The sequence below is a fragment of the Salinivibrio proteolyticus genome, from assembly GCF_001996165.1.
In the GTDB taxonomy this organism is placed as follows: domain Bacteria; phylum Pseudomonadota; class Gammaproteobacteria; order Enterobacterales; family Vibrionaceae; genus Salinivibrio; species Salinivibrio proteolyticus.
Window position 1 is genome coordinate 55,548 of record NZ_MUFP01000015.1, and the last position, 57,671, is coordinate 113,218.

Annotated in this window: 52 protein-coding genes and 1 tRNA gene (2 of these 53 cut by a window edge); 20 read left to right on the forward strand and 33 right to left on the reverse strand. The window is 50.2% G+C overall.

Annotated features, from left to right (window positions below):
* Positions 1-117, forward strand: partial view of a phage integrase N-terminal SAM-like domain-containing protein gene (locus BZJ19_RS17390; RefSeq protein WP_276526538.1) — the 3' portion only. It extends 24 nt beyond the left edge of the window; only the last 117 of its 141 coding nucleotides appear in the window; its start codon lies beyond the left edge, outside the window; the stop codon is at positions 115-117.
* A complete protein-coding gene (locus tag BZJ19_RS17465; RefSeq protein ID WP_420876436.1) occupies positions 110-256 on the forward strand; it encodes a phage integrase N-terminal SAM-like domain-containing protein in 147 nt (48 codons plus the stop codon). The genes BZJ19_RS17390 and BZJ19_RS17465 overlap by 8 nt, the downstream gene beginning before the upstream one ends.
* A 239-nt stretch (positions 257-495) precedes the next feature.
* Here BZJ19_RS17465 and BZJ19_RS11910 read toward each other — a convergent pair.
* The 5 genes from BZJ19_RS11910 to psrA all read right to left on the reverse strand — a co-directional run bounded on the left by BZJ19_RS11910 (position 496) and on the right by psrA (position 5,699).
* Positions 496-586 (reverse strand) — tRNA-Ser (locus tag BZJ19_RS11910).
* Between the two features lie 138 nt (positions 587-724).
* Positions 725-1,927: an enoyl-ACP reductase FabV gene (fabV, locus tag BZJ19_RS11915; protein ID WP_077480425.1), complete on the reverse strand. Its 1,203-nt coding sequence runs from the start codon at positions 1,925-1,927 to the stop codon at positions 725-727.
* A 167-nt stretch (positions 1,928-2,094) separates the two neighbouring features.
* Positions 2,095-2,319 (reverse strand): hypothetical protein, encoded by a 225-nt coding sequence (locus tag BZJ19_RS11920; RefSeq protein WP_077675799.1) that lies wholly within the window; start codon positions 2,317-2,319, stop codon positions 2,095-2,097.
* Between the two features lie 215 nt (positions 2,320-2,534).
* On the reverse strand, positions 2,535-4,835 hold the full coding sequence (locus BZJ19_RS11925; RefSeq protein WP_077675800.1) for an acyl-CoA dehydrogenase: 2,301 nt from the start codon (positions 4,833-4,835) through the stop codon (positions 2,535-2,537).
* A gap of 192 nt (positions 4,836-5,027) precedes the next feature.
* Positions 5,028-5,699 carry a TetR family transcriptional repressor PsrA gene (psrA, locus tag BZJ19_RS11930; protein ID WP_077675801.1) on the reverse strand — a complete coding sequence of 224 codons (672 nt, stop codon included), beginning with the start codon at positions 5,697-5,699 and terminating at the stop codon, positions 5,028-5,030.
* Positions 5,700-6,253: 554 nt separating this feature from the next.
* Here psrA and BZJ19_RS11935 point away from each other — a divergent pair.
* The gene (locus tag BZJ19_RS11935) at positions 6,254-8,962 is read left to right on the forward strand and encodes a DUF2339 domain-containing protein (protein WP_157891190.1); all 2,709 of its coding nucleotides are present in this window, start codon (positions 6,254-6,256) and stop codon (positions 8,960-8,962) included.
* A gap of 384 nt (positions 8,963-9,346) precedes the next feature.
* Here the strand turns inward: BZJ19_RS11935 and BZJ19_RS11940 are convergent, their stop codons facing one another.
* Positions 9,347-10,186, reverse strand: a complete 840-nt coding sequence (locus tag BZJ19_RS11940; protein ID WP_157891191.1) for an SDR family oxidoreductase — start codon at positions 10,184-10,186, stop codon at positions 9,347-9,349.
* 322 nt (positions 10,187-10,508) lie between these two features.
* Between BZJ19_RS11940 and BZJ19_RS11945 the strand changes: the two genes are divergently transcribed.
* Together BZJ19_RS11945 and pyk are read left to right on the forward strand one after the other, a co-directional pair.
* Positions 10,509-11,363 (forward strand): MurR/RpiR family transcriptional regulator, encoded by an 855-nt coding sequence (locus tag BZJ19_RS11945; RefSeq protein WP_069588909.1) that lies wholly within the window; start codon positions 10,509-10,511, stop codon positions 11,361-11,363.
* Between the two features lie 178 nt (positions 11,364-11,541).
* The gene (gene pyk, locus BZJ19_RS11950; protein ID WP_077675804.1) at positions 11,542-12,987 is read left to right on the forward strand and encodes a pyruvate kinase; all 1,446 of its coding nucleotides are present in this window, start codon (positions 11,542-11,544) and stop codon (positions 12,985-12,987) included.
* 55 nt (positions 12,988-13,042) lie between these two features.
* Here pyk and BZJ19_RS11955 read toward each other — a convergent pair whose 3' ends face one another.
* Positions 13,043-13,657 (reverse strand): GNAT family N-acetyltransferase, encoded by a 615-nt coding sequence (locus tag BZJ19_RS11955; RefSeq protein WP_077675805.1) that lies wholly within the window; start codon positions 13,655-13,657, stop codon positions 13,043-13,045.
* A gap of 34 nt (positions 13,658-13,691) precedes the next feature.
* Here BZJ19_RS11955 and BZJ19_RS11960 point away from each other — a divergent pair, with 34 nt between their 5' ends.
* On the forward strand, positions 13,692-14,162 hold the full coding sequence (locus tag BZJ19_RS11960; protein ID WP_235608226.1) for a methylated-DNA--[protein]-cysteine S-methyltransferase: 471 nt from the start codon (positions 13,692-13,694) through the stop codon (positions 14,160-14,162).
* A 15-nt stretch (positions 14,163-14,177) separates the two neighbouring features.
* Here the strand turns inward: BZJ19_RS11960 and tyrR are convergent, their stop codons facing one another.
* The 6 genes from tyrR to pspA all read right to left on the reverse strand — a co-directional run bounded on the left by tyrR (position 14,178) and on the right by pspA (position 19,884).
* Complete coding sequence (tyrR, locus tag BZJ19_RS11965; protein ID WP_077675807.1) at positions 14,178-15,719, reverse strand: transcriptional regulator TyrR; 1,542 nt, start codon at positions 15,717-15,719, stop codon at positions 14,178-14,180.
* A 338-nt stretch (positions 15,720-16,057) separates the two neighbouring features.
* Positions 16,058-17,080, reverse strand: coding sequence for a YcjF family protein (locus BZJ19_RS11970; protein ID WP_077675808.1), 1,023 nt, complete (start codon positions 17,078-17,080; stop codon positions 16,058-16,060).
* An 11-nt stretch (positions 17,081-17,091) separates the two neighbouring features.
* The gene (locus BZJ19_RS11975; protein ID WP_077675809.1) at positions 17,092-18,483 is read right to left on the reverse strand and encodes a YcjX family GTP-binding protein; all 1,392 of its coding nucleotides are present in this window, start codon (positions 18,481-18,483) and stop codon (positions 17,092-17,094) included.
* A gap of 95 nt (positions 18,484-18,578) precedes the next feature.
* Complete coding sequence (pspC, locus tag BZJ19_RS11980) at positions 18,579-18,971, reverse strand: envelope stress response membrane protein PspC (RefSeq protein ID WP_077480436.1); 393 nt, start codon at positions 18,969-18,971, stop codon at positions 18,579-18,581.
* The gene (gene pspB / locus BZJ19_RS11985; protein WP_069588893.1) at positions 18,968-19,198 is read right to left on the reverse strand and encodes an envelope stress response membrane protein PspB; all 231 of its coding nucleotides are present in this window, start codon (positions 19,196-19,198) and stop codon (positions 18,968-18,970) included. Before pspB ends, pspC begins: the two co-directional genes overlap by 4 nt.
* Positions 19,199-19,218: 20 nt before the next feature.
* Entirely contained in the window at positions 19,219-19,884 is a 666-nt protein-coding gene (gene pspA, locus BZJ19_RS11990) for a phage shock protein PspA (protein ID WP_077675810.1), read from the reverse strand.
* A gap of 214 nt (positions 19,885-20,098) precedes the next feature.
* Here pspA and pspF point away from each other — a divergent pair, with 214 nt between their 5' ends.
* The 6 genes from pspF to BZJ19_RS12020 all read left to right on the forward strand — a co-directional run bounded on the left by pspF (position 20,099) and on the right by BZJ19_RS12020 (position 26,497).
* A complete protein-coding gene (pspF, locus tag BZJ19_RS11995) occupies positions 20,099-21,112 on the forward strand; it encodes a phage shock protein operon transcriptional activator (RefSeq protein WP_077675811.1) in 1,014 nt (337 codons plus the stop codon).
* 123 nt (positions 21,113-21,235) lie between these two features.
* Positions 21,236-22,855, forward strand: a complete 1,620-nt coding sequence (gene sapA, locus BZJ19_RS12000; RefSeq protein ID WP_077675812.1) for an ABC transporter substrate-binding protein SapA — start codon at positions 21,236-21,238, stop codon at positions 22,853-22,855.
* Complete coding sequence (locus BZJ19_RS12005) at positions 22,855-23,817, forward strand: ABC transporter permease (protein WP_069588888.1); 963 nt, start codon at positions 22,855-22,857, stop codon at positions 23,815-23,817. Before sapA ends, BZJ19_RS12005 begins: the two co-directional genes overlap by 1 nt.
* Positions 23,804-24,691: a putrescine export ABC transporter permease SapC gene (gene sapC / locus BZJ19_RS12010; RefSeq protein ID WP_069588887.1), complete on the forward strand. Its 888-nt coding sequence runs from the start codon at positions 23,804-23,806 to the stop codon at positions 24,689-24,691. The genes BZJ19_RS12005 and sapC overlap by 14 nt, the downstream gene beginning before the upstream one ends.
* Positions 24,691-25,698 carry a peptide ABC transporter ATP-binding protein gene (locus BZJ19_RS12015; RefSeq protein WP_077675813.1) on the forward strand — a complete coding sequence of 336 codons (1,008 nt, stop codon included), beginning with the start codon at positions 24,691-24,693 and terminating at the stop codon, positions 25,696-25,698. The genes sapC and BZJ19_RS12015 overlap by 1 nt, the downstream gene beginning before the upstream one ends.
* Positions 25,682-26,497 carry a peptide ABC transporter ATP-binding protein gene (locus BZJ19_RS12020; RefSeq protein ID WP_077661705.1) on the forward strand — a complete coding sequence of 272 codons (816 nt, stop codon included), beginning with the start codon at positions 25,682-25,684 and terminating at the stop codon, positions 26,495-26,497. The genes BZJ19_RS12015 and BZJ19_RS12020 overlap by 17 nt, the downstream gene beginning before the upstream one ends.
* 74 nt (positions 26,498-26,571) lie before the next feature.
* Here BZJ19_RS12020 and pyrF read toward each other — a convergent pair whose 3' ends face one another.
* From pyrF to gyrA, 9 genes are all read right to left on the reverse strand, one after another.
* Positions 26,572-27,267, reverse strand: coding sequence for an orotidine-5'-phosphate decarboxylase (pyrF, locus tag BZJ19_RS12025; protein WP_077675814.1), 696 nt, complete (start codon positions 27,265-27,267; stop codon positions 26,572-26,574).
* A gap of 116 nt (positions 27,268-27,383) precedes the next feature.
* Positions 27,384-28,553: a lipopolysaccharide assembly protein LapB gene (gene lapB, locus BZJ19_RS12030; RefSeq protein ID WP_069588879.1), complete on the reverse strand. Its 1,170-nt coding sequence runs from the start codon at positions 28,551-28,553 to the stop codon at positions 27,384-27,386.
* Between the two features lie 3 nt (positions 28,554-28,556).
* Positions 28,557-28,844, reverse strand: a complete 288-nt coding sequence (locus tag BZJ19_RS12035; RefSeq protein WP_069588877.1) for a LapA family protein — start codon at positions 28,842-28,844, stop codon at positions 28,557-28,559.
* A 288-nt stretch (positions 28,845-29,132) separates the two neighbouring features.
* Positions 29,133-29,417: an integration host factor subunit beta gene (gene ihfB, locus BZJ19_RS12040; RefSeq protein WP_069588875.1), complete on the reverse strand. Its 285-nt coding sequence runs from the start codon at positions 29,415-29,417 to the stop codon at positions 29,133-29,135.
* A 72-nt stretch (positions 29,418-29,489) separates the two neighbouring features.
* Positions 29,490-31,160 (reverse strand): 30S ribosomal protein S1, encoded by a 1,671-nt coding sequence (gene rpsA, locus BZJ19_RS12045; protein WP_069588938.1) that lies wholly within the window; start codon positions 31,158-31,160, stop codon positions 29,490-29,492.
* Between the two features lie 102 nt (positions 31,161-31,262).
* Positions 31,263-31,946 carry a (d)CMP kinase gene (gene cmk / locus BZJ19_RS12050; protein ID WP_069588873.1) on the reverse strand — a complete coding sequence of 228 codons (684 nt, stop codon included), beginning with the start codon at positions 31,944-31,946 and terminating at the stop codon, positions 31,263-31,265.
* A gap of 158 nt (positions 31,947-32,104) precedes the next feature.
* Positions 32,105-33,388 carry a 3-phosphoshikimate 1-carboxyvinyltransferase gene (gene aroA, locus BZJ19_RS12055; protein WP_077675815.1) on the reverse strand — a complete coding sequence of 428 codons (1,284 nt, stop codon included), beginning with the start codon at positions 33,386-33,388 and terminating at the stop codon, positions 32,105-32,107.
* A gap of 141 nt (positions 33,389-33,529) precedes the next feature.
* Positions 33,530-34,612, reverse strand: a complete 1,083-nt coding sequence (gene serC / locus BZJ19_RS12060) for a 3-phosphoserine/phosphohydroxythreonine transaminase (protein WP_077675816.1) — start codon at positions 34,610-34,612, stop codon at positions 33,530-33,532.
* A gap of 182 nt (positions 34,613-34,794) precedes the next feature.
* Positions 34,795-37,464, reverse strand: a complete 2,670-nt coding sequence (gene gyrA, locus BZJ19_RS12065) for a DNA topoisomerase (ATP-hydrolyzing) subunit A (protein ID WP_077661708.1) — start codon at positions 37,462-37,464, stop codon at positions 34,795-34,797.
* A 685-nt stretch (positions 37,465-38,149) separates the two neighbouring features.
* Here gyrA and ubiG point away from each other — a divergent pair.
* The 5 genes from ubiG to yfaE all read left to right on the forward strand — a co-directional run bounded on the left by ubiG (position 38,150) and on the right by yfaE (position 43,695).
* Complete coding sequence (ubiG, locus tag BZJ19_RS12070) at positions 38,150-38,863, forward strand: bifunctional 2-polyprenyl-6-hydroxyphenol methylase/3-demethylubiquinol 3-O-methyltransferase UbiG (RefSeq protein ID WP_077675817.1); 714 nt, start codon at positions 38,150-38,152, stop codon at positions 38,861-38,863.
* Between the two features lie 16 nt (positions 38,864-38,879).
* Complete coding sequence (gph, locus tag BZJ19_RS12075) at positions 38,880-39,539, forward strand: phosphoglycolate phosphatase (RefSeq protein WP_077675818.1); 660 nt, start codon at positions 38,880-38,882, stop codon at positions 39,537-39,539.
* Between the two features lie 397 nt (positions 39,540-39,936).
* The gene (gene nrdA / locus BZJ19_RS12080; protein WP_077675819.1) at positions 39,937-42,222 is read left to right on the forward strand and encodes a class 1a ribonucleoside-diphosphate reductase subunit alpha; all 2,286 of its coding nucleotides are present in this window, start codon (positions 39,937-39,939) and stop codon (positions 42,220-42,222) included.
* 55 nt (positions 42,223-42,277) lie between these two features.
* The gene (gene nrdB / locus BZJ19_RS12085) at positions 42,278-43,411 is read left to right on the forward strand and encodes a class Ia ribonucleoside-diphosphate reductase subunit beta (protein WP_077675820.1); all 1,134 of its coding nucleotides are present in this window, start codon (positions 42,278-42,280) and stop codon (positions 43,409-43,411) included.
* Positions 43,408-43,695, forward strand: a complete 288-nt coding sequence (gene yfaE / locus BZJ19_RS12090) for a class I ribonucleotide reductase maintenance protein YfaE (protein ID WP_077675821.1) — start codon at positions 43,408-43,410, stop codon at positions 43,693-43,695. Before nrdB ends, yfaE begins: the two co-directional genes overlap by 4 nt.
* A 50-nt stretch (positions 43,696-43,745) precedes the next feature.
* Here yfaE and BZJ19_RS12095 read toward each other — a convergent pair whose 3' ends face one another.
* Positions 43,746-44,999: a CinA family nicotinamide mononucleotide deamidase-related protein gene (locus BZJ19_RS12095; RefSeq protein WP_235608228.1), complete on the reverse strand. Its 1,254-nt coding sequence runs from the start codon at positions 44,997-44,999 to the stop codon at positions 43,746-43,748.
* 225 nt (positions 45,000-45,224) lie between these two features.
* Between BZJ19_RS12095 and tyrP the strand changes: the two genes are divergently transcribed.
* A complete protein-coding gene (gene tyrP, locus BZJ19_RS12100; RefSeq protein WP_077675822.1) occupies positions 45,225-46,397 on the forward strand; it encodes a tyrosine transporter TyrP in 1,173 nt (390 codons plus the stop codon).
* 86 nt (positions 46,398-46,483) lie between these two features.
* Here tyrP and BZJ19_RS12105 read toward each other — a convergent pair whose 3' ends face one another.
* From BZJ19_RS12105 to cysB, 3 genes are all read right to left on the reverse strand, one after another.
* A complete protein-coding gene (locus tag BZJ19_RS12105) occupies positions 46,484-47,209 on the reverse strand; it encodes a sulfite exporter TauE/SafE family protein (protein WP_077675823.1) in 726 nt (241 codons plus the stop codon).
* A gap of 142 nt (positions 47,210-47,351) precedes the next feature.
* Positions 47,352-48,551, reverse strand: a complete 1,200-nt coding sequence (locus BZJ19_RS12110; protein ID WP_077675824.1) for a methyltransferase — start codon at positions 48,549-48,551, stop codon at positions 47,352-47,354.
* An 88-nt stretch (positions 48,552-48,639) separates the two neighbouring features.
* Positions 48,640-49,614, reverse strand: a complete 975-nt coding sequence (gene cysB / locus BZJ19_RS12115) for an HTH-type transcriptional regulator CysB (RefSeq protein WP_077675825.1) — start codon at positions 49,612-49,614, stop codon at positions 48,640-48,642.
* 387 nt (positions 49,615-50,001) lie between these two features.
* On the opposite strand from cysB, the gene BZJ19_RS12120 reads away from it, so the two are divergent.
* Positions 50,002-50,760, forward strand: coding sequence for a DNA repair protein (locus BZJ19_RS12120; protein ID WP_077675826.1), 759 nt, complete (start codon positions 50,002-50,004; stop codon positions 50,758-50,760).
* Positions 50,761-50,836: 76 nt separating this feature from the next.
* On the opposite strand, the gene BZJ19_RS12125 is transcribed toward BZJ19_RS12120, so the two are convergent.
* From BZJ19_RS12125 to BZJ19_RS12135, 3 genes are all read right to left on the reverse strand, one after another.
* Positions 50,837-51,304, reverse strand: coding sequence for a low molecular weight protein-tyrosine-phosphatase (locus tag BZJ19_RS12125; RefSeq protein WP_096631347.1), 468 nt, complete (start codon positions 51,302-51,304; stop codon positions 50,837-50,839).
* Positions 51,305-51,380: 76 nt separating this feature from the next.
* Entirely contained in the window at positions 51,381-51,686 is a 306-nt protein-coding gene (locus tag BZJ19_RS12130; protein ID WP_077675827.1) for a Dabb family protein, read from the reverse strand.
* 9 nt (positions 51,687-51,695) lie between these two features.
* A complete protein-coding gene (locus BZJ19_RS12135) occupies positions 51,696-52,460 on the reverse strand; it encodes a dienelactone hydrolase family protein (RefSeq protein ID WP_235608229.1) in 765 nt (254 codons plus the stop codon).
* Between the two features lie 87 nt (positions 52,461-52,547).
* On the opposite strand from BZJ19_RS12135, the gene cobO reads away from it, so the two are divergent.
* Positions 52,548-53,138, forward strand: a complete 591-nt coding sequence (cobO, locus tag BZJ19_RS12140) for a cob(I)yrinic acid a,c-diamide adenosyltransferase (protein ID WP_077675828.1) — start codon at positions 52,548-52,550, stop codon at positions 53,136-53,138.
* A gap of 64 nt (positions 53,139-53,202) precedes the next feature.
* Here cobO and BZJ19_RS12145 read toward each other — a convergent pair whose 3' ends face one another.
* From BZJ19_RS12145 to udk, 4 genes are all read right to left on the reverse strand, one after another.
* Positions 53,203-54,261 (reverse strand): metal-dependent hydrolase, encoded by a 1,059-nt coding sequence (locus BZJ19_RS12145; RefSeq protein WP_077675829.1) that lies wholly within the window; start codon positions 54,259-54,261, stop codon positions 53,203-53,205.
* A gap of 58 nt (positions 54,262-54,319) precedes the next feature.
* Entirely contained in the window at positions 54,320-56,464 is a 2,145-nt protein-coding gene (locus BZJ19_RS12150) for an AsmA family protein (protein ID WP_157891192.1), read from the reverse strand.
* 122 nt (positions 56,465-56,586) lie between these two features.
* Positions 56,587-57,174: a dCTP deaminase gene (gene dcd / locus BZJ19_RS12155; RefSeq protein WP_077675831.1), complete on the reverse strand. Its 588-nt coding sequence runs from the start codon at positions 57,172-57,174 to the stop codon at positions 56,587-56,589.
* An 83-nt stretch (positions 57,175-57,257) separates the two neighbouring features.
* Positions 57,258-57,671, reverse strand: the 3' portion of a protein-coding gene (gene udk, locus BZJ19_RS12160; protein WP_069588827.1) for a uridine kinase. The gene runs 231 nt beyond the window's last position; 414 of the gene's 645 nt are visible here — the last part of the coding sequence; the start codon falls outside the window, past its right edge; its stop codon occupies positions 57,258-57,260.

The following is a 57,671-nucleotide window of genomic DNA, read 5'->3' on the forward strand; positions in this document are numbered from 1 at the left end:
AGCCTTCAGCATGAGATTAGGCGACGAGGCTATGCGATCAAAACCGAGAAAAATTACTTGTACTGGGTACGTCGATTTATCCTTTTCCATCATAAGCAGCATCCTACAGATGCTTAGTGACGAGGATGTAAAAACGTTTCTGTCTTATTTGGCGAATGCGCAGCAAGTTTCACCGAACACACAAAAGGTAGCTCTCAATGCATTAGCCTTTCTTTACAACCAGTTTTTAAACCAGCCGCTAGGTAAGATTGCGTAAAGCCTTAAATCGTGCGGTACAAAAGGCCCAATGGATTTGCTTTAACGTCCACGCTACCGCCCTTCGGTTGGCGGCATCCAAAAGACCATGTGCGGGAGATATTTAAGGGACGTAGACTACCAGAGCATGAGAAAGGTGTTTAGACAGAGGCGTCTAAAATGTTGGCAATGTCAGGATTTGCATGATTGCGGGGCAGAAAACGAAAAAAACCGCTGATTTCTCAGCGGCTTTTCGGTATGTGGCGGAGGGATAGGGATTTGAACCCTAGAAGGGCTATTAACCCTTGCCGGTTTTCAAGACCGGTGCTTTCAACCGCTCAGCCATCCCTCCGGAACGCGGCGTATAGTATGGGTTTCCCGTTGGCTTGTAAAGTAAAAAACCAATATTCGCGGTGCGTTTGGTCAGGTTTCAGCCAATAAAAAAGAGGCCAGAATTAGGCTGACCTCTTTAGTGTGTCTTTACACCGTTTTAGATGTTTTCGACATCAAATTCAACCACGGGGCTGATGTCTGCCTCGTAGTCTACGCCTTCAACACCAAAACCAAACAGTTTTAGGAATTCAGCTTTGTATTCTTTGTAGTCAGTCAGCTCACTGAGGTTATCAGTGGTGATCTGTGGCCACAAGTCACGGCAGTGCTGCTGAATATCGTCACGCAGTTCCCAGTCATCTAAACGCAGGCGGTTTTCGCTGTCTACCTCTGGGGCGCTGTTATCGTCTTTATAGAGGCGTTGGGTGAACATGCGATGGATTTGCTCCATGCAACCTTCATGGACGCCCTCTTGACGCATTTTTTTGAATACCATGGCGATATAAAGCGGCATAACTGGAATAGCCGAGCTCGCTTGGGTGACCACGCTTTTCAATACGGCGACGTTGGCACTACCGCCTTTTGTCGAGAGCGTATCGTTCAGCGCTTTTGCAGCGCGATCGAGGTCCATTTTCGCTTTACCCAGCGCACCTTCCCAGTAGATAGGCCAAGTGAGCTCGGTACCGATATAGCTGTACGCTACGGTTTTGCAGCCTTCAGCCAATACACCGGCGTCGTTCAGCGCGTTAATCCAAAGCTCCCAGTCTTCACCGCCCATCACGGTGACGGTATCTTGAATTTCTTGCTCGGTAGCCGGCTCGACACTGGCTTCGATGATTTCATCTTTGTTGGTGTCAACGGCGGTTGAGGTATAGGTCTCACCGATTGGTTTGAGTGATGAGCGCACCAGCTCGCCGCTGTCAGGTAGCTTGCGCACTGGCGAGGCCAGCGAATAGACAACCATATCGATTTGCCCCAAATCTTGTTTGATCAAATCAATGGTTTTTTGCTTAGCTTCATGCGAGAACGCATCGCCGTTCAGGCTTTTGGAATACAGGCCTTCTTGCTTGGCAAACTTGTCGAATGCGGCAGAGTTGTACCAGCCAGCGGTGCCAGGCTTTTTCTCGGTGCCTGGTTTTTCAAAGAACACACCAATGGTTGCCGCACCGCCACCGAAGGCAGCCGCAATGCGTGAGGACAAGCCATAACCGCTGGATGCCCCTACCACCAAGACACGCTTAGGCGCATTGGCAATCGGGCCTTGCGCTTTGGTGTAGTCAATTTGTTCTTTTACATTGGCTTCACAGCCGATCGGATGGGTGGTCGTACAGATAAATCCGCGAATTTTAGGTTTGATGATCATATTCAACGTCCCTCACAAAATTGAGGCTAAGGATAATTACTAACGCCGACCTATGCATCCCCTTTTGCGGAAAAATGACGAAAATATCCAGTGGTTGGAGGTGTTGCAGACAAGATTAGTGGACGAGATCGCGATCAGCGCCACCGAAATGGCGCAAAGACGCGCCCTTAACGACGGCGGTTAAGCGGCCAATACATAAACCAAGAGGCATAAGGGTTCGGCGAGATGAATTTATCATTGTCTTGCTCGTTTTCTTTATTGCCACTTTGCTCCCACGCATTCGAGAAAATGTGCTGGCCCCAGTTAAACGCAATGTTACCGGTTAAGCCAAATTTAGGGCGTGTTGGGGTTGAGCTCGCGTCTGTATCTAGTGGTTGATGGGTTTTACTCACAGTGACTTACCTCTTTAGTTCGATACGCTTGATCGATGTTGGCGTCTTGCCATCACGACACTGCAAAGGAACATAATAAGTAAAAAAGAGCAGACTTGCATCATTTATGTGACATGAATCACACTGGCTGGTGCAGTCATAGTAAGCGCTGTCTCATAAAAAAGCGCCTGCCGAAGCAAGCGCTTTTTGTCGTCATGGTGCGGTTTTCTTTGCAGTTAAGCCGCTTTGTTTGGGTTCGGCTTTTTAATCGCACCACCTTCTAGCTGGCTAGATGCAAACCACTCCGCTTTAAAATCATCAACTTGCACGGCATATGCACGTAGCGCATCAGCCTCAAGCAGTTTCTCTCGTGCTTGCGCGGTCATGATGTTTTGATCCACGGCCTGCTGTGAGCGATCAGCCAAGCTGGCTTTCCCGTCGATTTGCTTCGCTTTGGCGGCTTTGATCAACGCCTTGTCGGTATCGCGTGATTCCCACATTGCTACAAAGGCACGCTCCATCACGGCAACAGGATCTTCAGGCTTGTCACCCACATAGCAAATGTGTGTCCAGCGATCGCGATCCGCACTTGGTGTCATCAGTTGCTCGGCAATGTGGTTGAGCAATTTGTCCGATGGCATTTTGTAGTGCATGCCTAGCGGGAAGAGGAGTACACGTAAGCTACGACCCACACCGTTACGTGGGAAGTTATTAAATGCACCATCAAAGGCTTTTGCACACTGAGCTAAACAGTATTGCAACCCATAATGCACCATTGGCAAATCAGCACGCGGGCGCCCTTCATCTTCAAAGCGCTTCAGTACTGCAGAAGCCATATAAAGATGACTTAACACATCACCCAAACGGGCTGAGAGCATTTCACGGCGTTTCAGCTCACCGCCGAGGGCCAACATGGCAACATCGGTGGTCACAGCCAATGCTCGGCTCATTCGTGTCAGGTGACGGTAGTATTTTGCCGTTTCGCCACTCACTGGCGCGCGATTGGTCAGGGAGCCGGTTAGCGCGTTAACTAAGCCCAACACACTGTTTTTACTCGCGTGACCGATATGTTTGAACAGCAATTTATCGAACGCTTGCGCACCAGCTTCTTGGTCAGGGTTCGCCGCCGCTTCCATTTCTTTGAGTACGTATGGATGACAGCGAGTCGCCCCTTGACCAAAGATCATCAGGTTACGGGTCAAAATATTGGCCCCTTCTACCGTGATCGCGACCGGAATCCCAAAGTAGTGATGACCAATATAGTTAAGTGGCCCCAACTGGATTGCACGCCCAGCATGAATATCCATGGCATCGTTTAAGATAGTGCGCGCCAGCTCTGTCATGTGGTATTTCGAGATCGCGGTGATAATTGCAGGCTTCTCACCTTTGTCGAGCGCCGTGGTGGTCAACGTGCGGGTCGATTCGAGCAAATAGGTCAATCCGCCCATCCGTCCTAATGCTTCGGCTACTCCTTCAAAGCGACCAATATGCATCCCGAACTGTTTACGCACATAGCTGTATGCACCCGTGGTTCGGCTAGCCAAATGGCCCACCGCCGTACCCAACGCCGGTAAGGAGATACCGCGCCCTGCTGATAAGCATTCCACCAGCATTCGCCAGCCGCGACCGACATAGTCTTTGCCCCCAATAACCCAATCGATAGGGATAAAGACATCTTCGCCCTTGGTGGTACCATTCATAAACGCCATGTTGAGCGGGTTATGGCGGTCACCAATTTCAACGCCGGGATGATCCGCAGGCACCAACGCACAGGTGATCCCGAGCTCTTTTTTCTCGCCGAGCATGCCGTCAGGGTCGTCCAGTTTAAATGCCAGACCAACCACAGTGGCCACCGGCGCGAGAGTAATGTAACGCTTGTTCCAGCTTAAGCGAATACCCAGCACTTCTTTGCCCTCGTATTCGCCCATGCACACCACGCCACGGTCAGGAATGCTTCCCGCATCCGAACCGGCTTCTGGGCCTGTCAGGCCAAAACATGGCACTTCACGGCCATCCGCTAAGCGAGGCAACCAGTAATCGCGCTGCTCTTGAGTACCATAGTGGGTCAATAGCTCACCCGGCCCCAAGGAGTTTGGCACCATCACGGTTACCGCGGCACTTAAACTGCGAGTGGCAATGCGCGATACAATCGTCGAGTTGGCAAGTGCCGAGAACGCGAGACCGCCGTATTCTTTGGGGATGATCAGTGAAAAGAAGCGCTCTTTTTTGAGGTATTCCCACACTTCTTCCGGCAAGTCTTTTTGCTCTTGAACGATTTTAAAATCGTCGAGCATCGCAAGCAGCGTTTCCAGCTGGTTATCGATAAAGGCTTGCTCGTCTGCGGTTAGCGATGGCTTGCCGTACTGGTGTAGGGTTTGCCAATCTGGCGAGCCGGAGAACAACTCGCCGTCCCACCATACGCTACCGGCTTCCATCGCCTCACGCTCGGTCGCTGATAGCGGCGGCAGTACCTTTTTGAAGAAAGAAAACGCTTTATCACTAATCAGTGATCGACGCATTGACGTTTGAGAGCTCATGATTCAGGTCCTTTTGTTGATCATGGTTGCACTCTTTTTGGTGTTATTGTGCGACCAGAACGGGTTTTCACTTGGCACTTAGGGTGCCGCTTACGGGTTGTTACAACAGCGCGATGCACGGCTTAAATCCCATCGCTGTTTGACTGTCCCTTGCGCTTATTTTTTCGCCATCAGCCCAAAGGTAATCGCGCGTTACTCTGCGGCAAATGCCACGATGTTATCTTGCGACGCTTGTCTTGGTTTGGCGTTCATCCCTGCTGCTAGGTACGGAATAAGTCGGTCAACGATCGCTTCTGAATCTAACGAGCGTCCAAAATCGTTTTCGGCGATGTCGCGCAATGCCTCACTCGACGCCATAGTGAAAATCGCCGCGCCCAAGGTGAAATGTAAGTGCCAAAAAACCGCCTCTGACGTAAGGTCTGGATTGGCTTTGCGGACCGCTTGATTGAACAATGAGAGCACATGCTCATAGCGGGTGGTAATAAACCAACGCAGGTGGCCTTGCACATCGCTGTAGCCACGTCCAATTAGCTGCATAAATGTCGCGGCGCCATGCGGGCGATACTTATCAAGGGCAAGCACAGGTTGTTTTGCACAGGCAAACACTTGTTCCATCGTGCAATGGGGCTCACTGAGTAGCGCTTGCAGTTGCTCTCCGAGTGCGGGCATAAAGGCCTCGAGATAACGGCTTAATACCGCCCGAACCAGTGATTTTTTATCCCCAAAATGGTAGTTCACCGACGCGAGATTAACGCCTGCTTTGCCGGTAATCGTTCGAAGTGAGGTTTCCTTGAACCCATGCTCGGCGAAGAGTTGCTCCGCGGCATCCAGAATTTTTGCTTTGGTTTCGCCTCGTCCTGCCATTTTCATTCACCTGTATTAAACGCTTGTTTAACTTTATAACGCAACGTCAGGTTTAACAAGATAGAAACACACCATCATCACATGAGTAACATCACATTCCTGAATATCGAGCGCGATAGGTTCATCGGTGTTATGAGCTAGACGCTTGGTAGGCACTGTTCCGAGCGACACGCGGCCATGTATTTGGGCGACTTACCGTGGCAAAGAGGGGTCACTCGAACCCGGCTAGAACAAGGGCACAAGTCGATAGCGTATGGTGGTTGGTAAAAAATAGGACGGTGATTTCTGCTGCTAGCCCTCGCTATGACACTGAATGTCGGGAGCAAAAGAGCAACGTCAATATGCAATGAGGAGAAAAAGGCGATTTTTTGTGCAAAATTGGGAACCCTTTCGCATTAATGGCGGTCACACTCTGTGCCACTGCTTTTTCTAGAAGACTTTTCTTCTGCGCCCACTCGCTCGTTGCTTGTGGGCTTTTTTATGCACTTGCTCCCAAGTTTCAGCTTTTTTTATCACTACAACGCCACTTAATCATGCCACGCTGTACAGTGTGTATGCGCTTAATAACAACGGGCTTGGTTAACGTCGATATGGACTTTTTGCTGTTATTTTTATTCGCTGCCGGCATGATTGTGCTGGTGGGCAGTGTGTGCGGCCTCGTGGCTCTCATTCAAACAAGCTCGTTACGAAGGGAGCTTGATGCAACACGTCAAGCCCTGAAGCAATTACAAGACCTGCGTACTCAACAACCTGATTCTAACCAAGCTACCGTTTCTACTCCTGATACTGCTGATGCCGACCTCACGACGGGTAACGATGGAGAGGCTCACAGCATTGCGATAGGTGCTCAAAACAAAGAACCATTGCAAAAACCAACCGAAGTCAATTCCGTCTTAAACCATGAAACTGATATACATACGGATAAAGGGTATCGACTTGTATGGCTTGAGCGTGCCAAGCAACAGTGGCTGGTATGGAGCGGTGCAGGTACCTTGGCGCTAGGTGGTCTCTTTTTAGTCTCTTATCTAATCAGTGAGGGGTACTTCCCTCCACTCGCTCGCCTCTTTCTGGGGGCATTGTTTGGTATTGGCCTGATCCTCAGCAGCGAATGGCTGCACGATTTCTTGCGTCGTCACACGAATATTGATTGGCCCACTTATGTACCTGCTGCGATTGCCAGTGGTGGTTTTGTCAGTCTATTCGGCCTGACATTGATGGCGAGCAATCTTTATGGTTTTCTCCCTGATACGCTTGCCGTTGGGATGCTTGCTATCATCTCGTTAGCTGCCACTTTTTATGGTTTACGGTTTGGCCCGTTGTTAACCGTTGTTGGTTTGATTGGCGCCTACTCTACCCCTTTATTCTCTTCCAGCGCTGAGCCACATTACCTACTGCTTACCTGTTATTTCTTGCTGGTTGCAGCCGCCACCACCTATGTCGCATTACAAACTCGTCAGCAATGGCTTTGGTCGAGTTTGTGGGGTGTCCACTTATTATGGTTGCTGGCATTCGCACACTTTGGCGCACCTAGTCATATCTTCGCGGGGTTTCTTGTCGGCAGCGTTTATTTATTGGTGGGAGTGCCTCGTTTGGGTTGGATATTGCGCCCAACTCGGCATCCGGCTCTCAACTTTAACGCTCTGTGGGATTTACGACCCAACCGTGCACAGTGGCCTGATACTCCATTGATCTTAGCTGCCTCTGCAATCGCTTGGGTGGCTATGCTTGCAACTCCTTTGCTAGCAGGGTTACCTATTGCAATCGTGTTGGTCATGCTCTTATTGATAGGCCCAATCTTGACAGCTCGTTGGGACGCCTGGCCCGTACTCGCCTTGCTTTGGACGCCTTTATGGCTGGTCACGCAAACGTCTGGTTTCGTGCTAGATGAGCTTGCCCAACACATAGCCCTCGGAATGGGGCTTATTATGCTTGCGTATGGGTTATTGATGGGTAAGCGCTATCCAACACGGATCTTATTTATTTGGTTGGCGTGTATTGCGCTTCCTTTAATGGTGAGCTTTAACGCCTTGCTAACTAACCGCGTATGGCAAAGTGATATTGCGTACTCATCATCTCTTTGGCTTTGGGCGACCTGCTTACTGGGCGCTGGGGCATTGCTGGCTGTTTTTACCCGTCATTTTGGCCGTGCTGACAATCATTTAGCCCAACTAAGCACTATCCGCGTCAGTCTTTGGTGCGGTGTCAACGCGCATCTTACGTTGGCACTGACATTACTCCTAAGCTCTCATGCATTAACGCTCGCTCTAGCATTACAAGCTGTTGCGATGCTTTGGCTGACTCAGCGCTACCACATCAATCTCGCCTCATGGGTCATCAAGTTACTGGTCAGCATTGTGCTCGTGCGAGCTAGCATGTTGTTGGTCATCACGTCACATATTAACAGTCTTCCCAGTACAATTTGGCTCTATCCCGTGTTAATAGGGATCCTCTACATTGCACTACGTATAGCAGCGAATAGACATTTAGAACCTTGGCTCGCTGGCGCTCTCCTTCACCTTGGCGCTATCTGGTTAACGAGTTGTACCTTGTGGTTAAGCAACACGGATCACTTACTTGGTATGGGAGCATCCTTCCAAAGCATGGTGCTGATGAGCGTGAACTGGGCACTACTGGGCTGTGTCTACCTTTATCGGAGCCATATTGCAGGTGACCTTGCGCCGCTATATCGAGCTGGCGCATGCATATTACTGGGATTGACAACTCTCACCCAACTTTGGCTGTTGATTGCCCTTAATCCCTTCTTACATCTTATCTCGGTAGGAGAAAGCATTTTTTCTAGTTGGCTTTGGTTGTGCTGGGGCGTTCCAACAATCGTTTGTCTCTACCTCATAAAACAGGGAACAGGACTGCTCTCCATCTCCGCGCAGGTTTGGCGACATGGACTCGCCGCCATCGCGACATTTACCGCACTTCTGCTTATCAATGGGTTAATCCGACAAGTTTGGCAAGGAGATATCATTGTACTATCCCGTCCGACGGCTGATGGGGAGTTATACTCCTACTCTTTAGTTTGGTTAATACTTGCAAGTCTCAGCGTGATTGGTGGTTACTGGCGTGAATCTATGGTAGCTCAGCAAGCCGCTATGGGGTTATTGGGTATCGTCGTGCTTAAAGTATTTTTGATTGATATGGCGAGTCTCGAAGGGTTGATGCGAGCAATGTCCTTCATTGGTCTTGGCTTATGTTTGGTCGCTTTGGGTGGGCTGTTTCAGTGGCTTAAACAGCGGCAATGGGCAGCATAATGTGGTGGGCCCATTCTCGTAATATGGAGAGCCCGCGCACTTCCTGTCCCCCTCCAACAAAAAAGAACGATAGGCAAAAACAAAAACTACTTGGCTAAGAGCCTGTGACCCGGCATTTTTTGTGAGGGAAATCCCGAATTAATCGCGGATTAATAAATAATTGCCACTTTTTCTCAACCTAAGGAACTTCTTCAATTTCGCCCAGTCCTAATGGGTGCATCGGTAAGAAATGCCTTATCTCCCTCRGCGATTGAGGGCGCATGATTTCTCTTTCTTTCCGACCTGCTGCTGCTTTTTCTACTCACTTTAGAGTTTGTTTGTCTCTACCTTTATTTTTTGCCCACCTTGTGTGGGCTTTTCTTTTTTTAGCGGCGCTAACCGTGTTTAATCTGGGCTAACAGCACCATTGGCAATCATTTGATAGGGCGAGCCATATCGCAACGTCAGCCCCAGAGTCTCTAACGTCTGTGAGGCATCAATCCATTTCCCATCACCCGCACTGACGGTAAATTGTGGCGGCGTTAGGCCCATTTCCCGTGCGGCCCACGGATAATACGTCGCTTTGGGAGGATGAAGCTCTGCACACAAATGAAAGGTTTGTCCCCATTGTTGCTGATGAATAATCGCGGTAATGGTGCTAATTACATCCGCTCGGTGCACTAAATTGACTGGCTCATTGGCACCCGCCAAGTCGCTCCGCCCTGCCAATGTTTTCGACGGATGACGGTCTCCACCAATCAATCCAGCCAGACGCAGCACGGTAGCGGTATCGCCATAATGGGCACGAAGGTGCGCTTCAATCGCATGGTGTGCCTGTCCAGATGCAGTCTGTGGTGCCGGCGTCGATTGCTCTGTCACCTGCCCTTTCAAATCACCATACACTGAGGTAGTGCTAATAAAGAGGACATGCTTAACCTCGGCTGCAAACAATATATCGATAAATGCTGTCATAGCCCCTTGATAGGCACCGAAGTCTGCATTCCGCCGTCCGGCAGCAATGTTGATTACGACGATATCACAGCCAAGTAAGGATGCCGCGGAGGTGTAATCGGGTTTCATCACATCAAACGGCACCACGTCGCACCCAAGCGTCTCGCTGAGCGCTCGTGCATCAGCCGCATCACGCTTTGTCCCTACAACTTGATGGCCCGCAGCCAGTAACTGTTTGGCCAAGGACGTGCCTAACCAACCACAGCCACAAATACCTATTTTAAAACCCGTCACAGTCACTCCTTTTGTYACGTAATTATTTTTCAATGTAATGGATAACAACGCCTTTATTTTGCCTATTTTGGTCTATTATTTATTTCACGCTGTAAATATATTCCGTGATCCTGAAAGGAAATAACCAAAAGCGTGAATGGCGACAAAGTTTTCATGCTCGAATGGTCATAATAATGTCATTAGCAGGCGCGAGAAGATAGACTAAATGCCACGAAACGGTAGTCAAAAACCGTGTTGATATACGTAGTTAACATCGAATTTGGATCGTGGATAACGTCACGATTGTTTTACATTCTGGTCACGAACTTAAGCGGTAACTCGAATGAATACTCTGGAAAAAATACAAAAAAATCTCGAAAACTTCAGCAAATCTGAAAGAAAAGTTGCTGAGGTGATTGTTGCCTCACCACAAACAGCGATCCACTCTAGTATTGCCACACTGGCTAAGATGGCGGATGTGAGTGAGCCAACCGTGAACCGCTTCTGTCGCCGACTCGACACCAAGGGTTTTCCTGATTTTAAATTGCACCTTGCGCAAAGCCTCGCGAACGGGACACCCTACGTCAATCGTAACGTAGAAGAAAACGATGGTGCTGACGCTTATACCGCTAAAATTTTTGAATCCACCATGGCCTGCTTGGATGTCGCGAAAAACAGTATCGATACCCACCAAATTAATCGCGCGGTGGATTTACTGACCCAAGCCAAAAAGATCGCCTTTTTTGGTCTCGGTGCATCGGCGTCAGTTGCGCATGACGCACAAAACAAATTTTTCCGCTTTAACATCCCCATTGTTTGCTTCAACGACATCGTAATGCAGCGTATGAGCTGTATTAACTGTAACGATGGGGACGTCGTGGTGGTGATCTCGCACACCGGCCGCACCAAAAGCTTGGTGGATGTGGCGAACTTAGCGCGTGAAAACGGTGCGACGGTTATCGGCATCACCCAGCGTGACTCACCACTGGATAAAGTGTGCTCACACACCATTCAGCTTGATGTCCCGGAAGATACCGACGTCTATATGCCCATGGCGAGTCGCGTCGTGCAAATGACCGTCATTGATGTGCTCGCGACTGGCTTTACGCTTCGCCGCGGTCCAGGGTTTAGAGAAAACCTAAAACGTGTGAAAGACGCGATCCGCGATTCACGCTTTCACAAAGAGTCGTTGACTTAATACGCAGGAGTGCCCACGGCACTCCTTTTTTGTGTCACACGATCGACGCTTTCCCTGCGCTACACTGGATGCAATGTGCTTGGTTGCACGTTGAGCTTCATGATGTTTTTGCTGTTGCACCTCACTATCCAGGTCTATGCGCGGTCTGGGCGTAGCCCAATGAAAACAGGAGTTAAACATGTCTGCAAAACTGAGAAGAACCAAGATAGTTACAACACTCGGCCCTGCCACTGATAAAGATGATGTGTTAGAAGCGGTGATTAAGGCAGGCGCAAACGTGGTTCGCCTCAACTTTTCTCACGGCAGCGCAGAAGATCATATTAAGCGTGCCGAACAGGTCCGTGCCATTGCGGCCAAATTGGGTCGTCATGTCGGTATTTTAGGCGACCTACAAGGGCCGAAAATCCGTGTATCGACCTTTAAAGACGGAGCAATCCAACTGGCCGTTGGTGATAAGTTTACCCTAGACGGTGATTTATCACCGGGTATGGGTGATCAAGATGCAGTCGGCCTCGACTACAAAGCGCTTCCTCAGGATGTGACCAATGGCGATATCCTGTTGCTTGATGACGGCCGAGTTCAACTCAAAGTGTTGGCGGTAGACGGCGCGAAAGTGCATACCGAAGTGACGGTCGGTGGCAAGCTCTCGAACAACAAGGGCATCAATAAAAAAGGTGGGGGGTTATCGGCGCCGGCACTGACTGAAAAAGATAAACAAGACATTCATACCGCCGCCAAAATTGGCGTGGACTACTTAGCCATTTCGTTCCCGCGCAACGGTCAAGATATGAATTACGCGCGTACCTTGGCCCGCGATGCAGGTCTTGAGGCGCGATTGGTCGCCAAAGTTGAGCGTGCTGAAACCGTGGCAAGCGAAGCAAGCATTGATGACATCATCGAAGCATCAGATGTCGTGATGGTGGCACGTGGCGATTTAGGTGTTGAAATTGGCGACCCAGAATTGGTGGGGGTCCAAAAACAATTGATTCGCCGCGCACGTAGCATGAACCGTTTGGTGATCACAGCAACTCAGATGATGGAGTCGATGATTTCGGCGCCAATGCCAACGCGTGCGGAAGTGATGGATGTGGCGAACGCCGTCCTCGACGGAACAGATGCCGTCATGCTTTCTGCGGAAACCGCTGCGGGGCAATACCCCGTAGAAACCGTTCGCTCGATGGCCGAAGTGTGTGTGGGGGCGGAAAAAATGCCTTCCGTCAATGTGTCGAATCACCGTCTGGATCGTCAATTTGATAGCCAAGAAGAAACGGTTTCGATGGCGACCATGTATGCGGCGAACCATATGAAAGGGGTGAAAGCCATGGTCTCGTTGACCGAGTCGGGCCGAACCGCCTTGATGATGTCGCGTATTTCGTCAGGTAAACCTATCTTCGCGCTCTCACGTCACGAGCACACACTCAACCGTGCCGCGCTGTATCGGGGGGTCACACCGGTTTACTTTGATAGTGATAGCGGAGCAGGCCTGCAAGTTGCTGAGCGCGCACTGCAAACCCTCAAAGAAGGTGGCTTCTTGGATGAAGGGGATCAGGTCATTATGACCCAAGGTGACCAAATGGAAGTGATCGGCTCAACCAATACGATGCGTGTTCTGACCGTGAAATAATCAAGGCTATCAGCCATGACCAAGGGCGCTGCGGCGCCCTTTTCCTCACCAACCGTTAGCCAAGAGAGGTCGCGTTTTGCGTGCTCTCAAGACGAGGTGGCTGCCAACGCGGATTAATATGGGCCATTAAGATATGATCTTCCCAGTGTCCGTTAATCAGCAAATAATCGCGCGCACGCCCTTCACGCTCAAACCCAACCGCTTCTAACACCTTGGCGCTTTTTTCGTTTTTCGRCATATAAGAGGCGCAGACGCGATGCATATTCACGTTATCAAACAGCCATTGGTTGGTCGCTGATAACGCGCGCCGCATAATTCCCTGTCCTTGAGCGAGCTCATCTAATGAGTAACCCACCGTGCATGAGTAGGACGGATACTGCATCATGCTGGTGTAGGAAATCACGCCTAACACCTGTGGTGAGGTTGGCTTCGCGATTAAAAAGTAATAAGCCAGCTGGTGTTTTTGCAGCTCCATCAATTGCAACACGCGGCGTTTCCAGCCCTGCTCGGTATAAAAACCATCGGTGCGTGTCGGCTCCCACGGGGTCAAGAAAGTGCGATTACGTTGGAAGTATTGAACAATACGTGTCACGTCTTCGTGACAGATCGCATCAATCCGTAAATCATCGACAATGATACGTGGGAAACGGCTTATACTGGGATCAGACATTCTGTGGTTCCGAACGATTATGTTTTTTGACTGCATGACAACACCGCTAGGGCAAATCAGCTTATTGGCGGACGAACACGGACTAAGACAGCTGACCTTGTCGGTGTATCATCCCTTTGAGCCCAGCCGTGAGTGGCAACATGACCCAAGAGCACTCCACCGCTACAAAACGCAGCTGTTCGAGTACCTCTCAGGGCAACGTACTGAGTTTTCACTGCCCTTGTGCCCGGAAGGCAGCCCGTTTCAATGTCGTTTGTGGCAGCAAATACAGCAGATCCCCTATGGTGATACCTGCACCTACCGAGAATTGGCCGCTGCACTGGGCGAGCCACATATGCTCAGTGCTGTATCGATGGCCTGCAACATGAATCCGATTCCCATCATCATCCCTTGCCATCGTGTCCTTAACGAGGATCACCAAGTGGGTGATTACCGTTATGGCGCTGAGCTCAAGCATGCCTTGTTAGCACTTGAGCAAGGCGAGCCCCTAGAGGGGCCCGCTTAATGCGCGTCGTGCTAACTACTTTTTGCCAATCCCGTAGTCACGCAGCTTATTTGCAATCGCGGTATGCGACACGTCCAAGCGTTTGGCGAGTTTTCGGGTCGACGGATAACTCCGATAAAGATTATTTAAGATCCCCGATTCATACCGCTTCATGATCTCATCCAGCGAGCCATCCAATGACTCTTCACTGATGAATTGGGTATTTTCGATCTCTGGAAGCTGAACGTCGTCGATCGTCATCACTTCTGCGTCAATTTGCGTCATGGCATGAAGTAAAATATTGCGGAGCTGGCGAATATTACCCGGCCACGCATAATGGGTCAGGTAATCAGCCAGCGCGCTATCAATCCGTGGCTTAGATTGGCCTAAATCGGCGGCAAACTGTTTGATAAATAGTTCGGCCAAAGGCATAACGTCCGCGGTGCGCTCACGCAAAGGAGGCACGGTCAACGACAAGACATTAAGCCTATAGAACAAGTCTTCACGGAATTGCTGCGCCGCGACCAATTCAGGCAGGTTCTTTTGTGTCGAGCAAATCACTCGCACATCAACGTGCATTTCACGCTCTTCGCCAACGCGACGGAAGGTGCCATCTTGCATGAAGCGCAATAATTTCACTTGCAGATGACGGCTCATTTCACCGACTTCATACAAGAAAACTGTCCCGCCATCGGCTTGCTCAAAGATCCCTTTTTTGGCTGTACCGCCATCTTCCGCTGCCGCCATCCCAAATAATTCGGTTTCGGCGGCGTTATCCGGCATAGACACACAGTTGACCAATAAGAACGGCTTGTCCGCACGCAGCGAATGGCGATGACAGGCTCGAGCGATCATCTCTTTACCGGTGCCCGTTTCACCTTGGATTAACAATGGCGCGTCGAGCATGGCAAGTTTCTTCGCTTGACTAATCAGCTGTTTAAACTTGTTAGATTGGCCGACCAAATGCTCAAAACCGTGATCGCTAGGGGTACGGAACACGGTTTGTGGCGTATTGTTCATTGCCACTTGCTTGAGCTGGACAACGGCGCTGACCAGCACGGGTTGATCACTCTCATCGTTGATGTGAACCGGCATCACTTCCATCAGAAAGTCGAGCCCGGCCATCACGACCATGCGGCAGCTTTGGCTTGCTTCTTCTTTTTCTAACCAGTGGGAAAATTGAAAATCAGGGAACACACCGTTGGCGTGCTCGCCCACTAATTGGTGCTCGCTTGAGCTAATCACATCCAGAGCTGCTTTATTGGCCATATCGATATAACCATCGAGGTTAATCGAGAACACAGGATCAGTCAGACTTTCGAGCAATGCGCGCAGTTCACGGTGCTCTCGTTCGGCAGGCAGAAACTGGATTTTACGCACATCGGTCACGCCTGAAATCAAACGGATTTCAGACATCAGTTGGCTAAAGGCTTCGAATTCAATTTCAGGGCAATTGAGGTAGATAATGCCGACTTGGTCGATCTCGATACCACGCAGGTCAATTTCACGTCGTACCAAAATATCGAGTAGTTCGCGCGTTAGCCCGATTCTGTCTTCACAACAGACTTTCAGTCTCATAATGGATTCCTGTAACTTGACAGTGATACCCAATACCGGCTCGTCACATCGTTGGATGAGTGGTTAAAAAAACGGACTCATCAGTCAGTTAGGTAAGAGGTCAAACAGTTTATCTGTCGGAGCCGAATTAGCTGTCAGGATAAGTTGACACTGAAGCGGAGTTTGAGCGGGTTGGCGGAAACAGTCAAGCCCTGATGCGATTTTTGCCACCTGATATCACGTTTGTAGCACATCACCCGTTTAGGTAAATTTTTGATTATACAGTTAAATTACCTAACAGTTCTTAAAGCCTTTAGAGCCCTTGGCATCGCGACGATTTCGCGGCCAAGGGCGATCCATTAAGACGCTGAACGTTCGGCTTTACCCAAAAGCCGTTTAACCAGCTCGCGGCGAAGTTGCGACAAACTCGGAGCGGGCTGTCCATGCCAAGGCAGCGGACGCATCAAGGTCATGGTTTTAAGACCCAAACGTGCAGTCAGCAGTCCTATTCCCAAGCCTTGAGCTACGCGTCCTGACACGCGACCGGCCATATTAACCGACAGGACATCAAAGCCAACATCAGTCATCGCCTCACTGGCACCAGCTAAAGCCATATTGGTTAACACCACTTTTAGCAAAGTGAAGCGTGCTTTGACGCCTAATTGAATACCGTAAATCTGCGCAATGCGTGTCATCAGGTGCAAATTGCGCCACGCCACCAGCAACATATCGGCAATCGCAAGTGGGCTGACCGCCACCATAAGTGCCGCTTCTTGCGCGTATTTGGTCACCAATAACCGCGCGGCTTTATCTTGGTCGGTTAACACATTTTGCTCATACAGGGCCAAGACTTCACCGTCGTTATGCGTGGCCGTGATTTGGCTTTGCCACTGAGTAAACCCTGCAGTATGGGTTTGCTGTGTGCGCTCAGCCAGCGTCCGACAAAAGATCTCTCCCTGCCCAACCGACTCAGAAGCCAGTAATTGCTCGGCATATTGGCGGGTTTGTTCGCGCTGCACTAACTTACGCATGGCTCGCCATTCACGGCCCAGTACCGCAAGCCCAGTCGCGGCCACCGCCACCAACAAGCTTTGCCACGCTAGGCTCAGCCAATCTTGCGACTGCCACGATTGGTACACACTCACCCCGGATTGCACAACCGCCAAGAGTACGCCGAGTAACACCAAAAAAGGCCACACACGGCGACGCGTTCGGGTAGGAGTCAGCGTCGTTTCCAGATCAGATTCAAGTGTCGACGTGGCTTCAGGCAAAAAGTCAGCCTGTGCATCAAATTCAGCACGGTATTTCACATCATGAAAGGCACTCGCCTCATCATTATCGCCATGATGAGTAAACGTCTGCTTGGGTTTATATTGCGTCATCTCACCCTCTCTTATCGAAATTTATCGCCGAGCAAATAGTCGAGCGCTTTGTCCATGCGGATATGTGGCAACGGCGCATCTAATGGCACGTGAGGCGGCCTAAATGATGGAAAATCAAAGCCTTGATGTTGCCAAAAATCCGCATCGGGAAGCTGGCTTGGCACATCGCCCGGATACAATGTCACCCCCGAGCCGTCGTCCAATTCGCCTTTTAGTGCAGCGTGTTGGGCGCCTTTAACATCAACGAATCCGGGCGTCGTTGCTGCCACGGATGCCACACTTTGGCAGCGCATCTCTATGCCTTCAAAAGCCGCTTGTTGCCATGCTTGGTGGACAATTTGTTGCAGTAAGCTGACCATATTCGGATGTTGTTCGGGCGTAACGTGATCGGCTTTGGTTGCCGCAAATAAGACTTTATCGATCCGCGGTGAAAACAGCCGCTTGAGCAACCCAGATTTACCATATTTAAAGCTTTGCATTAATTGCTCAACCGCCAAACGCATATCGTGAAAGGCATCCGGCCCCACATTGAGTGGCTGCAACGTATCGACCAAGATCACTTGGCGATCGATCTTAGCGAAATGCTCGCGGTAGAACTGAGCGACTACGTGCTCGCAATAATAGTCATAGCGTGCCTTTAGTAAGCCATAGTTAGTGTGCTTGTCCGCTTTGGCTTTGATATCGTCAGTTAATACGCCCATCCAAGGGAAAAACTGCACGACCGGCGCGCCGGCTAATTCACCGGGTAACACGAACCGTCCCGGCTGAACCCAATGTAAGCCACCATGCGCTTTGCAAGCATGCAAAAACTCAGTAAAGCTTGCGGCAACCTCTGCCAATTGTTTTTCATCTGCCGGCGCAAGCGGGTCCAGTTGAGCCGCTTTCGCTTGCCACGCCTTGGCAAGTTCCGCGCGTTTCCCCGTCAACATGCTGGTCTGCTTTTGCGACCACTGGGGGTAACTTTGGCTCAGTAAGGGTAAGTCCAACAACCATTCGCCCGGATAATCGACAATATCGACATACAAGGTTGCCATATTATTTAGCGCGCGCATGGCGGCAGATTGAGGGCGATAGCGCACGGCCACTCTCACTTCACTGACATCTCGTGTTGGCGAGGGCCACGTCGGCGGTGTCATTTGCAGGGCATGCATGGCGTTTTCATAATCAAACGCGGGAAGATGCATGTGAGGGTGTGGCTCACGACGTGCGCCTAGCGCGCGCCCTTGCTGCACAAGTTGCAGTAACGGCAAATTTGGCTGGGTGCCTAAATGGGTCAGCTGATTAATGAGTGAGGTAATAAACGCGGTTTTACCCGCGCGAGATAAACCGGTTACGGCGAGACGCACATGGCGGTCAGCCCCGCGGCTCACCCACTGCTTTACGCGCCTTTTCACTGATGGCATCGGTTAGATTGACTCCTTCATGACCACGCTGCCCCGCGAGAAATTCGATGAGACAGCGTGAATAGGTTCTGTGTAGCTGTTAAGCCATAAACGCTTTACAGCTTTTTAAAGGCTTGGTCGACATTGAATGCCGAGGAGGTGACATAAGCTTCCATCTGGCCAACTTTTGCTTCCATCGCGTTAAACTCGCGATCCAGATCCGCAATCAGTTGGCTCGCCGGCTTTCCCGATTGCCACGCCTTTTGTTTCACCTGGTGTTCAGGCTGCGGTGTCGCATCGGGTTGTGCATCAGGCTGGATCGGCTTTTTATCGAGGATCAACATCGCAGCGATATACGCGACAATCACAAAAAAGCCAAAACCAATCAGAAACGCAGAAACCGTCAAGATACGTACTAGCCAAGTTTCCATGCCAAAGTAATTGGCAATGCCAGCGCACACACCGCCAATGCGTCCATTTTCCGGGTCACGATACAGGGTTTGACTCATGCGCGTTGCCTCCATTGGGGTGCTTCAGCATCGAGCAAACGCTCGAGGTTATCGACACGGGTCTGCAGCTTTTCAGCGCGCTGCGCGAGTGATTGCAGCGTTTCATAATCTTGTCCACTCAAGCCTTGCCCAATTTGACGCTTACTACGATAGTGCAGCATCAGCCACAACGGGGCGACGAATAGCAAGAAAATCGCCAGTGGTATGCCTAAAAAGAATGATGACATGTTCGCTCCTATCGTGGTTGTTATTGCTTATCGTTCATTTTGGCTTTTAATGCAGCCAACTCTTTTTCAATTTCATCTTGAGCTTGCAGATCGGCAAACTCATCTTCAAGTCGCTTACCTTTGCCCATTTGATAGCTGTCTGCTTCYGCTTCTAGTTCGTCAATACGACGCTCATATTGTTCAAATTTTGCCATTGCCTCATCAGCACGGCCACTTCCTAAGTGGCGACGCACGTCACGACGATTTCCGGCGGTTTCACGTCGAATAGCCAGTGACTGCTGACGCGCGCGGGTATCCGTCAGTTTGGTCTCAAGGGCAGCAATTTCACCACTCAGCTTATCGACACTTTCTTCGATTAAGCTTAACTCTTCTTCCAGCGCGACTTTGATATCATGCGCTTTTTGTTTTTCGATTAATGCCGCGCGCGCCAAATCTTCCCGATCTTTTTGCAGCGCCAAGGAGGCTTTATCTTGCCATTCTCGGAGCTGGCGATTGACGTTTTCAATCTTACGCGCCACTTCTTTTTTATCCGCCAGCGCTTTCGCGGACGATGTGCGTACTTCGACCAGCGTGTCTTCCATCTCTTGAATAATAAGACGGATCATTTTTTGTGGATCCTCTGCCTTATCTAACAGCGAATTGACGTTAGCATTTACGATGTCGGCGAAACGAGAAAAAATACCCATCATAGACTCCTTAATAATGCACCAAAGCAGCAGATTACATGCTCATTGTGCCGGATTAGTCTGAGCGTCATCACTCAGCCATAGTTTGCTAGCCAATGTATAATCAACTTACGTGCCAACTTTTTAATCCTTACATTTCAAAGACTTAAAATTTATTGCATCCTACCACCAAACGCGCCATGATGAATAAAACCACTATTTAGTAAAAATCGCCATGCGTGAACAAGACAATTTAATCGGAGAATCCGATCGCTTTTTAGCCGTGTTGGACCACGTCTCGCGGCTCGCGCCATTAAATCGTCCCGTGCTGATCCTTGGCGAACGCGGGACTGGCAAGGAGCTGATTGCTCAACGCTTGCACTACTTATCACACCGCTGGTCTCAGCCCCTCGTCAGTTTAAATTGCGCCGCATTAAGTGAAGGCCTGATCGATTCTGAGCTGTTTGGTCACGAAGCGGGAGCCTTCACTAGCGCCAAAGGGCGTCATGCGGGTCGCTTTGAGCGTGCCGAAGGTGGCACCTTATTTTTAGATGAAGTCGGCACCGCCCCCTTGGGTGTGCAAGAAAAGCTCCTTCGCGTTATTGAGTATGGCGAATATGAGCGTGTGGGAGGATCGCAGCCCAAGCAGGCGGACGTGCGCTTGATTTGTGCCACCAATGAAGATCTTCCCGCGATGGCTACCCGTGGGAACTTCCGGCCTGATCTGTTAGACCGCCTCGCATTTGATGTGGTCCATTTGCCGCCACTACGTGAGCGGCGACAAGATATCTTATTACTCGCCGAGCATTTTGCTCTAAAAATGGCGGTTGAGTTAGGCTATAGCTACTTCGCCGGTTTTTCTGCCCAAGCCCAAGCGCAACTACTTGCCCACCCTTGGCCTGGTAATGTACGCGAGCTTAAAAACAGTGTGGAGCGCGCCTTGTATCGCCACAATGATCCCGATACGCCGGTTGAATCACTGTGTCTGGACCCGTTCACGCCACCTTGGCAAGCCGAGATAACCTCACCACCTCAGACCAATTCTGCGGTCGACAACCAAGGAGAGACGCTCCCTGCGTTACCGGTAGATTTGCGGGAGTGGCAAACCGAGATGGAAAAGGCCATGCTGATGGCGGCGATGACACAGGCCAAATATCATCAAAGAAAAGCCGCGCAGTTACTCGGCCTCAGCTACCATCAACTCAGGGGGCTGTTACGGAAACACAATGTGGGCAACGACGAACAATGATGTAAGCCAATACGTACATCACTGGGAAAATGATACGCGACATTGCCCTTACTTTGCTTGGTGGTAAGGCCGTTTCGGTGGTAGATTACGGGGTTTACTTTGATAGCTGATTTCACTTGGTTTATGCGCGTTTTCATCCAATTTTTGATCCTTGGGGTCAGCGGCTTGATCCTCGCAGGCTGTGATGCCTCCACGGACCAACGTGCGGCCGACAATCGTGGCTTTGTTTTTTGTGGCCCGGGCCAGCCCACCACGTTTAACCCTCAATTGACCGACGGCGGCCTCACGGCCGATACCTTATCGAGCCAGCTTTACGATCGCCTTTTGCGTCTAAACCCTAAGACGTATCAGCCCGAACCCATGTTGGCGAAAAGCTGGGAAGTCAGCGAGGACGGTAAAACCTACACGTTCTCTCTGCGACGGGGCGTTGCGTTTCATCGCAGTGTGCAGTTTACGCCGTCACGCTACCTCAACGCTGATGATGTGGTCTTTTCATTTCGCCGTCTCATCGACAACAATCACCCTTACCATCCTGTCTCCGGTGGCCAGTACCCTTGGTTTGATAGCATGGACTTCTCGGGGTTATTGACAGACGTAAAAGCCTTGGATACTTATCAAGTTCAATTTACGCTCTCACGCCCTGATGTGTCTTTTTTATCCACTTTGGCGACCAACTTTTCGGTGATCCTCTCGAAAGAGTATGCGGATCAACTTCTTACTGCTGGCACCCCAGAAAAGCTAGATACCTATCCGGTCGGTACTGGCCCATTTGCACTGGCAGAGTTTCAACCACGCGAATTTATTCGCTTGCGTCGCCATTGGCAGTATTGGCAGGGCCCAGCACCCATGGAGCAGGTGGTATTTGACGTCTCAACGCGTGGCACAGGCACCTTAGCAAAAATGCTGACTGGTGAGTGCGATGTGCTCGCCTCGCCGGTTGCCAGTCAATTGCCTGTGGTCGTCGATGACAAGCGTTTTCATTTGTCATCTCAAACCGGCATGAATGTCGCCTTTATCTCCTTGAATACGCGCCACCCGGCTTTGTCTGAAGTAGAAGTGCGTCAAGCGATTAACCTTGCCATTGATCGCAATGCCCTGCTCAGCTCGGTGTATTACGGCACAGGCGCTCCGGCTACCAGTTTGCTACCGCCCATGTCGTGGGCTTACGATCCCAACAGCCAAACCGAATACAACCCTAAACYGGCCGCCGCACTCCTTGCTAAAGCGGGCTATCGCCAAGGTTTTAGCGTTGATTTGACCGTGCCAATGAAACCCACCGCTTTTAACCCGAGCCCGCGAAAAACGGCGGAACTGATTCAAGCCGATTTAGGGGCGATTGGTATTCGCGTCAATATCATTCCGGAGAAAACAGTCAATCGTGTGGCTATTCGCGAAGGCGATGATGCGCACGACATGGTGCTGACCGGCTGGGTGGCAGACAATGGCGATCCGGACACCTTTTTGCGTCCACTACTGACATGCAATGCAAAGTTTACTGGCTGGAATATGTCAAACTGGTGCAACCGCTACTTTGATCAAAAACTCAATGAAGCGATTGCGACGGAAGATACCGAGGCGCGCAAAGCCTTGTATATCGAAGCACAAACCATTTTAAATCGTCGTATGCCCGTCGTGCCTTTGGCGCATGGCATTCAACATCAAGTGCGTGACGCGAGCCTAAAAGGCTTAACCATGACGCCGTTTGGCACCGACAGCTTTGCTGACGTATCTCGGGGGCGCTAATGCTGATTTATACCTTACGACGCCTCAACCTTTTCCTAATCACCTTGGTGATCCTAACTTTGGTTGGCTACAACATTATGCTGTTGGCGCCTGACTCGGTATGGCATGGTTTTGATTACTGGATTGGCTGGTTGTATTACCTGCGCCAATTAGTGGAGGGGCATTTAGGCATGGCCGCCAACGGCGAGCCGGTAATGGTCACCCTTGCGCATGTCGCTCCAGCCACCTTGGAGCTATGCCTCGCCGCATTGGTGATAAGCTTTGTGGTTGGCGTGCCACTCGGCACCTTAGCGGGCCTGCGTAGTCAAGGGCCAACAGATAAGCTGATCTCCTCGCTCGCGGTGGTGGTTTTTTCAATTCCCACCTTCTGGCTAGCCATTTTATTTATCATGCTGTTTTCGCTCGATTTACAGTGGTTTCCTGTTTCTGGGCGCTATAACCTGTTGTATGAGATCCCTCATATTACCGGTTTTGCGTTGGTGGATTTATGGCTGTCGGATTTACCGCTTCAGGGCAAAGTCGCCACTGACATCATGCGCCATCTCGCCTTGCCCACGCTGACGCTGGCGGTGGTGCCCACCACGGAAATCATCAAAATGGTGCGCAACTCCATGGCACATGTGATGAGCCAAAATTACATCAAAGCCGCCGCGACTAAGGGCCTGTCTAAAACCGAGATCGTGTTGCGTCATGGCATGAAAAACGCCATTCCACCGATTATTCCTAATTTTGGTTTATTGGTATCAACCATGGTCACCTTCGTGATCATTGTGGAATCGGTATTTAACTGGCCGGGCATTGGTCGTTGGCTATTAGATGCCCTGATCGCAAAAGACTACGCGTCTGTTCAAGCCGGTGTCCTCGTGATTGGTGGCTTTGTGTTACTGATAAATATCATTTCAGATGTTGTGGGTGCGTTTATGAACCCTCTGGTAAGGAAGGAATGGTATGCCCTCAAATAATGTCTATGTCGAGCAGCATATTCCCACCCAGCTCGAGCGATCGTGGGCGGCATTTCGTCGTAACAAGCTGGCCGTGATTGGTTTTTGGTGCCTGGTCGGCTTGATCTTGGTGACTATATTCGCCCCCTTATTAGCGCCTTGGAGCCCACAGCATCAAACCGGTCATCTGTTGATGGCGCCGTCTTGGGTGCAGTCGGGTCAAATCGAATACTTCTTGGGCACAGACGATCTAACCCGCGATATGCTTTCTCGCCTGATCGCCGGCTCACGCTTAACCTTTGGCTATGCATTAATGGTGGCAATTGGCGCGGGCATTGTCGGTGTGGGCATTGGGGTGCTGGCCGGCATGACGAAGGGGCTAAAGTCGAGCTTTTTGAACCATATTCTCGACAGCATCCTCTCGATTCCTTCGCTGTTGCTTGCCATCATTGTGGTCGCCTTTTTAGGGGTGGGAGAAATGCAGGTGCTACTTGCAGTCTGGCTCTCTTTGATCCCTCGTATTATTCGTGCGGTGTATACCGCAGTACACAATGAGATAGAGAAAGACTACATCATTGCCGCGCGCCTTGATGGTGCCAACGATTTTTATCTGCTCTATCACTCCATTTTCCCGAATATGGCGGTGGTGCTGAGCACTGAAATGACCCGAGCAATTTCCGTCGCCATTCTTGATATTGCAGCATTGGGCTTTTTGGGCCTCGGCGCCCAGCCACCCGCACCGGAATGGGGTGCGATGTTGGGTGATTCGGTCGAACTCATTTTTACCGCGCCTTGGACAGTTACACTCCCGGGAATGGCCATTGCGTTTAGCGTTTTGGTTGTTAACCTTGTTGGTGAAGGGGTCAGCCAAGCTATCAACGCAGGAACAGAATAATGCCGTTATTAGATATTCGTCACCTGACCATTGAAATCGACACCCCGCAAGGGATGGTGAAAGCGGTTGACCGTATGAGCCTAACCATCAATGACGGAGAGATCCGTGGCTTAGTGGGAGAGTCTGGCTCAGGAAAAAGTTTGGTCGCCAAAGCCATTTGTGGGGTTACCAAAGATAGCTGGCATGTGAGCGCCGACCGGTTACGATTAGGTAATATCGATTTACTTGAGCTTCCAGCACGAGAACGTCGTCATGTGGTCGGTAAAGACATTGCGATGATCTTTCAAGAGCCCTCGACCTGTTTAGACCCCTCTGAGGTCGTCGGGCATCAGCTGGAAGAGGCCATTCCGCCTGCCTCGTTTTCAGGTAGCTGGTGGCAACGTTTAAACTGGCGCAAACAGCACTCGATTGCCTTATTGCACAAAGTGGGCATCAAAGATCATAAACGGGTGATGGACAGCTATCCGTATGAGCTCACCGATGGGGAATGCCAGAAAGTGATGATTGCGATGGCGATTGSCAACCGCCCTCGCCTGTTGATCGCTGATGAGCCAACTAACGACCTCGATCCTATCACTCAATCGCAGATTTTCCGGTTACTCAGTCGCACCAATCAGCTTTCTAACACCACCATTTTGCTGATCAGTCACGACTTAACCTTAGTAACACAGTGGGCGGATCGTATTACCGTGATGTATTGCGGCCAATCGGTTGAATCAGGCAACCGTGAGCAAATACTTACCACGCCGCATCATCCCTACACGGATGCTTTGCTGCGTGCGATGCCCGATTTCAGCCAAGATATTCCCCATAAAAGTAAATTGGAAACATTACCGGGCTCGATTCCTCCGTTACAGCACTTACCGATTGGTTGTCGCTTGGGACCTCGGTGCCCTTATGCGCAACGTAAATGTGTTGAAGTGCCGCATACACAGAAAATCAAAAACCATAAGTTTGCCTGCCACTTCCCATTGAATATGGAGAATAAAAATGACCGCTCTTCTTGAAGTCGACGGGTTAAGCAAAGATTATTACCACCGCACTGGCTGGCTAAGAAAACGCGTCACCCATGCGGTGAAGCCCGTTTCTTTCCAGCTAGAAGTCGGCGAAACTATCGCTTTTGTGGGGGAAAATGGCTCGGGAAAATCGACCCTAGCACGTATGATTGCAGGCGTGATCGAACCAACATCGGGGCAGATTCGGGTCAATGGTGAAGAGCTGACGTTCAAAGATTACCAAACCCGCTGCAAGCTCATTCGCATGATCTTTCAAGATCCCAATACCTCACTCAATCCAAGAAACCAGATCGGGCAAATTCTTGAAGGACCGCTGAAACGAAATACCAATATGACGCCGCAAGAGCGAGGCAAGCGCGTTAAAGACACCCTGCTGCGGGTTGGTCTGTTACCTGAGCATGCCTACTTTTACCCGCAAATGCTCGCAACGGGGCAAAAGCAGCGCGTGTCGCTGGCACGTGCGTTAATCTTGCAACCGAGTGTGATTGTGGCCGATGAAGCCTTGAACGGGTTAGATATGTCAATGCGCTCACAGATCATCAACTTGCTACTCGAGCTCCAAGAAGAGATGGGACTGTCCTATGTTTACGTGTCTCAACATATGGGCGTGATTAAGCATGTCACCGACAAGGTGATGGTGATGCAAAAAGGGGAAGTGGTCGAATCAGGTAGCACAGAGTCCTTATTCGCCAATCCTCAGCATACATTGACCCAGCGTCTGATCGACAGCCACTTTACTGCGCCCATCCTCGATAGACGCTCGCGTAAATCTGCGTCGACGCGTACCTAGCCTTATCGCTGATCCAGTCACGATAAAGGCCACACATGTGGCCTTTATTATCTCAAGCAGTTTTGCGCCTGATGTTACGCTAAATTTTGATTGATTTGTGCAAGGACGGCCGCCGGGTCATCGGCTTGTGTAATCGGACGCCCAATCACTAAGTAGTCGGAACCCGCTGCAACAGCTTGTTCTGGGGTCATAATTCGGCGCTGATCACCAGCCGCACTGCCCACCGGTCGGATCCCGGGCGTCACCAACTTAAAGGCATCGCCACACTGGGCTTTCAGCAAACTGGCTTCTTGCGCTGAACACACCACACCATCCAACCCCGACTGTTGCGTCAGCTTGGCAAGGTGCTGTACCTGCGCTTGTGGTGAGCGTTGTACCCCACTTTGGCGCAAATCCGCGTCCGTCATGCTGGTCAATACGGTAACGCCGATAAGCAATGGACGGTTGCCGCCATATGGCTCAAGCGCCTCACGTGCTGCGCTCATCATCCGCTCACCGCCTGAGGCATGAACGTTCACCATCCATACCCCTAGCTCTGCCGCGGCCGCAACCGCTTTCGCACACGTGTTCGGAATATCGTGAAACTTCAGGTCAAGAAAGACATCATGACCGTATGCGTGTAATTGTTTAACCAATGCAGGCCCAAATAAGGTGAACATTTCTTTGCCCACTTTTAAACGACACGAGCCCGGCTCAATTTTATCCACAAAGGCCAATGCTTGATTCATGTCTGCATAATCTAAGGCGACGATGACTTTCGGGTCTTGCATTATTGCTCCTGATTCCTTCACAAGGTTGTTATTCTCGCACTCCGCGTGCTCCCCAGCTGTCGCAGCCATTCGCGGTGACAGCAAGATAAAAAAACGGCGATGCCACTGCATCGCCATTATTCCCCATCCAAGCCCCGAATTGGCTTAATCGCTCCCCAGTTTTTACATGAGGGGCACTGCCAATAAAGCGCATGGGTGGAAAAGCCACACTTACGACAACGGTAATGCGGCTTAACTTTAATCTGTTCTGCAACAAGGTCTTTGAGGGTATTGAGGCTGGCTTTCGCGCGCCCCTCTTCCGCCTGTTCCACATGGTATTCCATCAGCTTGTGGAAACCACGCATGGTCGGGTTACGGGTTAGTTGGCGGGTCAGGAAGCTTTGTGCCATCGCGAGGTTCTCATTGGCACTGATCACCTCTGAAAGCATCAGTTCAGCGCTGACGCCGGCTTTTTTCTCAATACATTCTTTTAAGAAACGGACAAGCTGCATTTCGCGTCCCAAGGCGCGATAACTTTGCGCGAGAAGCGGTAAAGCCTCGCTGACAAAATCAGCATCTTGCTCGAGAATGTTTTCCAGCTGCTTAATCGCCCCTTTATAGTCCTCGTGCTGAATATCAAGCTTGGCTAGCATCAGGCTGGCTCTGACACAGCCTTTATCATAGGACAGGGCGCGACGTAGCAGTTGACGGGCTTTGTGCTCATTCCCCTCACCCATCTGCTGCATCGCCAACTCACAGTGAAAATGAGCAATGTCTTTACGCAGTTTGCTCTTACCCAATTTAACCAGTTTGGCCGCGGTGTCTATCGCTTGTTCCCACTCACGTGTTTGCTGGAAAATCGCCAAAAGCTGTTGCAGCGCAAACTCTTTGTAGTCAGGCTCATCGACCAATTTGACAAAGATTTTCTCTGCGCGGTCGAAAAAGCCCGCTACCATGTAGTCTTTCGCCAACTGTTGCATGGCGAGATTACGTTGGTCGAGGGTCAGATTAGGACGAGCAATGAGGTTTTGGTGAATGCGGATCGCTCTGTCGACTTCGCCGCGAGAGCGAAACAAGTTGCCCAACGCGAGGTGAGTATCAATCGTTTCATTATCGACTTGGAGCAGTTCAATAAAGAGATCGACCGCTTTATCCGACTGCTCAGACAGCAGTAGATTGAGTCCCGTGACATACTGACGAGACAGATGATGTGACTGTTCTTGCCGTCGATGACGAGCATTCCTGTTACCCATATACCAGCCGTAACCGGCCGCTATTGGCAATAACAGAAACAACAGCTCTAGCATGAATTAATGTTCCTTAAGCGGGTCCGTACGCAATTTATCAAGTTCTTTGCGTTGTTTCTCTACCTGCTTACGCAATCCTCGCGCCGTTAAGCGCGCTTTGAGGTACAGCGCTCCACATACCAGCCAGCCTATGCCAAAGCCAATGACAAAGACAATGCCCAAGATGACTGACAGCTTAAATTCACCTTGCGCGATAAGATAGTTAAAGTTAATCACTTCTTGGTTTTGCGCTCCCAGCGCCAAGGTGATCAAAAAGCATAACACCAGAAACAGAATGCCGAGTATTTTCACAAGTATTCCCTCATTGCGAAAGGCCTAGCGCCCCATCAATCATGATAAACCTGCCAGATGCGAGGCATCTGTCACTGTGATAGTTCCTGTGAGTTAAGCCAAGCTGCGCACCGTATTAAAGGTGTGCTTATATCAAGGCGTAACATCCGGCGCCTGACCTTGTGATGACTGGTACGAGATCTTACACAGGAGGTATGATTATGCAGGAAATTCATCACGCAAGCTATGATCGATAGACATAAAAAAACGGCACACCTACAGCATGCCGTTTTTTTCAGCGCACATCGCTTAACTGTAAATGTTAACGCGATCGCGAAGTTCCTTACCCGGTTTAAAATGCGGAACGTACTTACCGTCCAATTCCACTTTTTCGCCCGTTTTAGGATTACGCCCCACACGAGGCGCACGATAATGCAGTGAGAAACTACCAAAACCACGGATCTCGATGCGGTCACCGCTCTCGAGTGTGGTCGCCATGTGCTCAAGGATTTCCTTGATGGCATCCTCTACCTGCTTTGCAGATAGATGGGTTTGCTGACTACAGAGCCTTTCAATCAACTCAGATTTGGTCATAAACACCCCGCTTTAGTATGTTTCTCAACAGTATAAATGCAGAGAGGGAAAATTTCCCCCTCTTATTGTGCATTATTCGCTCTTCGCTGCTTTGAACGCGTCAGCCATAGCGTTACCGAACGCGCCTTCTTCGGCTTTGTTCAGGCTAGCCATTGCTTCTTGCTCGTCAGCTTCGTCTTTCAGACGTACAGACAGGTTCAGAACGCGGTTCTTACGGTCAACACCGGTGAACTTCGCTTCAACACTGTCACCAACAGCAAGTACTTGAGTCGCGTCTTCAACACGATCACGAGCCGCTTCAGAAGCGCGCAGGTAACCTTCAACACCTTCTGCTAGCTCAACAGTTGCGCCTTTCGCGTCAACAGCAGTCACTGTACCGTTAACGATAGCACCTTTTTTGTTGGCTGCCAGGTAGTTGTTGAATGGGTCTTCTTCCATTTGTTTGATGCCCAGTGAGATACGCTCACGCTCAGCATCAACCTGAAGAACCACTGCAGAGATCTCGTCACCTTTCTTGTATTCGCGAACGGCTTCTTCGCCAGCCACGTTCCAAGAGATGTCAGACAGGTGAACCAGACCGTCGATGCCGCCGTCTAGACCGATGAAGATACCGAAGTCAGTGATTGACTTGATCTTACCAGTTACACGATCGCCTTTGTTCTGAGTTTCAGCGAATTGCTGCCATGGGTTGGCTTTACACTGTTTCAGACCTAGGCTGATGCGACGACGCTCTTCGTCGATGTCCAGAACCATAACTTCAACTTCGTCACCCACGTTAACCACTTTAGATGGGTGGATGTTTTTGTTGGTCCAGTCCATTTCAGACACGTGTACCAGACCTTCAACGCCTTCTTCGATTTCAACGAAGCAGCCGTAGTCAGTTAGGTTGGTTACGCGACCAGTCAGCTTGTGACCTTCTGGGTAACGGTTAGCAATTGCTACCCATGGATCTTCACCCAGTTGCTTCAGGCCTAGTGATACGCGAGTGCGCTCACGGTCAAACTTCAGAACTTTAACGTTGATTTCGTCACCAACATTAACGATTTCTGATGGGTGCTTAACGCGCTTCCACGCCATGTCAGTGATGTGAAGCAGGCCGTCAACGCCGCCCAGATCAACGAACGCACCGTAGTCAGTCAGGTTCTTAACGATACCTTTAACTTCCATGCCTTCTTGCAGAGAAGCTAGCAGCTCGTCACGCTCAACGCTGTTTTCTGACTCGATAACCGCACGACGAGAAACAACAACGTTGTTGCGCTTCTGGTCAAGCTTGATTACTTTGAACTCGAGCTCTTTGCCTTCCAGGTGAGAAGTGTCACGTACTGGACGAACGTCAACCAGTGAACCCGGTAGGAACGCACGGATGCCGTTCAGTTCTACGGTGAAACCACCTTTCACTTTACCGTTGATGATACCCATCACGGTTTCAGCTTCTTCGTACGCTTTCTCTAGCTGGATCCAAGCTTCGTGACGCTTAGCTTTCTCACGAGAAAGCTGAGTTTCACCGAAACCGTCTTCCACTGCGTCCAGGGCTACGTCTACTTGACCGCCAACTTCAATTTCAAGTTCGCCAGCAGCGTTCTTGAATTGGTCAGCTGGGATAGCAGATTCAGATTTCAGGCCTGCGTCAACCAGAACGAAACCGTTCTCGATAGCAACAACAGTACCCTTAACAATAGAACCTGGGCGAGTTTCGATTTCTTTTAGAGACTCTTCAAAGAGTTGAGCAAAAGATTCAGTCATTATATTTAAATCTTCAATTTGATAAACGTCCACGGGTATCCTACCGCATGGGGTTGTTAAATATGTTAGCCATCATCCTTGCAGCTAACGGTTATAGACTGCTTATGCAGCCGATAATTTGCTTTCAATAAACGCCAGCGCTTGCTCGATCACCTCGTCAATTGACAGTGAGGTTGAATCTAGCACCAATGCATCTGGCGCGGGGCGTAATGGCGCCACCGCTCGGTTGCGGTCACGGTCATCACGCTCTTGAATTTCACTTAAAAGGCGGTCAAAGGTAACATTAACCCCCTTTTCTTGCAACTGCTGCTGACGGCGGCGGGCACGCTCTTGTGCACTGGCATCTAAGAATATTTTCACTTCGGCCTGCGGAAAGACTACGGTGCCCATATCACGGCCATCAGCAATCAATCCCGGCTCGCCGGCAAACGCGCGTTGACGACGCAACAATGCTTCACGCACACGCGGTAACGCGGCAACTTTTGACGCCTGATTGCCGACTTGTTCGGTACGTAGCGTCGCGGAAACGTCTTCGCCTTCCAGAATCACTTTTACCAGCTCACCTTCAGCGATGAACTGTACATCTAGGTTAGCAGCCAATGGCACTAATGCATCTTCTGAGGTGGTGTCCACATCATGGTGAATCGCAGCCAATGCCAATACACGGTATATCGCGCCAGAATCCAACAAATGCCACTGCAGTTTTTCTGCCAGTCGCATACATAAGGTTCCTTTTCCAGCACCACTTGGGCCATCTACTGTAATAACAGGCGCCTGTGTCGGCATAAATCTCTCCACATTTGGTTGAGTGCGTCGACGTTGCGCTATCCAAGCGCCCTCATACAAAGGGAAGCAACGCCGATAAATCGGCGCTTATTATAGAAGAAAGCGAGGAGGAAATCACCGCCACCGTCAGTTTATCCGTACGTATGGCGGTGGGATATTCAAGACTGACTAATGGCCGCGAGTTTTTCAAAGTAGTCTGGGAACGTTTTTGACGTACAACCCGGGTCATTAATGGTAACTGGCGTGTCGCTCAACGCCACCAGCGAGAAGCACATCGCCATCCGGTGATCGTCATAGGTATCGATCGCCGCATGAGTGAGCTGCTGAGGCGGTTCAATGTAAAGGTAATCATCTCCCTCTTCGACCACCGCCCCAACTTTTTTCAACTCGGTTGCCATCGCATGTAAGCGATCGGTTTCTTTTACTCGCCAATTGTAAACGTTACGAATACGCGAGGGGCCTTTGGCAAACAGCGCCGCTACCCCAATAGTCATGGCCGCGTCAGGAATGTGGTTGAAGTCCATGTCCACACCATGAAGCTTTCCTTTGCGTGCAATGACGTAATCATCACCCCACTCGATGTCAGCGCCCATTGCCGCTAACGCATCGGCAAATTGGATATCACCTTGCACACTATGACGACCAATACCGGTGACCTTCACGGCACCGCCTTTAATGGCCGCGGCCGCGAGGAAGTAAGAAGCCGATGACGCATCGCCTTCTACCATCAGGTGACCTGGCGATTGATAACGTTGCCCCGCCGGAACCACAAACCGCTGATAGTTATCGTTATGTACCTCGACGCCAAACTGGGCCATGATCGCCAAGGTAATATCAATGTAGGGTTTCGATACCAAGTCGCCTTTAATGGTGATCCGTGTTTCTTCACGCGCTAACGGCGCGGCCATCAACAGGGCGGTTAAGAATTGGCTAGAAATACTGCCATCGATACTGACATCGCCGCCAGCGAGCCCCGTGCCTTTAATATGTAATGGTGGGTAGCCCTCGCTCTCTAAATAGCGAACCTCTGCCCCTATGGCATTGAGTGCCTCGACAAGGTGGCCAATGGGACGCTCTTTCATGCGCGGCTCACCGGTTAGAGTGATCTCGCCTTCACCCAAACACAGCGCGGCCGTTAATGGACGCATGGCCGTACCGGCATTACCTAAAAACAGTTCCAGTGGCGCTTGGGTATGAAAGGCGTGTCCCAACCCTTCCACAACACACTCAGTGCGATCGTCAGACAGCTGATAAGACACGCCTAAGTCAGTAAATGCATTGAGCATATGACGCACATCATCACTGTTGAGCAGGTTGGTTAAGCGCGTCGTACCGGATGCTAGCGCGGCCAGCAGTAAAGCGCGATTAGATACACTCTTTGAGCCGGGAAGGTTAATGTGACCATCGATATGAGAGATCGGGGAAAGTGTCAGTTGCTCCATTCTGGTTTAATTTCCGTGATGCTTTGTGCAACCAGAGTAACCAAAATACAAGCCATCTCACAATTATTATTTTTATCAAAGTAGAAACAAAAACGTCCCAGACGCAAAAAGCGGCTGGGACGCAAACCGTTTTACACCGCGTTAGGCGTATTTTTTCTCAAACTTCACCATGAAGTCGACTAATGCCTGAACCCCTTCAAGGGACATTGCATTATAGATTGACGCGCGCATTCCTCCGACATCTCGATGCCCTTTCAGCGCGTGCAGTCCATGCTCCATCGCTTCGGCGAGGAAGGTGTCGTCCAGCTCACTGTTAGCGAGTTGGAAAGGCACATTCATCAGTGAACGATTATCTGGGTGAACATCATTGCGATAGAAAGAAGAGTTGTCGATGCAATCGTACAACAGCGCCGCTTTTTGCTGATTGTGCGCATAAATGGCCTCAACGCCCCCTCTCTTTTTCAGCCATTTAAAGACTTCTGCCGCCAGATACCAAGCGAAGGTGGGTGGCGTATTGAACATGGACTCTTTATCGGCCAAGACTTTGTAGTTCAACACACTCGGCAACACATCTTTAGCAAGGTGTAATAAATCATCACGCACAATCACCAAGGTCAGCCCCGCCGGACCGATATTCTTCTGCGCCCCCGCATAGATCACGCCATACTTGGACACATCTATCGGGCGAGAGAGAATGTTCGATGACATATCTGCCACGATAGGTTTGTTGGTTTCCGGCAGATCCGTGATTTCAATCCCATCAATGGTTTCATTGGGGCAAAAATGCACATATGCGGCATCATCACTTAACAGCCACTCGTTCGCCGGCAGGATGGCGCGTTTACCATCACGCTCACGAGTCACATTGATCACATTGGGGGTGCAGTAGCGCTTGGCCTCTTTGACGGCACTCGTCGCCCAGTAACCGCCATCGACATAGTCAGCAATGGTGTTGTTACCCAGTAAGTTCATGGGTACCGCCGCAAACTGAGCGCGTGCGCCACCTTGGCAAAAGAGAATGTGATAATTGTCTGGGATCACCAGCAGCTCACGTAAATCTTGCTCTGATTGACGAGCAATGGCTAAAAACTCTTTACTGCGATGAGATATTTCCATCACCGAGGTGCCAAGACCGTTCCAATTGGTGAATTCTTTTTGTGCTTTTAGCATTACCTCGCGGGGAAGCATCGCGGGTCCGGCAGAAAAATTGTATACCTTGTCCATGTTGTGGAGGGGCTCCTGCTGTTTTTTATCTGCAAGACGTATCTCGCGTTATGACGAAGATACATCGTTAAAAGGCGTAGCTACTGATTTAACACGTTTGCATGGGCTTTGGAAATATAGCGCGTAAAAAAGGGCGCAGATCACTGCACCCTTTTATTGTTTTATGATTGCAACACGAGGACTTAAGCGTCTTGATCGCTATCCGTCTCACTCGGTGTGTCATCATTGTCCTCAGAGCTCGTCTCAGAGGCCGGTGCGTCACTGGTTGCATTGGCATTTGCCGCCGCTTCGTTAGCCAGTGCTTCCATTTCCTCTTCATCCGGCTCTTCGATACGCTGAAGGCCAACCACTTTTTCATCATCACTGACGCGGATCAGTCGTACGCCTTGGGTATTACGGCCCACTTGGCTAACTTCTTCCGCTCGAGTACGTACCAGCGTACCGGCGTTGGTGATTAACATCAGTTCATCACCGGTGCAGACCTGAATGGCACCAACAACGTCACCATTCCGCTCAGAGACTTTAATCGAGACCACACCCTTGGTTGCACGGCTCTTCGTTGGATATTCTTCCAGCGCCGTCCGTTTACCAAAGCCGTTCTCCGTCACCGTCAGGATGTCACCATCCGACTGCGGCACAATCAGGGAAACAACTTGGTCTTTCTCTGCGAGCTGAATCCCGCGGACACCTGCCGCGGTACGGCCCATTGCACGTACTGTCTCGTTAGACGCCACAAAGCGCACTACTTTACCGAATTGCGAGAACAGCATGACTTCGCTGTTATCATCGGTCAGCTGTGCCCCGATAAGGCTATCACCTTCACGCAGGTTCACAGCGATAATGCCCGCGCTACGTGGACGGCTAAAGTCAGTCAGCGGCGTTTTCTTCACGGTACCGTGTGCGGTTGCCATAAAGACGTATTTGTCTTCTGCATATTCGCGAACCGGCAGAATAGTGGTGATCCGCTCGTCGTCTTCCAATGGCAGCAAGTTAACGATCGGTTTACCGCGTGCGTTACGCGACGCATGTGGCAGTTGATACACTTTCAACCAGTACATGCGGCCACGTGTTGAGAAACACAAGATGGTGTCGTGCGTATTTGCGACCAACAGACGCTCAATGAAATCTTCATCTTTCATGCGCGTGGCTGATTTACCTTTACCACCGCGACGCTGCGCTTCATAGTCACTCAAGGCTTGATATTTCACATATCCCTCGTGTGACCATGTCACGATGACATCTTCTTCGTTGATCAGATCTTCGATATCAATGTCAGCGCTTGCCGCGGTGATCTCGGTCAGGCGCTTATCGCCATAACTATCACGAATCGCCTCAAGCTCTTCGCGGATCACTTCCATCAAACGCTCGGTGCTGGCCAAGATATGCATTAATTCAGCAATTTGTTCCAGCAGCGATTTGTATTCATCAAGGATCTTGTCGTGCTCGAGCCCAGTCAGCTTATGCAAACGTAAATCCAGAATCGCTTGCGCTTGTTGCTCAGTCAGATAGTAGGAACCGTCATCTCGTGCACCAAACTCAGGCGCTAACCACTCAGGGCGTGCGGAGTCAACACCCGCCGCTTCCAACATGGCAGACACGCCACCTAAGCTCCAGCCTTGTGCTTGTAGCTCTTGTTTGGCAACTGCTGGGGTCGGCGCTCGGCGAATAAGCTCGATCACTTCATCGATGTTAGCCAGCGCAACCGCTAGGCCTTCAAGGATGTGTGCACGCTCACGCGCTTTGCGTAATTCATACACAGTACGACGAGTGACCACTTCACGGCGGTGATTGACAAAACACTCCAACATCCCTTTGAGGTTGAAGAGTTTTGGCTGGTTGTTATCCAGCGCCACCATGTTGATACCAAACGACGTTTGCAACTGAGTCTGGGCATATAGGTTGTTGAGAACGACTTCTGCCACCGCGTCGCGGCGACATTCGATCACAATCCGCATCCCGTCTTTATCTGACTCGTCACGCAGCGCTGAAATGCCTTCAATTTTCTTATCTTTGACAAGCTCAGCAATCTTTTCAATCAGGCGCGCTTTGTTAACTTGATACGGGATCTCATTGACAACAATGGTTTCTTTACCATGTTTATCCGCTTCGATCTCCGCCTTCGCACGTAGATAGATTTTGCCTCGACCGGTCTTATAAGCATCTTCGATGCCTTTACGGCCGTTGATCATCGCCGCGGTCGGGAAATCAGGCCCCGGAATGTGCTCCATCAGCTCATCGATGGTGATATCTTCGTTATCGATATACGCCAGACAGCCGTTGATCACTTCGGTGATGTTATGAGGTGGGATGTTGGTTGCCATCCCCACCGCGATACCAGAAGCGCCATTCACTAACAAGTTAGGCACGCGCGTCGGTAATACATCAGGGATTTGCTCCGTACCGTCATAGTTAGGTACGTAGTCCACTGTTTCTTTGTCTAGATCCGCGAGGAGCTCATGGGCAATTTTTGCCATGCGCACTTCGGTGTAACGCATCGCCGCGGCCGAGTCACCATCAATGGAGCCAAAGTTACCTTGGCCATCCACCAACATATAACGCAGTGAGAAAGGCTGCGCCATACGAACAATAGTGTCGTAAACCGCGCTATCACCGTGTGGGTGGTATTTACCGATTACGTCACCGACCACACGGGCCGATTTTTTATATGGCTTGTTCCAGTCGTTGCCAAGTACATTCATCGCGAATAAAACGCGGCGGTGTACTGGCTTTAGGCCATCACGCACGTCAGGAAGAGCTCGGCCAACAATGACAGACATTGCATAGTCGAGATACGAGCTTTTCAGCTCCTCTTCGATATTGACTGGCGTGATCTCTTTAGCAAGATCGCTCATGGAGCCAACATCCCTCAAATAATGTTTGCGTATTCAAATACGTGACCACGGAGGATAACACAAAGCCACTCGCTAGACACGTGAATATGGCTAAGATGTATCATAGATCTCGTTAGAAAAGCCTCTCAACGCGTCTATGCGGGTAAAAACCCATCACTTCCGTGTCTGGCTATCAAGAATTAAAAATAAAAGCCCAGAAACGTCCTCAGCGCTTATTTACTTTTTCTATTTACCGTATAGCAGCGTCATCTTCACCCTTTATCGCTTCCTGTTTGCTGTCATTTCAGCCATCTTGGCCCATACTTAAATCGTGAGAACGCGTGACATACGACGCGTAGAAAGGATTGTTGTCGACACGTTCGACTAAGGAGTAGGCAGCATGCTGACTCGTATCGTGAATGCTATCGGAATGTGCTTGATTGCCGGTAAATACATGTTAGCGTGCATCATTGCTGTCAGTGCAATGATGACTGCAACCTTGTAACCACTATCACGCGGCCGGGCTGGCGAGCCGCGTTTATCGCTCACCGACACTTGGCGGGACCACTAAGCTCGCTTATCCTGCAGCGCCCTTTTGCGTGCCCAATACCACCAATTACACTTCCTTTGTTCCACGCGTTCCCGAGCTGCAACTACACAGCATTTGGGTATATAATGCAGCAAAACCAATAAGGAAGCTGTATTTATGAGCCACGTAGCTAACGTTGACCCGGCAGAAATTCAAAAGTTTGAAGACATGGCATCACGCTGGTGGGATTTGGAAGGTGAGTTTAAACCCCTCCACCAAATCAACCCGCYACGCTTGCAGTACGTGATAGAAAAAGCCGGCGGCCTGTTTGGTAAAAAGGTGTTAGACGTTGGCTGCGGCGGAGGCATTCTTGCCGAAAGCATGGCTCGCGAAGGCGCCGAGGTAACGGGACTAGATATGGGCAAAGAGCCGCTGACCGTTGCTCGCTTGCATGCGCTCGAATCCGGTATTGACGTACAATACATTCAGTCGACCGCGGAAGAACACGCGGACAGCTATGCAGGCCAGTACGATGTCGTGACCTGCATGGAGATGCTAGAACACGTGCCAGAACCTGCCTCAGTGATCCAAGCGTGTGCGAACATGGTCAAACCTGGCGGTCATGTTTTCTTTTCGACGCTGAACCGCAATACCAAGTCGTGGCTATTTGCTATCGTGGGCGCCGAGCACCTGCTCAAACTGGTTCCGAAAGGCACTCACGACCATCATAAGTTTATTCGTCCCTCTGAACTGATGGCGATGATTGATACCACTGCCCTCCAAGCGCGTGGTATGACCGGCTTACACTACAACCCATTAACCGGCATCTATAAGTTATCCAATGCCAATGTCGACGTGAATTATTTGCTCCACACCGTCAACCCCGCTTAAAAAGTTGAGGCTTTGTATGACCATCCCCGCAACGGTTTTGTTTGATCTCGATGGCACGCTGCTAGATACCGCACCGGATATGGGCACGGCCGCGAACCGCGTGCTTGCAGAGTACAATTTACCGCCCCTTAGCCAAGAGCAAATCTACCGCCATACCAGTTATGGGGCGCGCGGTTTACTGACCGCAGGATTTGGTGATAAGGCCAAAGAGCAAGATCCCATCGCCTTGCGGGCCCGTTTTCTACATCATTACGGCCAAGCGATTTGTTCGGGGACGACCTTGTACGAAGGTATCGAAGCACTCCTCGACTTGTTAGAACATCAGGCCATCTCGTGGGGCATTGTCACCAATAAACCTGAAGGGCTCACCCACCGGCTGTTAACCTTTTTCCCACGCCTGCAGCAGGCACAGGTTATTGTCGGGGCTGACACTTACGCACAAGCCAAGCCTCACCCATTGCCGCTTCTCGAGGCAGCAAAAACGCTTAATTGTGCACCAGAGCACTGCTTCTATGTCGGAGATATTGAAAATGACATGTTAGCCGCGCGGGCAGCCAATATGCGTGCCGCAGTCGCCGCGTGGGGATATACAGGTGGTGATGATGTAATCAGTAAATGGGAAGCAGATCATATTTTCGCCACCCCACACCATCTCAGTGCCTTTATTGGATCCTAATCACACCCCACAAACCGTGGGGTTTGTTGCCTTTTCAATCAGTTAAATCGGATCACTGTTCGAGCCCAAGATCAATCAAAATAAATTTTTTTTCTTGGCCTTTTTGCTGTTTCAACGATTGAAATTCTCGCTAATCTTGGCGCACTTGGAACGCTAGGTTGGTGATTACTAACTTGCGTTATAACATCCCCAAGATATCCACACCTCATCAGCGTGTCGCTCTCTTGCAATATCGCGGTTATATCACTATCTTGTAACGCATCGACAAGCCGACCCCTATATATAGTGTATGAGCGACGCAACGTCCGCATAGAGGCCGACCAAAAAATCATCAGGCATTTTATAAAATCTTGCAAAAATAGCAGTTTGGCAAGGAAATATTGGGAAAGCACACAAAATGAACCAAGAAATAACCGTACTTAAGCGTGATGGACGCAAAGAAAATTTAAACCTCGATAAAATCCATCGCGTTGTTACTTGGGCTGCAGAAGGCCTCACCAACGTCTCCGTTTCTCTCGTCGAGATGCGCTCTCACATCCAGTTTTACGATGGCATGCGTACTGAAGACATTCACGAGACGATCATCAAAGCTGCAGCGGACCTGATTTCAGAAGAAAGCCCAGACTATCAATACCTTGCTGCTCGCCTAGCGGTGTTCCACCTGCGTAAAAAAGCGTACGGACAGTTCGAGCCGCCCACGCTCGTGAAGCATGTGAAAAACATGGTTGAGAAGGGTAAATATGATGCCCACATTCTCGAAGACTACAGCGAAGACGAGCTCGACACCCTAGACAGCTATATCGACCACTGGCGCGATATGAACTTCTCATACGCAGCCGTTAAACAGCTGGAAGGCAAGTACTTGGTTCAAAACCGTGTGACCGGTGAAATCTACGAGAGCGCCCAGTTCCTGTATATGATGGTTGCTGCGTGCTTGTTCGCTGCCTATCCAAAAGAAACGCGCCTTGATTATATCCGTCGTTTCTATGATGCGGTTTCTCAGTTCAAGATCTCATTGCCTACGCCAATTATGTCTGGGGTACGCACACCAACGCGCCAGTTTAGCTCGTGTGTACTGATCGAGTGCGACGATAGCCTAGACTCGATCAACGCGACCTCTAGCGCCATTGTTCGCTATGTGTCTCAGCGTGCAGGTATTGGTATTAACGCCGGTCGTATCCGCGCGTTAGGCAGCCCAATTCGTGGTGGTGAAGCTTTCCACACGGGTTGTATTCCGTTTTATAAATATTTCCAAACGGCCGTTAAATGCTGTTCGCAAGGCGGCGTGCGCGGTGGTGCAGCCACCTTGTTCTACCCTATTTGGCACCGTGAAGTTGAATCCCTGCTGGTATTAAAAAATAACCGTGGTGTGGAAGAAAACCGTGTTCGTCACATGGATTACGGCGTGCAGATCAACAAACTGATGTACACCCGCCTGCTGAAAGGTGGCAACATCTCCTTGTTCTCGCCGTCTGATGTACCGGGACTGTATGATGCTTTCTTTGAAGACCAAGAGAAGTTTGAGCGTCTGTACACCCAGTATGAAGCGGATGCCTCTATTCAGCGTGAAACGGTCAAAGCTGTCGATCTTTTCTCTCTGATGATGCAAGAGCGCGCATCGACCGGCCGTATCTATATCCAAAATGTGGATCACTGTAATACGCACAGCCCATTCGATGCGTCTGTGGCACCAATTCGCCAGTCCAACCTGTGTTTGGAAATTGCACTGCCGACCAAGCCACTCAACAATGTTGAAGACGAAAACGGTGAAATTGCGCTGTGTACCCTCTCTGCATTTAACTTGGGTGCGCTGAAGTCACTGGACGAACTGAGCGAGCTGGCCGATCTAACCATTCGTGCGCTGGATGCCCTGCTTGATTATCAAGACTATCCACTGCCGGCAGCACGTAAAGCGACCATGAACCGTCGTACCTTGGGTGTCGGCGTGATCAACTTTGCTTACTATCTGGCGAAGCATGGCGTACGTTACTCCGATGGCAGCGCAAACGGTCTGACTCACCGTACCTTTGAGGCGATTCAGTATCACTTGCTTCGCGCCTCTGTTGAGCTTGCGAAAGAAAAAGGCGCGTGCCCTGCGTTTAACGAGACCACCTATTCGCAAGGTATTCTGCCAATTGATACCTACAAGAAAGATCTGGATGGTATCTGTGACGAGCCTCTGCACTTAGATTGGGAGACGCTGCGTAAAGACATTCAAACGCATGGCTTACGTAACTCAACATTGACCGCCTTGATGCCATCAGAGACGTCATCACAAATCTCCAATGCCACCAATGGTATTGAGCCACCTCGTGGTTACGTGTCGGTAAAAGCATCGAAGGACGGGATCCTCAAGCAGGTCGTGCCGGAATTCCATAAATACAAGAATAACTACGAGCTGCTCTGGAACATTGGTAGTAATGATGGCTACTTACAGTTAGTCGGTATCATGCAAAAATTCGTCGATCAGGCGATTTCCGCCAACACCAATTATGATCCGAGCCGTCATCAAAGTGGTAAAGTTCCAATGAACCAACTACTCAAAGACTTGCTCACCGCTTATAAACTCGGGGTTAAAACCCTGTACTATCACAACACCCGTGATGGTGCGAGCGATGGTCAATCGGATCTAAGCGCTGCGCAAGCAGAAGATGATTGCGCCGGCGGTGCATGTAAGATCTAACAAATTGGGGTAAGGGCCTGCCCAGCGGGCCCTTTTCTAGAGGTTAATAGGATTCATGACTTACAGTACGTTTTCTAAAGTCAACAACGACCCATTGAAAGAGCCAATGTTCTTTGGCCAATCGGTCAACGTGGCGCGTTACGACCAACAAAAATATGAAATTTTTGAAAAGCTGATCGAAAAACAGCTTTCTTTCTTTTGGCGCCCAGAAGAAGTTGACGTGTCAAGTGACCGCATTGATTACAACAAGTTACCCGAGCATGAAAAGCATATTTTCATCAGTAACTTGAAGTATCAAACGCTGCTCGATTCTATCCAAGGCCGTAGCCCGAATGTCGCCTTGCTGCCTTTGGTGTCGATTCCTGAACTGGAAACTTGGATTGAGACATGGAGTTTCTCAGAAACCATCCACTCACGCTCATACACCCACATTATCCGTAATATCGTTGCTGATCCGGCGATTGTCTTTGATGATATTGTGATGAATGAGCACATCCAGAAGCGCGCCAACGACATTGCGAAGTATTATGACGACCTCATTCAAACCACTAACTACTATCACCAGTTAGGGGAAGGCACTCATACTATTAATGGCAAAACCATTAGCTTAAGCCTGCGTGCGTTAAAACGTAAGCTGTACCTGTGCCTGATGTCAGTGAATGCACTGGAAGCGATTCGTTTCTACGTCAGCTTTGCTTGTTCATTCGCCTTTGCTGAGCGTGAACTAATGGAAGGCAACGCCAAAATCATCAAGTTTATTGCCCGTGATGAGGCGCTTCACCTCACAGGCACCCAGCACATGCTGAATATTCTGCGTAGCGGGCAGGACGATCCAGAAATGGCTGAGATTGCTAAAGAGTGCGAGCAAGAGTGTTTTGATCTATTCAAAGATGCCGCCGAGCAAGAGAAAGACTGGGCAGAATACCTGTTCCGTGATGGTTCTATGATTGGCTTGAACAAAGACATTCTTTGCCAGTACGTCGAATACATCACCAACTTGCGTATGTCGGCAGTCGGCCTTGCCCCTGCATACGATAACGCCACCCAAAACCCGATTCCATGGATCAATGCGTGGCTATCTTCCGACAATGTGCAGGTTGCACCGCAAGAAGCCGAAATTAGCTCATACCTCGTGGGTCAAATCGATAACGAAGTGAGCGTTGAAGACTTTGGTGACTTCGAACTATGACCCGAATCACGATTGAAGTGAACGGTATCAAGGTGGGTGGCAACACCCACCAAAGCTTGCTCGAACAACTTGAGCAAGCCGGCATTCAACCCGAATATCAATGCCGCAATGGCATGTGCGGTGCGTGCCGTTGTCAATTGCAACAAGGTTCGGTCAAACAAGAAGACGCGATGGCATTTGTTCGTCCCGGCGAAATTCTCACTTGCCAAAGTGCGCCACAAACCGATGTGTCAATTGCATTTGAATACCAGCCCGCAGTCAAAGCAAAAGTCGTTAATGAGTAGTGAGCCTACGCCCACCACTCCTCTCACCTGAGCGCCCAACAGGCACCGATTTAAGCAATCGTCTTAGGATCAATAAAAATGTCATCATGACGCGCTAATGATGCGTAATCGGCAATCACCGGTTGTCCATGAAGATAACGCCTTAACATGTCCAGCAATACCGTCGCCATATAACAGCGCGCATTGTCATGGGAGAAATGGCGTTTAAAGCTTAGTCGCTGTCCCCACTCTCCCTCGGGGGTGGAAATCGCCACACAAATTTGTCCATGAAGCTCAGGACCACATGCTAAACCAATTTGATGCTGACCTTGTGCAATTGCCGCGCTGGCCATAGCTAATGAGGCAGCGAGCGGGTTGGCAACGGCTTGCTCGGGCACATGCGCATTTGACATGATCCAGCCTTGCTCGACCAAGTGTGCAGCTTGACCGTTTAACGTGCTAGCTAACCATCCGCCCGTAAATTGCTCCACCACCTTTAACACCGCCCCTTGGCGATTGAGATCAGCGGCAAGCGCTTGCACCATTGCTTGGTTGCAACTGACAACATGATCGCCAAGGCATGATTGCACCGCATCAACCAACTGCGCTTTATCGGGATGATCGTCAGCCATGAAGAGTTTCACTTCAATAAACGGCAGACTCGAGCGATAACCCAGCGTCACATCATCAGGTAACGAAACAGATGCCATGGCATCGCTAATCCCCGATTCGGACAAACCAAATGTGAACAAACGGTAACAAGAACGCGCACCTGGTGCATAGTTGTGACATAACTCAGGCAGAATCTGTTGCTCTACCATGCAGAAAAACTCTGAAGGAACCCCTGGTGTAAAATAGAAATGACAGCCATTTAACTGGCAATAAAAGCCACAGGCAGTGCCATTAGGGTTGTCAATGAGGCGAGCGCCATCGGGGAGCATGGCTTGTTTTAGGTTGCTTTGCGCCATAGGACGGCCATGACGCTCGTAGCGCTGCTTTAATTCATCCAGCCAGGTTTCATTGAGCGTGAGCTCTACGCCCATCGCCGACGCCATCGCTGCCGTGGTTAAATCATCAGTGGTTGGACCTAATCCACCATTCACAATCACCACATCCTCGGTTTGAGATAGCCGAACAAGCTCAACCGCCATCTCATCAAGCTCATCCCCGACGGTAACCCGCCGAGACATCGCAAATCCATTTTCGTACAGCATGCGGGACAGCCAAGCCGCATTGGTATCTGTAATATCGCCAAGCAAAACTTCTTCACCCGTCGACAGCATCGCGATACGTGGCATGGGTGTTTTATGTTGTTGATTGTCCACCTAGCCGCTCCTTTTGATTGGTATCCTAGAGCATTGATTATGACATCACACGCCATCACGCACTAGCCCAAGCCAATCGTACACTTTATTTTACGGCATCGTACCTGTATCATTACACTCATCAGTTTTTTAATCTGCATAAGCAGTGCACAATACGCATAAATTCACGTTATCTTTTGTGCGAACACAACAATTAACTTTTTATTTACACTGGTTAAACATTATATGAACAAGGTACTAGGAAGTTCGCTAATTATTGCAGGTACGACCATTGGCGCAGGCATGCTCGCGTTACCTCTGGCCTCTGCAGGAATCGGGTTTGGCGCATCAATGGCGCTGATGGGTGTGATGTGGGCCTTGATGACCTACACCGCATTATTGATGTTAGAAGTGCATCAATACGCCGACGCTGACGCCACCCTACACAGTCTCGCAAAACAATTTTTAGGGGATAAAGGCAAATGGCTGGCATCGTTCGCGATGCTGTTTCTTTTCTACTCACTTTGCGCTGCTTACATTGCGGGCGGTGGTAGCCAGTTGAATGAGAAGCTTGCACAGTGGTCCTCGATTCAACTCCCACCCGCAGCGGGCGCGGTGCTGTTTACCTTGGTGTTTGGATTGGTGGTAACACTAGGAACCAGCAAGGTGGATTTGATCAACCGTGGGCTATTCACGCTAAAAGTGGTGTTCTTGATCTTGGCCCTAACACTACTCACTCCCCATGTATCGAGCATTAATTTGGTCGAAATGCCGGTGGAGAAAGGCTTGATGGTTGCCGCACTTCCCGTCATTTTCACCTCGTTTGGCTTCCATGGCAGCATCCCTTCGATTGTACGTTATGTCGGGATTGATTTGCCCTCGTTGCGCAAGGTGATGATTATTGGTTCGACCTTACCCCTCGCCTTGTACATTTTTTGGCAGGTCGCGAGTTTGGGGAGCGTGGCGCAGTCAATCTTGCTACAAAATGGTGAGTTGTCACAATTTGTGAAAGTCATTCAGGCAGTGGTACAACAAGACTATATTGCCTCGAGCATTTCGCTGTTCGCAGACTTGGCACTCGCCACCTCATTCTTAGGCGTGAGTTTAGGGTTGTTTGACTTTATTTCAGACAGCTTTAAGCGTCAGGACACAGTCAGTGGTCGACTGCAAACAGCAGCAATCACTTACTTACCACCGCTTGTTTTTGCGCTTTTCTATCCACAAGGCTTTATCACTGCCCTTGGCTATGCTGCCATCGCACTGGTTATTCTTGCAGTCGTATTGCCTGTGCTAATGGTACGTAAGGCTCGCCAGACCGTCTCTACCGACAACCATTATCAGGTCATTGGCGGTAATTTGGGCCTTAGTTTGGCGATGGTCTGCGGTATCGTTGTGGTGGTTGCGCAATTTATGGCGTAAACCTCCCGCTCACCGTACACTATCAAAACGCCCAGCTTTGGCTGGGCGTTGCTTATGGGCAATGACACGCCTATCGCTATGTGCCACTAACCACCTAAAAGTCCTCTGACCAAGGTACTCACCCCAGCTAACGTACACAGCACCAACATAGCGCGCCGAACCAGTACAGGCTTCACCTTCGGCGCGACACGATAGGCTAACCACGTCGCGAGTAAAACCGCGGGCACCGCGAATGCGGCTTGCTGAACATGCCACCAGGTAAGATAGTCCGTTGCGCCCAGCGCAATCAAAGACAAGATACAGCTAATCACAAAATAGCCGGCCAAGCAGGCACGCATCTTATTCACTTCCGCATGCTGTAATACCAGTGCCATCGGCGGTCCACCGATGCTGGTTGTGGTGCCCATGATCCCCGATGTAAATCCAGCAATAAAGAAGTTGAGGCGATTCGGTGCGATGTTGAGACGTGCAATACTGGCAAACACTGCCAGTAAGACCGCCGTGCCAATGATGATTTCTAGCATTTGCGTGGTGACCACCAACATAATGGCACCTGCTAGCATGGTGCCAGGCACACGCCCCAAGTATGCCCAGCTCAAATCACGAAAGGACAGTTGGTGGCGATACTGCCACGCATTAATACTCGCAAGGGTCAGCCCCACCATTGAAATGGTGGTGGGGACCAATTTCGGGTCAATCATAAGTAGCAGTGGCGCAGCGACAATCGCCATGCCAAAACCAATTAAACTTTGCACAAAACAGCCCAAGCCTAGGATCACGGCCACGGCAAATGACACACTTAAATCTGCCATAGTAAAGCTTCTTTATATTAAGTTATTTGCGCGAAATTTTAGCGGCTAAGCGCACGCGACACTATCCCTCATTAACAGATTGATTACTCTAGCGTGTCAATTCTACGTAACACGTGAGCAACGTGCTGGTGAAGCGCCGCTCTTAGCGACGCGTGGCATGAATAAGCAGATTGCGCGGCGTTAAGCTCGGCGCACAAAATTGGACGAGATCGACGTGATAGTTATGTTGCTCAAGATACAACACCCGATCGAGCGCCAGCCAGAGCTCTAACGCTCGGCGGAACGCAGACTTCACGACATTGATTTGCTCCAGAATCACAAATCGCGCCTCTCCCCGAGCCAAATATGGCGTAAAGTCGGTATCGCTAGATACGGTTAAGCCTTTTTGCGTCGCGCCCCAATGACAAAACGCCTCAAAGCCATCATTCAGTTGCGACTTTTGAATCGCCGGCAGCGGTAAATACTGGTCAGACTGAAAAGCGTCACGCTGCCACTCATCAAACCCTAACCGGTACGTGACTTCTTGATAGCGCTGACGACGGACACGCTCACCACCGGTTGCCGCTTCTTGAACCGCAATTTTGAGATCGGTTTTACTCAGGACGAATCCTGCTTGCTGCCCCGCATTCGACAGAGGTTGATACGTCTTCCCCATAATCAATTGATAACAACACGGTGATACACTGATCGCGTTAAGATCGGCCGCAACCGCTTGGCGCAATAGGTGCACATGCAGATCGCCACAAGCATGCAGCGCCAAGGCATGATCGCAGCGATGAATCACGGGTAATGCCGCCTCACTCAAGGCATCTAGATGATGAAATTGCATCGGCAACTGGTGCTGTTCAGCATAGGCTTGGCCTTGTTCACAAAGCGCCTGCTGCCACTCTAAACTCTCCACTCGCGCGGGTGTACTTGCCGCCACAGCACGGCCTAAATATCCTTTCCCCGCACACCACTCTAGATATCGTTGCGTGGATGGCTGTGTGGGGACGGCGCTCAAGTAAGCACGAATTTGCGCCCACTTCCGCCCGGGGACGCCCACGCCAAGCCGCTCATCCATAGCCACTGCTGCCACCTTGGCCTCAGGGACATCGGTTAAGCTTGGGATCGCGGCTAACGCTGGCCACCAGTTCGCCAGTTGCTCTGCCACTTGGTTCGGCGCCGCCTTCCATTGCGCGGCCTGTGAAATGTCGAGCGTTGAAAGCCATTCACACAGTTCAGGACACGATGACCAAGGCAGACGCGCATGTGCCATCGGCATAGGTCGCCATAACCACTGATACTCCACCAGCAATTCGGTCAGTTGCTTAAATTGAACAAGATATAACGAGTTGGGCATCGGGCTGGCACCTTGATTGCTCGACAAATAGCGGCGTCACTGGGATCAAAAAGGGCTGCCGAAGCAGCCCTAATGGCAATCTATTATTTTATCGAATTGGTAGTGGAATGTCCTTAAACATTGCCTCAATTTCGTCGTTAGAGCGCAGCGCGACGGCTTGGTCAACAACGTTACGCGTTAAATGAGGCGCGAAACGTTCGATAAAGTCATACATATAGCTTCGTAAGAAGGTTCCTTTACGAAAACCAATCTTGGTGGTGCTGGCGCCAAAGATATGGCTCGCATCAATCGCTACCAAATCGGTATCTGCATGACTATCCATCGCCATACTGGCAATCACCCCGACTCCGAGCCCCAATTTCACGTAAGTCTTTATCACATCGGCATCGGTCGCGGTAAAGACAATTTTGGGGGTGAGATGGGCGCGATGAAAGGCTTCATCTAGCTCTGAGCGACCAGTAAAGCCAAACACATAGGTCACCAGTGAATAAGCCGCTAAATCTTCGATGGTGATCTGCTTTTTCTGCGCCAGTGGGTGATCTGGGGTAACGATAATTGAGCGATTCCAGTGGTAACAAGGTAGCATCACCAGATCTTCGTAGAGGTGAAAGGCTTCCGTTGCAATCGCAAAGTCCGACGTCCCTTTAGCGACCGAGTCTGAGATTTGCGTGGGTGTGCCTTGGTGCATATGCAACGACACTTTCGGGAAACGTGCAGTAAAGGTTTTGATCACCTCAGGCAGTGCATAGCGCGCTTGGGTGTGCGTGGTTGAAATATTTAGGTTACCCATCTCTGGGTGGGTATGCTCGCTTGCCACCGCCTTAATGCTTTCAACCCGTGAGAGAATATCTTGCGAAATCGAGACAATCGCCTCACCTGCTGGTGTCACTTTGGTTAAGTGCTTACCGCTCCGCTCAAAAATCTGCACGCCCAGCTCATCTTCTAATAACCTGACTTGTTTACTGATCCCTGGCTGAGAGGTATATAAACTCTCTGCCGTCGCAGACACATTCAAGTTATGATTGACGACTTCAACGATGTATCTAAGCTGTTGTAGTTTCATAGTGCAGACGCATGAGCCTCGTAATAAAAGTGACCGCCTTGGGATTTCTCTTCTTCATTTATATACCCAAATTCGATTATTTAATAGGCTTTGGTTATATAAACGTTAGTGATTGCACATTCACTACTCGATCCTGTGCCTATGGTGTGAGAAGGATGGAATATTCCTGCGAGGAAAACCCAGAATCAAGCAATTAGAGTCGCGAATTCCACCAACATGGGCCACACTCAAACAAACTGACGCGAGATCGAACGTAAGTGAGGTTGAAACTCAGGTTAGAGACGGATCACTGAACCGTGTTAACACCTGTATTCATGCTATCTCTGACCTTAGAGATCGTGTATCTTAATCAGTTGAGTTTATTACAAGGAACATCGACGCTGAATTATGAATATTGCCTTGATAGCTGGCCTTTGTGTCATATTGCTCGGCCTGATTGTCGGCTACAACATTTTGGCTCAACAGCGCAAACAGATTGAATCGCATAAGCGTCAAGAAATGGCCAAACACATTGCGGTAATCGACGCTACCGAAGAGCTAATTGGTAACGCTCACAACCTGCCTTATAGCGGGACTTTGCTGGTTTGCTTGAACAAGAAGATCCTTGATTCACTTAAAGCGATGCATGAGATCGATAACTCAGATAAATCTATTCCGCAGCGTATCAGCGCCACGCAAGCGCAAATTGACCAAATTAAACAGAGTTTCTCGAACAAAGAATCGACATCGTTTCGTGTCCCAGATAGCGACCGCCAAGCCATTTCCATGCTGAAACTGGTAAAGCGCCTTCGCTCGGTGATTAAGGCAGAGCACTCAAAAGGCCGTTTACAAACCCAAGCCTTTGTGGCTGAAAATGCGCGCCTTGAGCAGATGCAGCTCAAAATCAATATTGAGAACGTGGTGAAGCGCTCTAACGAAGCGAAGCGCAAAGGCCAGTTGGGAACGGCACAACAATTGTTGAAGAAAGCGATCGATGTATTGAGTACCAAAAACGATAATTACTCGGCACAAATGAAGCAACGCCTTCAGCAAATGCACACCGAGGTGACAGAAACACTCAATACCGGTCACGAAAAGAGCAAGTCCGATCAAGAACAAGAGAAGAGCGAACTCGACGAACTCTTCGCACCAAAGAAAAAATGGTGATGGGCTTAAAGCGAATGATAGACTCAAAAAAGGCGCTTATCGCGCCTTTTTTATTGGCTTAACGTCGGTCTCCGGCTTAAGCGCTAAATCGCATTTTGATATGGTCAAGCACCCCATCCGACGCTTCTTCCAGCAAATCCAAGACTTTTTCAAACCCCTGCGCGCCACCGTAGTAGGGATCGGGGATTTCCTGTTCTTCTCCCTCACTCCAACTTAAAAACAAAGAGAGCTTGGATTGATGCGCGTCCGGACACATCATTTGTAAGTCGGATAAGTTGCTCTGATCCGCCGCCAATATCATATCGTGTTTTGCAAAATCATCGGGCTGGATCTGTCGAGCACGAATACCTGCGAAGGAATACCCTCTCGCTTCTCCCGCTTTTTGACTACGTGGGTCGGGCGGATTACCTTGGTGGTATCCCGCCGTCCCTGCCGAGTCGATACGAACCGCCAGTCCTCTAGCCTCAGCACGTGCTCTTAGCACGGCTTCAGCTGTCGGTGAGCGACAGATATTGCCTAAACATACCACCAACACACTGGGTATTGTTGCCGCTTCCTTCATTCACTATTACTCCTTTTGCCTGCGAGCTCACAGTGTATCAGGCCGTCTATTTGCGCGACTAGCTTAGTGCCACCGTATAATCAATCACAATTAAATCCTCAATCACGGGACGAAACACTTCCTTTAACGCTTCGTGTGCAGGATGGGGTAAGTAGGTTTGTCGCGCCGTCTCATCACGAAAGGTCATTAAAATCACATGGCTGTAGCCTTGGTTTTTCCCCTCTGGGCTATTGTTTTCGCCCCACTCTACCGACTCCACCCCTTCAATGGTTGAGGGCGTCGCCTCGAACGCATCACGGACAGCTTGAATCTGCGCATCGCGCGCATTGGGCACAAACCGTACTACCAGTACATGACGTATCATTTTAAATCCTTATTGGTTTGCCAAATCGACGCTCAGTTGTTCGGAAAGGAACTGGGTGAATGCTTGCCAAGACTGCTTGTCGGCTTGTTCGCGATAACGCTCCGAGCCAAAGACAGTAAAGGCATGGGGCGCCCCAGCATATACTTGCGACCAGTAATCAAGGTTGGCGGCTTCGAGTTCATTAATCAGCTGCGCAAATTCACTCATGGGAACGGCTTTATCCGCACCACCGTGAGCAATAAAAAGTGGCGCAATATCTTGTGAATATGCCTGTCCACTTGGGGTTTCCAAACCACCGTGAAAACTGGCATAACCACTGACTGGCATCTGCTGCGGATTGCGTGCAAGTTCGAGTGTCACTGTTCCGCCAAAGCAATATCCTGCGACCACGGGCGCCTCAATCCCTTGCGACTGTGCCGCTGCCATGCCCGCTCGAATTAAATTTTGCATCCGAGTTCTATCTTTATAAAGCGCGCCTGTCGCTGCCCGCTTCGCCTCTAGTGTTTGAGGCCGATTTCCTTTACCGAACATATCGAGCGCAAAAACACGATACCCAATTCCCGCCAACATGTCCGCTCGTTGCTGTTCATACTTGGTTAGGCCGTCCCAGTCATGGATAATCACCACACTGCCTTTTTCAATCGAGCTAGGGGTCGCTAGATACCCAGAAAACATCTCATTGCCCAATTGATACTCTATCTGCTCTCCTGCCAATACCGGGAGTGAGAATAGACATGTTACTGCCGCTAGACATCGCATTGTTTGTTTCATCATTTCATCCTTGGTTGACCTAGGTATGGGTGGTGTTCGGTGCATGGTCTCTTTACTATAGACACAGGTTCATCGTTTATTGGAAATCAAATGTCTGAACAGGGTCATAAAAAACGCCAACAAAAACTCAAAGAAATGGTTGATGCCCGCGTAGAAGCGGCTCAGCAAGAAAAAGGATTACTGCTGATAATTACGGGGAATGGAAAAGGCAAATCAACCTCTGCCTTTGGTACAGTAGCACGAGCAACGGGCCACGGGCTCAAATGTGGGGTGGCGCAGTTTATAAAGGGAACCTGGGCATGTGGTGAGCGCGATTTGTTATCGCAGCATGGCGTTGACTTTCATGTGATGGGCACCGGTTTTACATGGGATACCCAAGATAAAACCGCCGATACGGAAGCCGCGCAGCAAATCTGGCAACACTGCCAAGCCATGCTGGCTGATCCAAACTACGACTTGGTCGTCCTTGACGAGATCACCTATATGATCACCTACGGGTATATTGAACTAGAAAGCGTGGTCGCCGCATTGCAGGCAAGGCCCGCCGACCAATCGGTGATTATCACCGGGCGAGGTGCCCACCGCCAGTTGGTAGATATGGCCGATACGGTATCAGAAGTCCGTAACGTAAAGCATGCGTTTGATGCTGGGATCAAAGCGCGCCAAGGTATCGACTGGTAGTACTGGTTTTCGCCATAAAAAAATGGGCGAATACGCCCATTTTTATTTATGATGCTGACCAACCTCAAGAGGCTGAACGGACCTCTGCCTGTTGTCCCTCATTCGGGTAGCAATCTTTTTGATTACACAACAACGCATCAATCGACTGGTCACCGAGTAAGCGCCGCCAGAGCGCGGGGATAGTGCGAGGCAAGACCGGCCCTGGCTCTAGCTGACGCGGGGGGACCGGGCGCCATTCTCCTTGGTCACTTTGCTCGGCAAGCAAAAACTGGAACGGCCGATAGTTCGCCATACCTAATCGCAGGTCTGTAACAACTTGCTGCCCCCCACGATTTTCATAGCGTAAAAAGTCCCGCGCAAAAAAGCGCAATGCGGTCAATGATTCTTGCTCCGCCAGTGGCCATCGTTGCTGCTCAAACGCCATCCAATCGATCTCAGGTGTTTTATCCAATCGCGAGGCAAGCCCTTCCCAATAGGTCTGCTCCCCTCTTACCACAATACGCCAAAGCACCGTATTAAACGGCGTAGGAGTAATGAACATGGGCTTTCCCGCCAGCTCAGTACCTTGGGTTTGTTGCGCCACGCGTGCTTTTATCTGCTCAAGCTGATACACAGAACTTAATAAATAAAGACTCGAGGCGATCAGTCCAATCACGCATAGCCTTGCTGCGTTGGCCCTCCATACTAGGGCCGCAAGCACACCGATCAGCAATGGCAGCGTATACAAGGGGTCGATGATAAAGATACTGGCGACCGCAACAGGCGGCTTATCCAGCGGCCAAAAAAGTTGCGTGCCATACGCCGTCATAGAATCAAGCAATGGATGGGTAACCAACACACTGACCACCAGCACCATCAGCTGCCATAAAGGCCATGTTTTATTACTCAAGCGCCACCAGAGTGCTGCTATCGCGACACCCAAGGGTGGTAACACAAACAGTGAATGGCTAAAGCTACGGTGGTTGACGGTATTCGCTACCGGATCGCCATAATCAATCACGACGTCGAGATCCGGTAAGGTTCCTAACAGTGCCCCCGCCAAGAGCACTTTAGGACTGCAGCGTCGGCCTGCAACTACACCCGCGACAGCCGCCCCCAAGGCAGCTTGTGTTACAGAATCCATATCCGATATCTGYCCTTTATTCTGTTTGTATTAGATAGCTTGGTGCCGCATAAAGCGATCATTGAAACAGGTTGAGTAACTTGTCAGCCGCCTCTTTCACTTTCTCGTCATCCGCTTTATCCCCGAGTAGTTTTTTAATGCCGCGTTGCGCTTCTTTGCGCGCTTTCTCTTCCAGCACTTTATTGCTACTCAATAGCTTTTTAATGTCGAGTTTGTAGCTTGGCGCCTGCCATGTTCCCGCAACATCGACCGGAATGGTCACATCTCGCAACTCATCGATGTCTTTGCCGCCTTGGCCTTTGCTGGTCTCGACCACAGAGGTATACACCGCAAAATCGAGAGTCTCTTTCAATAAATCTGTCTGCCCTTCACTGCGTACACGCAACGCAGGCGCTTCCAGCAATAAATCGTTGGTCCGCGCCATCCCATTTCCAAGCACAAAGCTTGCGGTCAGCGCACTGAAGTCTGTTTTACGGACTTCGTCAACATATTCCGACTTCTCACCTTTGAGCGTTGCCTTGGCTTCACGCAGCATCTGGGCCAGATTGATCCCATTGATTGCACCGTCTTCAAAGAAGATCGCAACACGGCCATTGATGGCTTCACGCAATGCATAAGGAGATAGCCCCCTACCTTGTACATTGACGTCAACGTTTCCTTTGCCTGCCAATAGATCAACTTCGGCAGCGTCTTGAAGTAGCGGCAACACCTCGATACCACGCGCGCGCTTGCTGACCTCGTACCGTGCCGGCGTGACTGACGCATCCAATACCGCACTGGCCGATACCGTACCTTGATAGGCTTCAGTCACAAAGCGCGATAAGGTGACTTTACCCCGGTTAATGGCCACTTCGGCTTCAGTTTGACCGAGTTCGACATTAGCGACTTTGAGTCCTTGAAGAGCAAGGGTTCCCGCTACATCCAATTGTTGTAGCGCGGATAGATCAGGCTCTTCTCGACTCAATGCTAGCGTGGTTTGCCCTTGTGGGGCAGCTGATGATGAAGACGCCGAAGCGGCATTGCCTTTATCTTGTTGGGGCGTCTCTGTCGTGGAGGGCAGTAATGCATCCACATCAATGCGGTTGGTGTTCAGCGCAAAACGAACTTGGGGAATAGCAGTGAGCTTGACGGCCACTTTGCCATCCACGATCACTTGGTCAGTGTTTAAACGACCAACAAGATCCGTCACCGTGACCACATTCGCGTCCATATCATAATCAATATCCGCTGCCAGCTGCTGCGTGATTGACTGGTTAGGCACCGCCTCACCCGAGACCGTAGTCAACATATCCAGCCCTTGAATAGCGAACTGTTTCAAAGACGACGCAACCGTGACTTGCGCTTTACCCGACGTTTCCACGTCCATATCTGCGGTCTTTAACTTGGCGTTAAACCCAAGCGCTGAAGCTTCACCCAGCGCAAAACTTTCTAAGGTAAGATTCGCTTCGCTCAGTGTCACATCTCCCGACTGCGCAGATAACGTCATCGCAAACTGACGTAACTGACTTTGCATGGGATCCGTCATCAGTTTCACATCACCTTGGCCTTGTAGGGAAAAGGTATCTACATTTTGGCTTCCCACCAGCGAAACGCTTACCGGCGTCCACACCGCCGGTGCCAAGTTGCCAATCTCCACGTTCACCTCATCAAGGCGTGTCTGTGTGCTCGCTTGATCATCTTTGATCAGTACACTGGCATTACTGACACGCAACCCTTGTATCGTTATATCCCAGCCAGCAGCCGGCGTTTCGGCTGGTGATGCTGAGTTGCTCGGTGTCACAGGTGTGCTTTCCGTGGTGGTTTCAGACTCGGCTTGCTGAGGGGTAAGGTTAGTTTCACCATTAGCAAGCGTTTGTACAAAAATACGCGGGTCTTGCAGTAAGATTTCACCCACATGGAGCTGCTGAGACAGTAAAGGCAACACATCAATAGACATTTGCGCGCGAGACAGCGCGAGCAAGTTTGGCTCATCAAACCCTGGGCGGTTTTTCACTGCCACATCCGCCACGGAGAAACCCAAGCTCGGCCAAAACTGCCAATCGATATCACCATCGATGACCAAATCAAAGCCGGTTTGCTGCTTTACTTGTTCAACCAACATCGGCTTAAATTGATTCGGGTTAATGGTGGCGACAACGGCGGCCAGACCACCGATAAGGATGACCAGTAACCCAGCCACTATCGCCGCAATTTTCTTTACCATCACTGTATGCTCCTTGTTCGCGTGGCGAAAATAACGCGTTATATTTGATAGCGTTATCGACCACAGTTCGACAATCTGGTTCCATTTCATCAAAAAATGCGCCCTTAGGCGCATTTTGATAGTTAAGCCTTATCTTGGCTAATTCGCGAGGCGACCGCCCCTTGTTGGTTCTTATATTTGGCGTTATCACGCTTATTATAGGGTTGCTCTGCCGGACCTGACATAGGCTCAAAACTGAGCGCGCCGATGGGCATGCCCGGGCGCAGCGCAAGCGGCAAACGGCCATTATTATAAAACTCTAACACAATGCGGCCCGACCAACCGGGATCGATACGATGCGCGGTCACATGCACCATCAGTCCCAAACGCGCCAATGATGAACGGCCATCAAGCCAGCCAACAATATCATCGGGTAGAGTCACGGATTCATGAGTGACGGCCAGAGCCAGCTGCCCAGGGTGCAAATAAAATGCCTCTCCTTCAGCAACCTCGATTTCATCGCTCATCACCTTTTCGAGTTGCGCATTGACCTCTTCTTTTGGGCCAGACAAATCGATGTATGGGGCGCCATGATCATTAAAGACACGAAATTGGTTACCTAGGGTCACATCAGCCGTGACACCTGAAATCGATGCATCATCCGGACGCGGATCAATTTTGATGCGGCCATCATCGAGGTGCTCTTTGATATGCCTGTCGCACAGTCGCATCGGGGTTCCTCACTGTAGATGGTTTTAGAACACGGCACCACGCAAGGTCGCATGTGCCGCTATTCGCTAGATTATCGGTTGATTTACGCTTTTAGCAAACGGGCAATATGCGCTTTTAGCACATCAATGGCAATCCGGTTTTTACCCCCGCGAGGCACAATGATGTCTGCATATTGTTTTGACGGCTCAATAAACTGCATAAACATAGGGCGGACCGTCTTTTGATATTGCTCCATGACAGAATCCATGGTGCGGCCACGCTCGGCAACATCACGTTTCATGCGGCGTAGCAAACAGATATCAAGTGGGGTGTCCATAAAGACGCTAGCGTGGATCAAATTGCGAAGACGAGGATCGGTGAGCAGCAGAATACCTTCGAGGATAATGACTTTTTTCGGCGTCATCGTCGTGGTTTCCGCCATTCGGGTGTGCTCAGAATAACTATATACCGGCACATCAACCGACTGACCGGCGACCAATGCTTCCAAATGCTCACA

What these genes read in the sequence shown, in the direction of transcription:
- BZJ19_RS17465 (WP_420876436.1), top strand. Translation starts at nt 110, where the DNA reads ATGCTTAGTGACGAGGATGTAAAAACGTTTCTGTCTTATTTGGCGAAT.
- fabV (WP_077480425.1), bottom strand. Translation starts at nt 1,927, where the DNA reads ATGATCATCAAACCTAAAATTCGCGGATTTATCTGTACGACCACCCAT.
- BZJ19_RS11925 (WP_077675800.1), bottom strand. Translation starts at nt 4,835, where the DNA reads ATGAGCTCTCAAACGTCAATGCGTCGATCACTGATTAGTGATAAAGCG.
- psrA (WP_077675801.1), bottom strand. Translation starts at nt 5,699, where the DNA reads ATGGCAGGACGAGGCGAAACCAAAGCAAAAATTCTGGATGCCGCGGAG.
- BZJ19_RS11935 (WP_157891190.1), top strand. Translation starts at nt 6,254, where the DNA reads ATGCGCTTAATAACAACGGGCTTGGTTAACGTCGATATGGACTTTTTG.
- BZJ19_RS11945 (WP_069588909.1), top strand. Translation starts at nt 10,509, where the DNA reads ATGAATACTCTGGAAAAAATACAAAAAAATCTCGAAAACTTCAGCAAA.
- pyk (WP_077675804.1), top strand. Translation starts at nt 11,542, where the DNA reads ATGTCTGCAAAACTGAGAAGAACCAAGATAGTTACAACACTCGGCCCT.
- BZJ19_RS11960 (WP_235608226.1), top strand. Translation starts at nt 13,692, where the DNA reads ATGACAACACCGCTAGGGCAAATCAGCTTATTGGCGGACGAACACGGA.
- tyrR (WP_077675807.1), bottom strand. Translation starts at nt 15,719, where the DNA reads ATGAGACTGAAAGTCTGTTGTGAAGACAGAATCGGGCTAACGCGCGAA.
- BZJ19_RS11970 (WP_077675808.1), bottom strand. Translation starts at nt 17,080, where the DNA reads ATGACGCAATATAAACCCAAGCAGACGTTTACTCATCATGGCGATAAT.
- BZJ19_RS11975 (WP_077675809.1), bottom strand. Translation starts at nt 18,483, where the DNA reads ATGCCATCAGTGAAAAGGCGCGTAAAGCAGTGGGTGAGCCGCGGGGCT.
- pspC (WP_077480436.1), bottom strand. Translation starts at nt 18,971, where the DNA reads ATGAGTCAAACCCTGTATCGTGACCCGGAAAATGGACGCATTGGCGGT.
- pspB (WP_069588893.1), bottom strand. Translation starts at nt 19,198, where the DNA reads ATGTCATCATTCTTTTTAGGCATACCACTGGCGATTTTCTTGCTATTC.
- pspF (WP_077675811.1), top strand. Translation starts at nt 20,099, where the DNA reads ATGCGTGAACAAGACAATTTAATCGGAGAATCCGATCGCTTTTTAGCC.
- BZJ19_RS12005 (WP_069588888.1), top strand. Translation starts at nt 22,855, where the DNA reads ATGCTGATTTATACCTTACGACGCCTCAACCTTTTCCTAATCACCTTG.
- sapC (WP_069588887.1), top strand. Translation starts at nt 23,804, where the DNA reads ATGCCCTCAAATAATGTCTATGTCGAGCAGCATATTCCCACCCAGCTC.
- BZJ19_RS12020 (WP_077661705.1), top strand. Translation starts at nt 25,682, where the DNA reads ATGACCGCTCTTCTTGAAGTCGACGGGTTAAGCAAAGATTATTACCAC.
- pyrF (WP_077675814.1), bottom strand. Translation starts at nt 27,267, where the DNA reads ATGCAAGACCCGAAAGTCATCGTCGCCTTAGATTATGCAGACATGAAT.
- lapB (WP_069588879.1), bottom strand. Translation starts at nt 28,553, where the DNA reads ATGCTAGAGCTGTTGTTTCTGTTATTGCCAATAGCGGCCGGTTACGGC.
- ihfB (WP_069588875.1), bottom strand. Translation starts at nt 29,417, where the DNA reads ATGACCAAATCTGAGTTGATTGAAAGGCTCTGTAGTCAGCAAACCCAT.
- rpsA (WP_069588938.1), bottom strand. Translation starts at nt 31,160, where the DNA reads ATGACTGAATCTTTTGCTCAACTCTTTGAAGAGTCTCTAAAAGAAATC.
- cmk (WP_069588873.1), bottom strand. Translation starts at nt 31,946, where the DNA reads ATGCCGACACAGGCGCCTGTTATTACAGTAGATGGCCCAAGTGGTGCT.
- aroA (WP_077675815.1), bottom strand. Translation starts at nt 33,388, where the DNA reads ATGGAGCAACTGACACTTTCCCCGATCTCTCATATCGATGGTCACATT.
- serC (WP_077675816.1), bottom strand. Translation starts at nt 34,612, where the DNA reads ATGGACAAGGTATACAATTTTTCTGCCGGACCCGCGATGCTTCCCCGC.
- gyrA (WP_077661708.1), bottom strand. Translation starts at nt 37,464, where the DNA reads ATGAGCGATCTTGCTAAAGAGATCACGCCAGTCAATATCGAAGAGGAG.
- gph (WP_077675818.1), top strand. Translation starts at nt 38,880, where the DNA reads ATGACCATCCCCGCAACGGTTTTGTTTGATCTCGATGGCACGCTGCTA.
- nrdA (WP_077675819.1), top strand. Translation starts at nt 39,937, where the DNA reads ATGAACCAAGAAATAACCGTACTTAAGCGTGATGGACGCAAAGAAAAT.
- nrdB (WP_077675820.1), top strand. Translation starts at nt 42,278, where the DNA reads ATGACTTACAGTACGTTTTCTAAAGTCAACAACGACCCATTGAAAGAG.
- yfaE (WP_077675821.1), top strand. Translation starts at nt 43,408, where the DNA reads ATGACCCGAATCACGATTGAAGTGAACGGTATCAAGGTGGGTGGCAAC.
- tyrP (WP_077675822.1), top strand. Translation starts at nt 45,225, where the DNA reads ATGAACAAGGTACTAGGAAGTTCGCTAATTATTGCAGGTACGACCATT.
- BZJ19_RS12105 (WP_077675823.1), bottom strand. Translation starts at nt 47,209, where the DNA reads ATGGCAGATTTAAGTGTGTCATTTGCCGTGGCCGTGATCCTAGGCTTG.
- BZJ19_RS12110 (WP_077675824.1), bottom strand. Translation starts at nt 48,551, where the DNA reads ATGCCCAACTCGTTATATCTTGTTCAATTTAAGCAACTGACCGAATTG.
- cysB (WP_077675825.1), bottom strand. Translation starts at nt 49,614, where the DNA reads ATGAAACTACAACAGCTTAGATACATCGTTGAAGTCGTCAATCATAAC.
- BZJ19_RS12120 (WP_077675826.1), top strand. Translation starts at nt 50,002, where the DNA reads ATGAATATTGCCTTGATAGCTGGCCTTTGTGTCATATTGCTCGGCCTG.
- BZJ19_RS12130 (WP_077675827.1), bottom strand. Translation starts at nt 51,686, where the DNA reads ATGATACGTCATGTACTGGTAGTACGGTTTGTGCCCAATGCGCGCGAT.
- BZJ19_RS12135 (WP_235608229.1), bottom strand. Translation starts at nt 52,460, where the DNA reads ATGATGAAACAAACAATGCGATGTCTAGCGGCAGTAACATGTCTATTC.
- cobO (WP_077675828.1), top strand. Translation starts at nt 52,548, where the DNA reads ATGTCTGAACAGGGTCATAAAAAACGCCAACAAAAACTCAAAGAAATG.
- BZJ19_RS12145 (WP_077675829.1), bottom strand. Translation starts at nt 54,261, where the DNA reads ATGGATTCTGTAACACAAGCTGCCTTGGGGGCGGCTGTCGCGGGTGTA.
- BZJ19_RS12150 (WP_157891192.1), bottom strand. Translation starts at nt 56,464, where the DNA reads ATGGTAAAGAAAATTGCGGCGATAGTGGCTGGGTTACTGGTCATCCTT.
- dcd (WP_077675831.1), bottom strand. Translation starts at nt 57,174, where the DNA reads ATGCGACTGTGCGACAGGCATATCAAAGAGCACCTCGATGATGGCCGC.